This is a genomic window from Castellaniella defragrans (assembly GCF_014203015.1).
Classification (GTDB): domain Bacteria; phylum Pseudomonadota; class Gammaproteobacteria; order Burkholderiales; family Burkholderiaceae_B; genus Castellaniella; species Castellaniella defragrans.
This window is the reverse complement of the sequence record NZ_JACHIB010000022.1, coordinates 1-56,734: the sequence shown is the minus strand read 5'-3', so window position 1 is coordinate 56,734 and position 56,734 is coordinate 1. Positions and strand designations below refer to the sequence as shown.

Genomic DNA, 56,734 nt, shown 5'->3' with positions numbered 1-56,734 from the left:
CCGGGCGCCGCCACACCGACGGCGGCGGCGAATGCCGCCAGCTCCGCAGCGCTCACGAGCTCCGTGAACACCGGCAGCCGATAGCCGATCAAGTCGCGGTTCAACACGGGCCCGGTCTCCTGCGAAGCGTCACGGGCAGTCCGCGGCCGCCCGGGGCCGGTCGCCGGCCGACAGGCCGGCGGCTTCGGCCCGCCGCTCGCACTCGGCCCGGCCGACGCGCTGCAGGAACGCGAAAGGTCCGCCCGTCCATGCGGGCATGATCCCGGCGACCACCGCCGCGCTGTCGAGCAGCGCCTCGTCGGTCACGCGCCCCGCTTCGGCGGCCTCCTGCGCCCGCAGCGCCACCCCGTACTCCGGCGGCAGGCCCCGGGCCTGCGCCGCCTGCGCGGCCCGCGCCAGGGCGGCCAGGACCAGATCCCTGCCCGGCGTCACCAGGACCGCGTCGGGCCGCAGGCTGCGCGCGGCGATCAGGGCGGCGACGCGCGCCTGGGGATCGCCGTCCCAGAGGATCTCGACCGCCTGGCCGTACGGGCCGCGGGGCGCCGCCCACACGCCGGCGGCGCAGCCGGCGGCCAGCCCGGCCTCGTCCGGGCCGCACGTCCCGACCGGCACGCCGCCGGCCTCCGGCGGAACCTCCAGCGGAATGTCCAGCGACTTCAGGGACCGCTGGCGGTCCAGGAACAGCGCGCGCACCATGTTGCCCGCCACCGGATCCTGGATCAGGCGCACGAAAACATCCATCTCGTTGTCGAGCGCGAGGTCGATCGGCATGGCCCAGCCCTGGATGACGCAGTCCATGATCGCCCGATAGGCCGGATAGCGTTCCAGCAGGGCGTCATCGAGCGCCAGCGCCCGGGCGATGCGTTCATGCGCCCCCGCGTCGCCGGGCCGGATCTCCTCGTCGTCGGTATCGTAGAACGCGCCGGTGAGATGGCGGGGCTTGCCGCCGTCCATGCTCAGCGCCTTGGCCCGCGCCCGGTCGATCAGCTGGTCGGCGGGCACGATCTCGTCGGCCAGCCCGCAGGCGAGCGCCGCATCCGCGCGCACGGGCTCGCCGCGCAGCAGCATGTCCAGGCCGCGCCGGACGCCGATGAGCCGGGGCAGGCGCTGCGTGCCTCCCGCCCCCGGCAGCAGGCCGAGCTTGATCTCGGGCAGCCCCAGCGCGACGCGCTTGCGGTCGGACAGCACCCGCGCATGGCTGGCCAGGCACAGTTCCAGCCCGCCGCCCAGGGCCAGGCCGTCGACCGCCGCGACGAACGGCTTGGCCGAGCGTTCCAGCCGCCGGAAGAGCCGGCCGAGCCGGCCGCAGAGGTCCACGAGCTGGTCGTGCGTGTCGGTCCGCGCCCGCTCGGTGAACATCCGGATCATCGAAAGATCCGCGCCCACCAGGAAGGAATCCTTGCCCGAGGCGAGGACCACCGCGACGATCCGTTCATCGGACTCGACCCGGTCGAGGAGGCGCTCCAGGGAGTCCATCATCTCCAGGGAGAAGACGTTCATGCTGCGGCCCGGCATGTCGATGCGGGCCAGCAGGACGCCGTCCTCGCCCAGCGCCGTCTTGATGTTCTGATCGGTCACGGCAGGCCACGCCTCACGATGCGTATTTCTTGAAGTCGGGCTTGCGCTTCTCGTTGAACGCGCGCACGCCTTCCTTGGATTCCTCGGTCTGGTAGAACCCCTTGACCGCCGCGACGCCCATGAAGCTGATGCCGCGGATGTTCTCGCTGTCGGCATTGAACGAACGCTTGCTCAGCGCGAGCGCGGTCGGGCTGAGCGCATTGATCTCGGCCGCCCAGAGCTCGCACTCGGCATCGAGCTCGTCCTTGGGCACGACCTTGTTGACCAGCCCCATCTCGAGCGCCTGCTGCGCCGTATAGCGGCGGCACAGGAACCAGATCTCGCGCGCCTTCTTCTCGCCGACGATGCGGGCCAGGTAGGCGGTGCCGAAGCCGGGATCGGCGGAGCCGACCTTGGGGCCCATCTGGCCGAACTGCGCCGTATCGGCGGCCAGCGTCAGATCGCAGATCGTGGCGAACACGTGGCCGCCGCCGATCGCATAGCCCTGGACGCGGGCGATCACCACCTTGCGGCAGTCGCGGATGGCGGACTGCAGCTCCTCGATGGGCAGGCCCACCATGCCGCGCGGGCCGTACAGGCCGTCGTCGGACAGGTGGACCTTCTGGTCGCCGCCGGTGCAGAAGGCCTTGTCGCCCGCCCCGCCGAAAATCACGCAATTGACGGTCTTTTCCTCGTCGGCCATGCGGAAGGCCTGGATCAGTTCCTCGACCGTCTGGGTGCGGAACGCGTTGTACACCTCCGGGCGATTGATGGTGATGTGGACGGCGTTCTCGCTCACCGTATAGAGAATGTCCTTGAATGTCTGGCTCATGTGCTCTGCTCCTGAAATCGTGAATGTGAAAAGACCGGCGGGCCGCGCGCCGCTCAGCCGTGCATCGTCAGGCCGCCCGAGATGCTCAGCGTCTGGCCGGTGATGAAGGCCGCGTCGTCGCTCGCCAGGAAGGCCACCATGCCCGGATAGTCCTCGGGCACGCCGATGCGCCCCAGCGGCACGCCGCGGACCATCGCGTTGCGGATCTTCTCGCCCTGCTCGCCGGTGCCGACGAACGCCGTCATCGCCGGGGTATCGGTGGGCCCGGGGCAGACGCAGTTCAGCAGCACGTTGTTGCGCGCGACCTCGCGCGCCAGGGCCTTGGAGAACGCGATCGTGGCGCCCTTGCAGCCCGAGTAGACGACCTCGCCGGAGGAGCCGACCCGGCCCGCATCCGAGGCGATGAAGATCACGCGCCCGCCGCCGCCCCGGCGGACCATGCCGCCGACCACGGCATGCGTCATCTGCAGCGGTCCGAGATAGTTGATGTCCACGACCTTGCGCCAGAAATCGGGCCTGGTCTCCAGAAACGCCATCGGCGTATCCCAGCCGGCGTTGTTGACCAGCGCCCAGGTGGGGCCCAGCCGGGCCTCGATCGACTCGACGGCACGCGTGACCGAACCGAAGTCCGTGATGTCGCACGTCTCGGCCTCGGCCGTGCCGCCGGCGGCGCGGATCCCTTCCACCGCCGCGGCGGACGCCTCGGCGTTCAGGTCGAGCACGCCCACCGCCATGCCCTCCGCCGCCAGGCGCCGGGCGATCGCCAGCCCGATGCCGCTCGCCGCGCCCGTCACCAGCGCAACCTTGTCCTTGAGTCCTCGCACACCTGTCTCCTTCGTCTTCGATAAAAATCCGTTCGTCCGCGCCGGCGGCGGCATTCACACGCTGCGCTGCGCCTTGCTCTGCTCGCTCGCCGCCTTGGCCTTGGCCTTGGCCTGCTCCCATTGCGCATCGCTCATGGCATTGAGGCCGACGAAGGTCGAGGGCGCCGCGAGATGGTGGCCGCCATCGATGGCGATCGTCTCGCCGGTGATGTAGTCGCAGCCGTCCGACAGCAGCAGCAGCACCAGATTGCCCAGCTCGGAAATTTCGCCGTAGCGGCCGGCGGGCACCTGATCGGCCTGGGTGGCGCCCACCGAGCTTTCCTCGGTCGGATTCAGCATCTGCCAGGCGTAGTCGGTCGGGAAGGGACCGGGGGCCACCGCGTTCAGGCGGATGCCATGGCGCGCCCACTCGACGGCCAGGGACATGGTCATGGCATGCACCGCGGCCTTGGCCATGGCGGAAGGCACGACATAGGGCGAGCCCGTCCAGATCCAGGTCACCAGCGTGGACACCACCGAGCCCTTGAGCCCCTGGTCGATCCAGCGCCTGCCGGCCGCCTGGGTCGTGAAGAAGGCGCCGTCCATGACCGTCGAGGAAATCGCCTCGTACCCGCGCGGGCTCAGGTTCTTCGTTGGAGCGATGAAATTCGCGGCCGCGTTGTTCACCAGCCCGGTGAGCGGACCGTGGCCGGACCAGATCTCCGCCATGGCGTCGTCCACGGCCTGGGCATCGCGGATGTCCACGGCCTGCCAATGGACCCTGTCGCCCACTTCCGCGTTGATTTCGGCGGCGGCGTCCGCCAGCACCTGCGAACGCCGGCCCCAGATGTGGACCTGCGCGCCATGGGCCGCGAGGTGGCGGGCCAGGCCCTTGCCGATGCCCGTCCCGCCGCCGGTGATGAGGATGCGCTTTCCGGCCATACAGTCTTCAGCGAACAGCATGTTCTTGCCTCCTTGAGAAACGCGCGGCCGGCGGCTCAGCGGCCGGCGGTCCGGGGGGATTTGCGGGCATCGAAGAGCGCGCGGCCGATCAGGTGCTTCATGATTTCGATCGATCCGCCGGCGATCTTGACGATGCGCGCATCCGCGTAGGCGCGCGCGATCGGGTATTCCCACATGTAGCCCCAGCCGCCGAAGAGCTGCAGGCATTCGTCCACCACCTTGCAATGCAGGTTGGAAAGCCACATCTTGGCCATGGCCGCATCCAGCGCGTCGAGCTTCCCGTCCATGAAGAGCTGGATGCAGTGGTCGGTGAACACCCGGCCGATGACCGCCTCGGTATGCAGCTCGGCGAGCTTGAAGCGCGTGTTCTGGAAGTCGCCGATCGTCTTGCCGAACGCTTCGCGGCCGGCCGTGTATTCCACCGTGTAGTCGATCACCTCCTCGGCCACGACCGCGGAGCGGATCGCCTGGGCCAGGCGCTCCTGCGAGAGCTTGGTCATCATCAGCGCGAAGCCCTGCCCTTCCTCCCCGAGCATGGCGTCGGCCGGCACCCTGAGGTCCTCGAAGAACAGTTCGGACGTGTCCTGCGCCTTCAGTCCGAGCTTTTCGAGATTCCTGCCCCGCTTGAAGCCCGGCAGGCTGGTGTCGACGAGGAACAGCGTGATGCCCTTGGCGCCCTTGCTGGAATCGGTCTTGGCCGCCAGCACGAGGACGTCGCACATCTGCCCGTTCGAGATGAAGACCTTCTGGCCGTTGATCACGAAGTCGTCGCCGTCGCGCACCGCGCGCGTGCGGATGTTCTTCAGATCGGAACCCGCATGGGGCTCGGTCATCCCGAGCGCGCCGATCGCCTCGCCGCTGACCATCTTCGGCAGCCAGCGCTGCTTTTGCGCCTCGGTGCCGAACGATTTGATGTAGGTCGCAACCAGATCGCAATGGATCAGGAAGCCCGGCCCGGTGTACCCGCAGCGCGCGATTTCCTCGAACACGATCACGTCGAAGAGATAATCCAGGCCCAGGCCGCCGTACGCCTCCGGGACGGTGCAGCACAGCAGGCCGGCTTCGCCCGCCTTGAGCCAGACATCGCGCGACACGATGCCGTCCTTTTCCCATTGCTCGTGATAGGGGCGGATCTCCCGATCGATGAATTTCCGCACAGTGTCACGGAACATCTCGTGTTCTGGTCCGAAAAGCCTGCGCTCGATCATTCAGTTTTCCATCAGTAGGTTCGATTTAAGTACGATAGCATACTATATGCTATCAATCAATACATCCACCCTAGACGGCGCCCAGCTGCCGGCCCAGGCGCAGCGCGGCGCGCTCGCCGCTGAACACCGCCGCCTCGACCCCGGCCTGGGAGAAATAATCCCCCGCGAGGCACACGCCGCGCGGCATGGCGGCATGCACCGCGTCGAGCCGGCCATAGTGGCCGGGCCCGGCGATCGTCAGGCCGCGGTCGTAGCGGAAGAGATGGACGAAATCGGGCGCCGGCGCGGGGCCGAAGGCCCGCAGGGTCTCGGCCAGGGCTTCGCGCTCGATGTCCGCATCGCTCATCTGCGCCAGGGGAGGCGTGTTGAAATAGACCCCGACGACCTCGCCGCCCGCCGGCACCGAGCCCGGATGGCGCCGGCTGTGCAGCACCAGGGCGCCGACATTGCGGGTCTCGCCCGGGCCGACCGGCAGGACGATGTCCGAGCGGTGGCGCGGCCAGGGGTTGGTCCGGTAGCCGATGGCGACGTGCGCATATTCGGTATAGGGCGCCTCCATCAGGGTCCGATGGGCGGCCTCGGGGAGATGGGGCTGCAGGAGCCGCGCCGCGACGAAGGCCTCCGTCGCCATCACCAGGCCGTCCGCCTCGTAGGACTGCCCGTCCGCCCACACGCGCCAGCCCTTGTCCAGGCGCTCGACGCGCTCGACCGGCGTGGACAGGTGCAGTTCGGTGCGCCGGGCCGCCCCGATCAGCCATTCGCTGACCTGGCCGACGCCGCCGGGCGGCACCGACAGCCGCATGCGGTGCGCCTGGCGGATGATGGCGTGCGGAAACGGCGTCGACAGCCAGGAAGCGGGCACCGCATACAGGAAATCCATGATGGGGCGCACGATGTATTCGTAGGGCCGCTCGCCCAGGCTCCTGCGCGACCAGGACTCCAGATCCTCGCCGGAATCGAAACGGGCCAGGTCGCCGCCGTCGAAGGGATTGGCGGCCCCGCCGCCGAGCATGAGGCGGACCATGCTCGCCACCATCCTGAGGCGGTCGCCCAGGGTCAGCGTCGGCACCTTGAGATAGCTGGGCAGGGACACGAAGCTGACCGGGTAGCGCGCCCCGTCGCTGTCCAGCAACTCGGCGGCGCCGCCCCAGGGGACCAGCTGGGCATCGCAGCCCATTTCCCGGAGCAGGGCCGAGGTCCGCGGGTAGATCCCCCCCATCAGGAACAGCGCGCCCGTGGCCAGGTTGAAACCGTCCCGGTGGAGCTGCCTGGTCCTGCCGCCCACCCCGTCCGCGGCCTCGAACAGCTGCACCGCATGCTTCTGCTTGTCGAGCGTGTAGGCGGCCGCACAGCCGGCGGGCCCGCCTCCGATGACGATGACCTTCATCGTTGTCTCCCTGTCGTTTGTCGATGTCCGACTGTTTGTCGATGTCCGACTGTCTCCCGGCGGCGCCCAAAGATCACCCACCCTAAGTTAGGCACCGGCCCCCTCCGCCGCACCCAACTTTAGTTAGGCGCCATCCGCGCAGCCTTTGTGCACCATCGAAAAACGGCATCCCCAAAGGACATCCGCCCATTCGAGGCCCTTCGAGGCCATTCGGAGCCATGCGGAACGCGGGACGGCGGGGCAAAGAGCGCTTGCATAGTACGCAAGCATGCTGTAATGTACCATACTATATTCCTAGTTACTTATTCCGGAGACTGGCATGGCCGGTTTGTTCTTCGAGGAATTTCAGGTGGGGCAGGAAATCCGCCATGAAATCCGGCGCACCGTCACCGAGGCGGACAACGTCTGGTTCTGCGGGGCCACCTACAACCCCGCGCAGATCCATATCGACGCCGATTACTGCGCCCATACCGAATTCGGCCGGCCGCTGATCAACAGCATCTTCACGCTGGGCCTGATCATCGGCCTGTCGGTGCAGGACACGACCCTGGGCACCACCGTGGCGAACCTCGGCATGAGCGAAACCCGCTTCCCCGCGCCGGTGTTCGCGGGCGATACGCTGCGCGCGGCCACCACGGTGGTGGCGCTGCGCGACAGCCAATCCCGGCCGCGGCAGGGCATCGTCACGTTCCGCCACGAAGGATTCAACCAGGCGGACGAACTGGTCGTCACCTGTACACGGCAGGCCCTGATGCACCGGAGGCCCGCATGATGAGACTGCGCTCCCTGCTCTTCGTGCCCGGCGACAGCACCCGCAAGCTCCTGCGCGCGCGCGACAGCGCCGCCGACGCCCTGATCCTCGACCTCGAAGACGCCGTCGCGGACGCGCGCAAAGGCATCGCCCGCTCGACCGCGGCCGCCTTCCTGCAGTCGGCCCATCCGAAATCGCGCCCCGCCCTCTTCGTGCGCGTCAATCCGCTGGACACGCCGCACTGCCTGGCCGATCTCGCCGCCGTCGTCGGCCCGGGACTGGACGGCATCGTGCTGCCCAAGGCCAACGGCATCGAGGACGTGACCCGCCTGGGCCACCATCTCGACGCGCTGGAAGCGCGCGCCGGGATGGCGCCCGGGTCGGTCGGCATCCTGGTGGTAGCCACCGAAACCGCGGCCGCCCTGCTGAACGTCAGAGGATACCGGCGCGCGCATGCGCGGCTGCTCGGCCTGACCTGGGGCGCCGAGGATCTGTCGGCCGCGCTCGGCGCGAGCACCAACCGCCGCGAGGACGGCGCCCTCGCGGACGTGTACCGGCTGGCGCGGGCCGCATGCCTGCTGGGCGCGGCGGCCGCGGCGGTGGCGCCGATCGACACCCTGTACGCGGATTTCCGCGATGCCGAGGGCCTCGAACGGGACTGCATCGCATCCCGGCGGCAGGGATTCGCCGGCCGCATCGCCATCCATCCCGCGCAAGTGGACACCATCAACCGCTGCTATTCCCCCAGCGACGAGGACCTCGCCTTCGCCCGGCGGGTGGTCGACGCCTTCGCCGCCGCGCCCGAGGCCGGCACCATCGGCATCGACGGCCGGATGTACGACAGACCCCATCTCACCCAGGCTCGGCGCGTCCTGGCCGCCGCGCAGGCCTGACCCCGCGGCGGCGCGCGCCGGCTCATCGCCCTACTGAAAAACAGGAACGCAGTCATGAATTTCTCCATCGACCCAGATCACCAGGCCATCCGCGACGGCGTCGCGGCGGTGATCGGCCGCTTCGACGACGAATACTGGCTCGCCCGGGACGCCAGCGGCGAATTCCCCCGCGAGTTCCACCAGGCGATGGCCGCCGCCGGCTGGCTGGGCATCACCATGCCGGCGGAATACGGCGGCGCCGGCCTGGGCGTGACCGAGGCGGCGATCATGATGCACGAGGTCGCCTCCCACGGAGGCGGCATGGCCGCGACCTCGACCGTGCACATCAACCTGTTCGGCCCCCACCCCATCGTCGTCTTCGGCTCGGACGAGCAGAAGGCGCGCTGGATCCCCCGCCTGATCCAGGGCCAGGACCAATGCTGCTTCGGCTTCACCGAGCCGGACGCGGGGCTCAACACCACGGCGATCAAGACCTTCGCCGAGAAGGTCGATGGCGGCTACGTCGTGCGCGGGCAGAAGGTCTGGACGTCCACCGCCCAGGTCGCCAACAAGATCATGCTGCTCGCGCGCACCACGCGCCTGGAGGACTGCGCACGGCCCACCGACGGGATCACGATCTTCTACACCGACCTGGACCGCTCGAAGATCGAAGTGCGCCGCATTCCCAAGATGGGCCGGGCCGCGGTCGATTCCAACGCCATCTTCATCGACGAGCTGTTCGTGCCCGAAGGCGACCGCATCGGCGAGGAAGGCAAGGGCTTCGGCTACATCCTGCACAGCCTGAACCCCGAACGGATCCTGATCGCCGTCGAGGCCATCGGCATCGGCCAGGACGCGCTGCGGCGCGCGACGCAATACGCCAAGGAACGCGTGGTGTTTGGCCACCCCATCGGCCAGAACCAGGGCATCCAGCATCCGCTGGCGGAACGCTGGATGGCGCTGGAAGCCGCCTGGCTGATGGCGATGAAGGCCGCCTGGCTGTACGACGGCGGCAAACCCTGCGGCGCCGAGGCTAATACCGCGAAATTCCTCGGCGCGCGGGCCGGCTACGACGCAGCCCTGCAGGCGGTGATGACGATGGGGGGCTTCGGCTACGCCAAGGAATACCACGTCGAACGCCTGCTGCGCGAAGTCACCGTCACCCGGATCGCGCCGATCACCGAGCAGCTGATCCTGTGCTTCATCGGCGAAAAGGTGCTCGGCCTGCCGAAATCCTATTGAGCCTGCCGAAATCCTATCGACCATCCCAAACCGACGGACCCCATTCCATGACCCACACCCACCCGCCGTGACAGGCGCCCCTCATTCCCACAGAGGAAGCGGCCCCCAGGAGGGCAGCCGTACCCAACCACAGAGGAGACACACATGAAGAACCGAGTAAGCATTCTCGCGCTCTGCCTGGCCGGCGCCTTCGGCGCGGCCGGCCCGGGCGGCGCGCAAGCCACGGATTTCCAATTGGGCGACTGGCAGGGCAACTGGAGCTCGAGCATATCGCTGGAAACCAGCGTCCGCGCCCGCGGCCAGGACTCTGCGCTGTACGGACAGGGCAACGGGGCGGCGCGCGGCCGCGCCGACGGCACCGGCAACAACACCATCGACGAGGGCAACCTCAACTATGACAAGGGCGATGTGATCTCGTCCCGACTCAAGCTGATCTCCGAGGTCGAACTCAAGAAAGGCACCATGGGTGCCTTCCTGCGCGGCCGGGCCTGGTACGACTACGGACAAAAGAACCTCGACGTCCACCTGGGCAACCAGGCCAACGGCTACCGCCCGAACAGGCCTTTGTCAGACGACGGTTTCGAGCGCCTGAACCGCTTCAGCGGCGTGGACCTGCTGGACGCCTATGTCTACGACACCTTTACCCTCGCGGGGCAGCCCCTGCAGGTACGAGCGGGCAACCAGGTCATCAACTGGGGCGAAAGCCTGTTCATCCAGGGCATCAACCAGATCAACCCGATCGATCTGACCTCCGCGCGCATGCCCGGATCCCAGGTCAAGGAAATCCTCCTGCCCGTCCCACTCGTCTCGGTCAACCAGGGCCTGGGCAATCTCGGCAGCGTCGAGATGTTCTACCAGTTGCAATGGAAAAACACGGCGATCGACTCGGCCTGTGGCAATTACTGGGCTGTCGCGGGCGGCTCGGTCGGCCTGTATCCCAATAGCTGCGGCAACGCGGTGAGCGTCGCGGGCAGCAGTGCGGACGGCTACCGCTCGGGTGCCTATGTCGGCACCCTGGACGGGGACAAGCCCAGCAACACCGGCCAGTTCGGTGTCGCCTTCCGCACCTACGCCGAACCAATCGACTCCGAGATTGGTGTATACGCGATGAAGATCCATGCACGAACCCCGGCGGTATCGATGCACTACGGTGATTACAGCGCGTCTGGATCTCTCATCCCATTCGCCGTCCAGTGGGAATACCCCGAGGACATCAAGATCTACGGCCTGAGCCTGGCCACTAATGTCATGGGCGTGTCCGTAGGTGCCGAACTGAGCCACAGCCGAGGAGTTCCAGTTCAGATCGATGCGAACGACCTGTTTCTAGGGGCAATGGGTGCCACCGGCGTCATCGCACCAGGAATGGCAATCCCGTTCGGTCCGTATGGGAATGGAGCTATGGCGGCACGAAATAGCGACGGCTACCTGCAAGGCTATACCCGCGCCAACAAGACCCAGTTCCAGCTCAACGGCATCAAGGTGGGCAACGGCATTCTGGCCGCCGACCAGTACCTACTGATCGGCGAGGTTGGCTTTCAGTGGAACGACCTGGACACCGACGCATTGCGCTACGGCCGCCCATTCATCTTCGGGCCGGGACCGGACGCGAGCTACGGCGTGCCGTGCTCGGCGATCAACATTTCCAAGGAAGGCTGCAAGAACAAGGGCTACATGACCAACTTCGCCTGGGGCTACCGGCTCAAGGCCGAGCTGACCTACAACAACGTCCTCAACAGCGGCATCACCGTCCAGCCCAGCATATTCTGGTCGCACGACGTCCAGGGCTGGTCGATCGACAGTCAGTTCGCCGAAGGACGTCAGGCCCTGGGCCTGGGCGCGCGCTTCACCTACAACAAGAACTACTCCCTGAGCCTGAATGCAATCCGTTTCAACCGCAACGCCGACTACGACGCGCAGCGCGACCGCGACTTCTATTCCGCCACCCTGAGCATGAACTTCTAAGCCCCCTTGAGGAGACCAGAACATGACGAAGCACGCATTCCCGGCGCTCGCCTGCGCCCTGACGATCGGCATCCTGGCGCCCGGGGCCCATGCCGAGATGAGCCCGGACGAACTCGCCCGCCTGGGCAAGGATCTGACGCCAAACGGAGCCATCATGGCCGGCAACGCCGACGGCACCATTCCCGCCTGGACCGGCGGCCTGACCCAGCCGCCCTCCGGCTGGGACCCGAAGATGGGTTACATCGATCCCTTCAAGGACGAAAAACCGCTCTTCACCATCACCGCCGCCAATGTGGACAGCTACGGCGACAAGGTCTCCCCCGGCATGGCCGCGCTGTTGAAGAAATTCCCGAACCAGGCCATGCCGGTCTACAAGACGCACCGGACCTTCGCCAACCCGCCCGAAATCTACGCCGCCACCAAGGAAAAGGCGGCCAAGGCGAAAATCGTCGGCCTGGGCATCGAAAACTACGATGTGCCCGGCACGCCCTTCCCCGTGCCCAAGACCGGCGTCGAGGCCATCTACAACCAGACCACCAAGTATTTCGGCGGCTACAAGGCCTGCCGCGACTGGCTGCCGGTGCGCGCCTCGGGCGACTACTACCGCGTGGGCTTCTGCGAGCACATGGTCCAGGGGCAAAACGTCGTCCCCCACGAGGAGAATCTGGCTTTCATGATCTACGCCGGATACGACGCGCCCTCCACCCTGCTGGGCACCATCTACCTGGTCCGCGACTCGGTGGACTACACCAAACCCGGCGCGGGCCGCCAGGCCTGGATCTACAACGCCGGGCAGCGCCGCGTGCGCCGCGCCCCCGACCTGGCCTACGACAACGTCGACGACGGCACCGAAGGCATGCGCACCACCGACGACTACTGGGGATTCCAGGGCGCGATCGACCGCTACGACTGGAATCTGGTCGGCAAGAAGGAGATGTACATCCCCTACAACGCCTACCGCCAGATGGATCCCTCGCTCAAGTACGCGGACATGATCGACAAGGGCGGCCTCAAGCCCGAGCTGACGCGCTGGGAGCTGCATCGGGTGTGGGTGCTGGAAGCGACCCTCAAGCCCGGCATGTCCCACGTCCTGTCCAAGCGCGTGTTCTACCTGGACGAGGACAGCCACATCATCGCGCTCGCCGACGGCTACGACGGGCGCGGCAATCTGTGGCGGGTCTACACCTATCCGCTGGTCCAGGCCTATGACGCCGGCGTCATGTTCCAGACCAACTTCGTGACGGCCGACCTGAGCAACGGCAACTACATGGTGACCGCCGTGACCAACCAGCGGCCGCAGCCGGCCTATCAGTGGAACGTCAAGGGCGAGGCCAAGGACTTCACCACGGAAGCCATCCGCCGCCGCGGCGTGCGCTGACGCCCCGCTCCGCCCCATGGCGCACCCTCCGCGCACGCCGGCAAGCCGGCGCGCGGCGGGTGCCTGTCCAACCCTCTAGGTAATGACGCGCATGACCACAGTCCGAAGTTCCCTGCTCGCCATGCTCCTGATGTGCGGCGCGCAACTCTGCCTCGCGGCGGGCGCCGCGCACCGCCCGACGGAAGTCCTCTCCGCCGATCGCATCAAGGCGGACCGCACGGCGCTGTTCGACCTGGAGCTTTTCCATGGCGAACTGTTCGCCGTGGGCGAGCGCGGCGTCGTGATGAGCAGCGCCGACGGCGGCAAGACCTGGCTGGGCCGGCAGGCGCCGACCGGCCGGACGCTGGTGCGCCTGCTGCCCATCGACCAGAACACGGCCATCGCCGTGGGCCATGGCGGCACGATCGTGCGCACCGCGGACGGCGGCCACAGCTGGCGGAAGATCGTCGTCGGCGCCGTGGGCGACGATTCGCTGCTGGGGGCGCTGCAGCTCTCCAGCGGGCGCCTCATCGCCTACGGGGCCTACGGCCTCTACATCCAGAGCGACGACCAGGGCAGGACCTGGCGGCGCCGGAAAATCCTCGGAGAGGATTTCCAGTGGCACATCAGCGACGTCATCGAGGTCGGGCGCACGCTCTACCTGAGCGGCGAAGCCGGCACCCTGGCGGTGTCCGCCGACCAGGGCGAAACCTGGACGCCGCTCCCCTCGCCTTACGAGGGCTCGTTCTTCGGCCTGCTGGCGTTGCGCGACGGCGCCCTGCTGGCCTACGGCATGCGGGGGCACGTCTTCCGCTCCGAGGACCGGGGCGCCAGCTGGCGCGCCGTTCCGCTGGGCTCCCAGAGCGCCCTCAACGGCGGCACGGTGAGCGCCGACGGCCGCGTCGTGCTGACGGGCAACAACGGCCTGCTGGCGATCAGCAGCGACGGCGGGCGTTCCTTCAAGCTGCGCACCATGCCCGAGGGTACGCCGCTGGCCAAGGCGCTCTACGCCCCCGACGGGGCACTGGTCTATGTCGGTTATCTGGCCACGGGCCGGATTCCCGCGGAATCCACTGCGGCGCATCATGAATAAGGCGCTTGGAGGCACTATGCATCTCATCGATGAAGCGGGCGCCCGCAAGGTCGAGGAACGGCTCGGCCGCCGGATCGCCACCGCGATCTTCCGCCACCGCCTGATCCTGCTGATCGTGGGGATCCTGCTGACGCTGGGCCTGGGGCTGTCGGCGCTGAACCTGCGGGTGAGCGCGGGCTTCTCCAAGATGATCCCGATCCACCACGAATACATGCGGACCTTCGAGGACTACAAGGCCGATTTCGGCGGCGCCGACAAGGTCCTCGTGGCCATCAAGGTCAAGCAGGGCGACATCTACACCAAGGAAGCGATCGACACCATCCGCGGCGTGACGGAAAGCCTGTTCTACATCCACGGGGTCGAACGCAGCTCGCTGACCTCCCTGGTCACGCCCAACGTGCGCTACAACGAAGTCGTCGAGGAAGGCTTCAAGGGCGGCAACCTGGTGCCGGGAGACTTCGCCGGCACGCCGGAGCAGTTGAAGCAGGTCCGGCTCAACGTCCTGAAATCGGACTGGGTGGGCCGCATCGTCTCGGCCGACATGACCGCGACCATGGCCGTGGCGACCCTGCTGCCCACCGACCCCGACACGGGCCAGCCGCTCGACCTGAACGCCGTCGGCCGGCAGCTGGAGGACATCCGCGCCAAATACACCAACGACCAGGTCTCGGTGCACATCATCGGCTTCGCCAAGTCCACCGCCGAGATCGCCGAGGGCGCCTCCAGCGTGCTGGTGTTCTTCGCCGCCGCCTTCCTCGTCACCGCCCTGCTGCTGTACTGGTATTCGGGCTCCTTCAGGCTCGCCGCCTGCGCGCTGATCGCGGCCCTCGTCCCCGTGGTCTGGCTGTTCGGCACCCTGCCGCTCATCGGCATGGGCCTGGACCCGATGTCGATCCTCATCCCCTTCCTGATCTTCGCCATCGGCGTGTCGCACGCGGTCCAGATGACCAACGCCTGGAAGATGGAAGTCCTGGACGGCCACGACGGCATCGGCGCCTCGCGCAACGCCTTCCTGAAGCTGTTCGTGCCCGGCGCCACCGCGCTGCTGGCCAACGCCCTGGGCTTCATGGTGATCGCGGTGGTGGACATCCAGATCGTCCGCGAGCTGGCGTACATCTCGACCATCGGGGTCACGGTCATGATCCTGACCAACAAGATCCTGCTGCCGACCATGCTGTCCTACATCCACCTCTCGGAGCGGAAGATCGCCAGCCTGCAGAGCCACAGGACCGCGGGCTACGCGCTGTGGGAACGGTTCGGCGTGCTGGCCACGCGCCGGGGCGCGGTGCTGCCCATCCTCGCCGCGCTGGCGCTCACCGGCATCGGCATCTGGAAGGTCGGCGACCTGAAGGTCGGCGATCTGGGCAAGGGCGTCCCCGAGCTCAGGGACAGCTCGCTGTACAACCGCGACGTCGACGTCATCACCAGCAATTTCGCCATCGGGGTGGACCTGCTGCAGGTGATCGCCGAGGCCAAGGGCGAGGACTCGCCCTGCGTCCAGCGCGACGTCGAGGACAAGATCGCCGAGTTCGACTTTCTCATGCGCCAGACCGACGGCGTCGCCGCGGTGCGCAGCCTGCCCTCGTTCATCGCCGCCGTGACCCAGGACTTCGCCGAAGGCTGGTACGCCTGGCGCATGCTGCCCGAATCCACGCCGCAGATCGCCCAGGGCATCGGCGTCGCCACCCGGCTGGGCAACGAATACCGCAATTCCCAATGCACGGCGATCCCGATCTCGATCTACACGACCGACCACCAGGCCACCACGATCAATCACATCATCGACCGCATCAAGGCGTTCAAGGCCGAAAACGACACCGACACGCTGCAGTTCCGCCTGGCCTCGGGCAACGTCGGCATCATCGCGGCCACCAACGAAGTGGTTGCGCGCGCCGACAAGTGGGTGAACTTCACGCTCTTCACCTCGGTGGGGCTGCTGTGCCTGGTGATCTTCCGCTCGCTGCGCATCACCCTGTGCATCGTGGCGCCGCTCGCCCTCGTCACCCTGCTGTGCAACGCGACGATGGCCGCCCTGGGGATCGGCGTCAAGGTCAACACGCTGCCCGTGGTGGCGATCGCCGTCGGGGTCGGGGTCGATTACGGCATCTACCTGTTTGAATCCATGAAGCACGAGATGCGGGAGCACGGCCTCAAGCTCAGGGACGCCTTCGTCGAATCCCTCAAGGAGCGCGGCACCGCATCCGTGTTCACGGCCGTCACGATGACGCTGTCCGTCATGACCTGGGCCTTTTCCGCGCTCAAGTTCCAGGCCGACATGGGCATCCTGCTGGCCTTCATGTTCATGGTCAATCTGTTCGGCGCCATCCTGCTCATGCCCGCCTTCGCCGTCCTGCTGTTCGGCAAGACCCGCAACCTGTGAGCAGGGAGGCCATCCACCCAATGCACCCGGAGATCGAAAATGCCCCTGCGCGCTGATCCGAATGCGCTCCCGCGAGGCGCGGCGACCGCGCCCGACGCCGCGACGGTCGCGGCCAGCCACATGGCGCGGTTCGCCGCCGCCATGGAAGCCCGCCACGCGAGACGCTTCGACGACTACGACGCCCTGCACCGCTGGTCGGTCGAGCACCCGGACGAATTCTGGTGCGGCCTGTGGGACTACTGCGGCGTGGTGGCCGGCGCCCGGGGCATGATCGTTCTGGAACAGGGCGGATCGATGGAGGACGTGCGCTGGTTTCCCCAGGCCAGGCTGAATTTCGCCGAAAACCTGCTGCGCCACCGCGGCGACGCCGACGCGCTGGTGTTCTGGGGCGAAGACCGGATCAAGCGGCGCCTGTCGCGCGACCAGCTGTACGCCGCGGTGGCGAGGCTGGCGGCCGCGATGCGCGCCCGGGGCGTCGGCGCCGGCGACCGGGTGGCCGCCCTCATGCCGAACAGCCCCGACACGATCATCGCCATGCTCGCGGCCAGCAGCATCGGCGCGATCTTCAGTTCGGCCTCGCCGGATTTCGGCCCGCAGGGCGTGCTGGACCGTTTCAGCCAGATCGAGCCGGTCATGCTGTTCGCTACCGACGGCTACTACTACAACGGCAAGTCGCACGCCTGCCTGGAAAAGCTCGGCGAGATCGTCCAGGCGCTGCCCAGCGTCCGCACGGTGGTGCTCTGCCCCTACCTGGGGCTGGACCCCGCCGACCAGGGCATCCGGGACCTCGTCACGCTCGACGCCTTCACCGCCCCGCACGCGGCGGCGCGGGACATCCGGTTCGAGCAGCTGCCGTTCGACCATCCGCTGTACATCGTGTTTTCCTCGGGCACGACGGGCGTGCCCAAGTGCATCGTCCACCGCGCCGGCGGCGCGCTGCTGCTGCACCTCAGGGAACACCAGCTGCACGGCAACGTCCGCGAGGGCTCGCGCCTGTTCTACTTCGCCACCTGCAGCTGGGTCATGTGGAACTGGCTGGCCTCCGGCCTGGCGACGGGCGCGGCGCTGATGCTCTACGACGGCAGCCCCTTCGCCGCGGACAAGCAGATCCTGTTCGACTACATGCAGGCCGAACGCTTCACCCATTTCGGCACCTCGGCGAAATTCCTCGAAGCCTGCGCCAAGTACGATCTCGCCCCCCTGCGCACGCACGACACCGCCTCCATCGAGGTCCTGTTCTCGACCGGCAGCCCCCTGATGGCCGAAGGCTACGACTACGTCTATCGCGCCATCAAGCCGGGAGTGCACATCGCCTCGATCTCCGGCGGCACCGATCTGCTGGGCGCGTTCGTCGGCGGCAACCCCGCATTGCCCGTATGGCGCGGCGAGATCCAGTGCAAGCAGCTGGGGATGGCGGTGGACGTGTACGACGAAGCGGGCCGCCCCGTTCGTGGACAGAAAGGGGAGCTGGTCTGCACCGTCCCCTTCCCCACGCAGCCCCTCTATTTCTGGAACGATCCGGACCGGCGCAAATACCACGAAGCCTATTTTTCGCGCTTCGAGGGCATCTGGTGCCACGGCGACTTCTGCGAAGTCACCGGGCACGGCGGCTTCATCATCTACGGCCGGTCGGACGCCACGCTCAACCCCGGCGGGATCCGGATCGGCACCGCCGAGATCTACCGCCAGGTGGACCAGATCGAGGAAGTCCTGGAGTCGGCCGTGATCGGGCAAAGCTGGCCCCCCGACAAGCCCACCGACGTGCGCGTCGTGCTGTTCGTCCGCCTGCGCGACGGGCTGACGCTGGACGATGCCCTGGTCGCACGCATCCAGCGGCAGATCCGCGACAACACCACCTCGCGCCACGTGCCGAAGCGGGTGGTGCAGGTGCAGGACATTCCGCGCACCAAGAGCGGCAAGATCGTGGAGCTGGCGATCCGCCAGGCGGTGCACGGCCAGGAGGTCAGGAACACCGGCGCCCTGGCCAACCCGGAGGCGCTGGAACAATTCCGCCACCTGGCCCCCTCGCTCGCGGAAGACCAGCCATGAACTACGAGACGATCACCCTGGCGATCGACGCCGGCATCGCGCGCCTGACCCTGAACCAGCCCGACCTCGGCAACCCGTTCAACGCGGCGTTCTGCCGCGACTGGCTGGCCGCATCGGGCGAGCTCGCCGCGCGCACCGACCTGCGCGCCATCCTGCTCGCCGCCAAGGGCAAGGCCTTCAGCGTCGGCGGAGACATCCGCCTGTTCGCCGGCCAGCTCGACGCGCTGCCCGAACGCATCCGCGAATGGACCGCCGCGCTGCACACGGGCATGGCGCGCTTCGCCCGCCTGGACGCGCCGATGGTGGCCGCCGTGCACGGGATGTCGATGGGCGGCGCGACGGCCCTGGTCGGCAGCTGCGAGGTGGTCTACGCCAGCCGCACGGCGGTGCTCGGCGCGGCCTATCCCGGCATCGGATTCTCCTGCGACGCGGGCGCGTCGAGGTCGCTGACCTCGCGCATGGGCCACGCCCGCGCGCGGCGCTTCCTGATCTGCGGGGAAACCCTGGACGCGGAGCAGGCGTGCGCCGCAGGGCTGGTCGATTTCGTGGTCGAAGACGACGCGCTGTCCGCCGCCGCCGAGGCGATGGCCGCGCGGCTGGCCGCGGGCCCCACGCGTGCCTTCGGCGAGATCCGCCGCCTCTTCGCCACGGTGCTCAGCCAATCGCTCGAAACCCAGCTCGAGGACGAGGCCCAGGGGCTGGCCGCCGTCGCCCGCAGCGCCGATGCCCGGGAAGGCATCCGCGCCTTCGTGGAAAAGCGCCGGCCCCGCTTCGTCGGCGGCTGAGCCCTGGAAAGGCATTCATTCATAAAACGACATGGAAACGACATAGGGGACAGGACATATGTGGCTGCACACCGAGATCACCTCTCTGGCGGACATCCCCCGCCACTACGCGCGTACGGCCGGCGACCGGGTCGCCCTGATGAGCGCGACCCGGAAAATGAGCTGGCGGGAGCTCGACCTGGCATCGAACCGGCTCGCCAACCTGCTGATCGCGCGCGGCGTGCCGCCCGGCGGCATCGTCGCCTTCTTCGGCAAGAATTCCATCGAATACTTCATCGCGATCTTCGGCGCGAACAAGGCCGGCTGCGCCCTGCTGCCGCTGAACTGGCGGCTGGCCGCGCCGGAACAGGCCGCCGTGCTGCAGGACGCGCGGCCCCAGACGATCCTGGTCGATGCCGAATACGCCGAGGCGCTGCGGCAGGCCATCGAAGCCGGCGCCCCGCCGGCGGCCTCCATCGCATTCGACTCGGCCGGCGCGCAGGACACGGAACTGGCGGACGGCCTGGCGCAGTGCAGCGACGCCGATCCCCGCCTTGCGATCCGGCCGGAGGACACCGCGCTGCTGCTGTATACCTCCGGCACCACGGGCCAGCCCAAGGGGGTGCAGCTGACCCACGGCGGCCTGAACTACATGCGCCTGTGCGAGCATCTGGAGCCCTCGCTCGCCTGGCGGCCGGACGACATCATGATGCTCGTCATGCCGAACTTCCACATGGTCGGCACCGGCCTGTCGCTGCAGGGGCTCTACAACGGCGTGCCGCTCACCATCCTGCCCGCCTTCGAGGCCGGCAGCGTCCTGGCCGCGATCGAACGCGACAAGGCGACCGTCTGCTGCCTGGTGCCGACCACGATCCAGATGCTGATCGACCACCCCGACGCGGCGAAGGCGGACCTGTCCTCGCTGCGCCTGATCATGTATGCCGGCTCGCCCATCACGGCCGGCCTGCTGGGCCGCGCCATCCAGACGATCCACTGCGATTTCATGCAGTTCTACGGCGCGACGGAATCCGGCGGCGCCATCACCCTGCTGCGCCCGGAGCAGCACGACCTCGCCGCCGAGAAGAAGCTCAAGTCCTGCGGCTCGCCGGTCCCGCTGATCGAAGTCAAGGTCGTTTCCCCTTCCGGCGACACCCTGCCCGACGGGGAGGTGGGCGAATTCCTCGTGCGCTCGCCCACGCTGTTCAAGGGCTATCTGAACAAGCCCGAACTGACCCGCGCGGCATTCTCGGACGGCTGGTACATGACCGGCGACGCGGGCTACCGCGACCAGGACGGCCTGCTGTACCTGGTCGACCGCACCAAGGACATGATCATCACCGGCGGCGAGAACGTGTATTCGACCGAGGTGGAATCGGCCATCAGCAAGCATCCCGGCGTCTCGCAGGTCGCCGTGATCGGCCTGCCCGACAGCCAGTGGGGGGAACGGGTGGTCGCCATCGTCGTGCCGGCCGCGGACGCGTGCCCGACCGCGGAAGACATCATCGCCCACTGCCGCCGGCTGATCGCCGCCTACAAGGCCCCCAAGCAGGTCGTCTTCGCAAACCATCTGCCCATGACGCCCAGCGGCAAGATCCTCAAGGCCACCCTGCGCAAGCAGTTCAGGGAAATGGCGGAAACGTGAGGCCACGGATCCGGACGCATCCATGGACGACCCTGTGGACGCCCCTGCGGACGCCCCGACCAATGCCCCGGATCCGGACGCCCCGGATCCATACGCCACAGCAACCAGGAGACACTCAACGATGAACGACACCCAGGATTTCATTTCCGCGCAGGCCGCCGTGCTGCGCCAGGTCGGCGGGCCGCTCGCGGTCGAGCCCGTGCGCATCAGCATGCCCAAAGGCGACGAGGTCTTGATCCGCATCGCCGGCGTGGGCGTCTGCCACACCGACCTGGTGTGCCGCGACGGATTTCCCGTGCCGCTGCCGATCGTGCTCGGCCACGAAGGCTCCGGCACCGTCGAGGCGGTGGGCGAGCAGGTGCGCACGCTCAAGCCCGGCGACCGGGTCGTGCTGTCCTTCAATTCCTGCGGGCATTGCGGCAATTGCCACGACGGCCATCCGTCGAACTGCCTGCAGATGCTGCCCCTGAACTTCGGCGGCGCGCAGCGCGTGGACGGCGGCCAGGTGCTGGACGGCGCCGGCCATCCCGTGCAGAGCATGTTCTTCGGCCAGTCCTCGTTCGGCACGCATGCCGTGGCGCGCGAAATCAATGCGGTCAAGGTCGGCGACGACCTGCCGCTGGAACTGCTGGGCCCGCTGGGCTGCGGCATCCAGACCGGCGCGGGCGCGGCGATCAATTCGCTGGGGATCGGCCCGGGCCAGTCCCTGGCCATCTTCGGCGGTGGCGGCGTCGGCCTGAGCGCGCTGCTGGGCGCGCGCGCCGTCGGGGCGGACCGGGTCGTGGTGATCGAGCCCAATGCCGCGCGCCGGGCCCTGGCCCTGGAACTGGGCGCCAGCCATGCCCTCGACCCGCACGCCGAAGGCGACCTGGTGGCCGCGATCAAGGCGGCCACCGGCGGCGGCGCGACCCACTCGCTGGACACGACGGGCCTGCCCCCGGTCATCGGCAGCGCGATCGCCTGCACCCTGCCGGGCGGCACCGTGGGCATGGTCGGACTGCCGGCGCCCGATGCCCCGGTGCCGGCGACCCTGCTCGATCTGCTGAGCAAAAGCGTCACCCTGCGCCCGATCACCGAGGGCGACGCGGACCCGCAGCGCTTCATCCCGCGCCTGCTGGATTTCCATCGCGCGGGCAAATTCCCGTTCGACCGGCTGATCACCCGCTACCGTTTCGACCAGATCAACGAGGCCCTGCACGCCACCGAGAAGGGCGAGGCGATCAAGCCGGTGCTGGTGTTCTGAGCAGGGCGCGACTCCCCACAGCGCACGCGATTCCCGGCACCACGAATCCATGGCAACGGCACCACGGCAACGGCCCCAAGACCACCCACGACACCCCAACGACAACCCACAACAACCTCACAACAACCTACGTCAACTCCAGGAGACAACCATGCACCATGTGAACGACGATCCGCTCTTTCGGAAGACCATGCGGTTCAGCGGCTGGTCCGGCATCATCGCCGTCATCCTCTTCATCATCGGCGGCGTCTGGCTGGGCGGCATGATCCCGTCCATGCTGCAAGCCAATTCCGCGCCCCAGGAAGTCGCCAGGGTATTCACCGAAAACCTGTTCGACATCCGGATTTCCTCGGTCATCATGATGACCTCGTTCGCCCTGTTCGGCTCCTACGGCGCCGGCATCGCCGCGCAGACCCGGCGCTTCGAGGTCAATCCCGCCTTTTCCTACCTCCAGCTGGTGTTCACCGCGGGCGGGATGGTGATCGCCCTGCTGGTGGCCTTCGCCTGGGGCCTGATGGTGTTCCGTCCCGAGACCTACGCGCCGGCCGCCATGCTGATGCTGATGGACTTCGCCTACTTCTGCGCGCTCTTTTCGGTGCCGCTGTTCGGCGGCTGGTGCGTCATGATCGCCCTGTCGATCCTTCTGTCGGAAGAAGGCCAGGAACCGTTCCCGCGCTGGGTCGGCTATTTCAACCTGTGGGCCGCCCTGCTGTACGTCCCCGGCCAGCTCATCCTGTTCTTCAAGGACGGCCCCTTCGCCTGGCACGGCATCGTCGCCCTGTGGATTCCCTACATCGCCTATTTCGGCTGGATCTGGGTCATGTCCTTCGCCCTGCTGCGCGTGGCCCGCGGCGCCGGCAACGAACCCGCCGCCCGGCGGACCGCGTCATGAGCCAGGCGAGGTCCCAGGCCAGACGGGGGATCGCGGCGGGGGGCGACCGCGCCGCCCCGCCGGCGGGCAGGCACATCCCGGGAGAACTCGGCATCTGGCTGTTCGTGGCCGGAGACCTCCTGGTCTTCGCCGCCTTCTTCATCGTCATCGCACTCGGGGACAAGCAGCAGGCCGACGTGTTCGCCCAGTCGCGCGCGTCCCTCGACATGTGGGTCGCCGTCGTCAACACCTTCCTGCTCCTGACGGGCTCCTGGTTCGTCGCCAAGGGAGTCGGGAAATGCCGGACGGCGCACGACGGCACCGTCAGCCGCTACTTTTCCCTGGGCATCCTGTGCGGGCTGCTGTTCGTGGTCAACAAGAACTTTGAATGGGGGAACAAGCTGTCGGCGGGGATCGGGCCGGGCACGAACGATTTCTTCATGTACTACTTCGTCTTCACCGGCATCCACCTGGTGCACGTGCTGGTCGGCCTGGCCGTGCTGCTGGTCGTCCGCGGCAAGAGCCGGCGCGCCGAGCTGCGGCCCCGGGACATCCGCACCATCGAGAGCGGCGCCACGTTCTGGCACCTGGTCGATCTTCTATGGATCGCCCTGTTCTCGCTGTTCTACCTGATCTGAAGCCACCCGACCCGAAGGAGAAGCATGATGGATTGCGGAAAACCCGGCGCGTTGCGCGATGGCACCAACCTGGCCTGGCTCGTTCTCGTGGGCTCCACGCTCGTCGGCTGGTGGCTCGGCCATGCGATCCAGACGGCGCAGGCGCCCATGCGCCTGGCGACCGCGGGCGTCCTGCTCATCGCATTCGCGAAGACCTGGCTGGTCGGGTACCAGTTCATGGAACTGAAGCATGCGCCCTGGTGGCTGCGCCACGGCTTCGACGCCTGGATCATCGCCGTGTGCGCCGCGCTCATGGCGCTCTATCTCGGATGAGCGGCGACGCATGGACGACGGCACATGGACAGCGGCACATGGACAGCGGCACACGGGCAACGACACACGGACGACGGCGGATGAGCGGCGGCACATGAACAGCGGCACGACGGCGCAGCGGCACGGGACCGCCCCGATGGACACCACGGACCCCGTCGCGTTCGGCCGATTCCTCGGTCGGCGCGCGATACACAGACACTGGCTGTCGGAACGCGTCCGCTGGTCGGACACCGACCACCTCGGCCACGTCAACAACCTGTCGATCACCAATTATTGCGAGATCGGCCGCACCGCGATGCTGCAGCCCTTCCTCGAACCGGGCGCGCCCCTGCGCGCGCTCTTCCTGGTGGCGCGCATGGCCACCAATTTCCACGGCGAGGTCCACTGGCCGGCGACCGTGGACGTGGGCACCAGCATCCTGGAATTCGGCACCAGTTCCTGCCGGATCGTCCACGGCGTCTTCGTCGGCGAGCGCTGCGTGGCCACCGCCGATTCGGTGATCGTGCACATCGACGAGGCGGCGCGGACGCCGCAACCGGTCCCGGAGACAGTACGGGCCCGGCTCTCGGCCTATCTGCTCGACCGATGAACCCGGCCGAGAAACCCGGCCGAGAAACCTGGCCGATGAAGCCGGCCGATGAAGCCGGCTGAGAGGTCCGGCCGAGGAAACCGGTCGGGGAATCCGGCTGGGAGATCCGGCCGAGGAAACCGGTCAAGGACGCGGCGGCCCGCAGGCCGCCGCGTCCCCCTTATTTCCCTGCGAGCTTGGCCGCCGGAGGCGGCATCCGAAGCAGGGCGCCAAAGCCGGCATGCACCTTGGCGAGGAACAGCAGCTCGTCGAACAGCAGGCTGCCGGGATGCTCGTACCGCAGCGAGGCCGAGACGATGCTCGGCTTGGCCGGCGGCTCCAGGTGATTCAGCAATTGGTCGAAGAGCTGCTGGTCGCCCATCTCGCGGGCCAGCAGCAGGGTGAACGCCGAAGCCAGGCCCACCCCGCCATCCGCGTCGTCCGTGCCGGCCGTCTCGCGCACCCGGGCCTTGCGGCCCTCGTCGTAGACCTCGACGAAGGTCTGCTTGAACCGGGGGTAGTAGCGCTCGGAAAAGGCGGGGTCCATGCCGTGCACCATGGCGAGCGTCCAGGCTGTCGTATACGCCGAGATCCACGGCTTCACCGCGCCGGACTCGGGGTGATAGGACAGGTAGAAGGCGCCCCGCTCGGGATCGATCAGGTCCTTCTGGATGAAATCCAGCCAGGCCCTGGTGGCCGCCCGGTAGTCGGTGCCATGCAGCCGGTCATAGACCCACAGGCTCAGGTAGGCGACCGAATTGCACTGGACAAAATAATTGTCCGGCTCGCAGACGATGCCGGCAAAGGGGTTGGCCGCGATCTCGTCATGGATGATGCGGGTGAGGTGGGCATGCTCGGCTTCGTACCGGCGGCTGCCGGTCACCAGCTGATAGAGGCCGTACATCAGGTTCAGGTGGCCCTTGTACATGATGTTCTCTTTCTCGATCGGGTCGGTGCCGAACCCGTCTTCCTCCCAGTCGCCCCAGACCCGCTTGCACTTCATCTTGGAGACCGCGATGTCCAGGTCATGGCCGGCGAGCGCACGCAGCTTCGGGTCGATGAGCGCCACGCTGGCCAGGCCATACGCATAGAAGGCGATCGAATACTTGATGACCCGCTGCGGCGTGTGCTTGAGCTCCCAGGCCTCGAAGGAGCAGCCCCGGCTGTAGAAGGGCGAGATGAAATCGATGTAGTTCATGTAGGCCAGCTGGGCCATCACGTCGGGGGTGACGGCCTGCTTCGCCTGCTGCGCGAAATAGTCCTCGGTGGTGGCGAGCCGCCCCGGCGGCAGTTCCGCCGCGCGGGGCGGCGGCCCGAAACCGGCCAGCAGGGCGGCGGCCGACACAATCGCCGTCGTCTTCAATGTGAACCGCATGTTCAGTCGCATGTCGTCTCCTCTGGGGAATGGCCCGGGGCCGGGTTCAGGACGTGATCTTCGATGAAGGCTCGGTCCAGTGCTTGCCCCGCTGCCGGTTGAGGCTCTGGACGGACTGGTTCTCCTGGGAGACGCCATGGCCCACCCGTCCGTCGGGCAGCGTCCAGCGCATCAGGGCGATGTAGACCATAGTGCTGACGTAGCAGACCCAGGGCGCGCCGACCTCGGCACTGCCATACATCCGCCATGTCTTGCCGCGCACGTCGGTCGCCTCGAACTCGTGCGCGCACGTGACCACGCCGGTGCGCACGGTGCGCAGTTTGAGATCGGTGAGGCCGTAGACCTCGCCCTGGTCGAGCACGTAGCCGTGGGCCAGGGTCTGCTGCCGGCCCACCGGCTTCTCGTAGTCGCACAGGACGATCCAGTGCAAGGCCAGGTCCTCGCCGAAGTGGGCATGCTGCCAGCCGATGCCCGGCATGTGCGTCTCGGGACGCGGCCCCCAGCTGTGGTCCATGGTCTCGATGCAGTCGACCGGATATTCCTTGCCGCGCACCTTCAGCGTTCCCGTGATGCGGCCGGTCAAATCGAAGTGGCCGCCGTAGCCCGTGCCGAAGCCGGAGCCTTCGATGCGTTTGACCGCGTCCGTGGTGGCCTTGGGACTGTGGGCGGGGTCATGGATGTCGAACGGCTCCATCAGCCCCTTGAAATCGACGTGGATCCCGGTGTCGTCGAAGCCGGCATAGTCGATCCGGTAGTCGCGCGGACTGAAAGCCTGGATCCGCAGGCCGGTGGGCGTCCGCACGTCGGAAAGGCGCTCCGGGGCCGGCAGATGCTGGTGATTGTCCACATACAGGCACTCGGCGCGCGTATCGACCAGCGCGCCATGGATGGCCACGTCGGCCGACATCACGCCCAGGCCCTTGCGATGGACGACGTAGACCGAAGCCAGCAGCCGTTCTTCGGGAATCGAGATGCTGAAGTAATTGGTTTCGGCCCACAGGTAGTCGGCGCCGGCGGGGGTGTGGAACTCGATGTCTTCCTGCTTGATCATGCTGATCTCCTATGCGGATGGGGAATGAACGGCGCAGTGATCCAAGGGGGCGCGCGCCTGATGCGCCAGAACGGTCGAGACATGCGGCACGTCCGCGGCGCCGGGAATGAATCCCGTGCGCCGCAGCCAGGCGGTTTCGCGCGCCAGCTGCCGCTCGATGCAGCGGTCCAGCAGGATGCGAAGTTCGCTGCCGGGAGACGGAGGCCACCCTTCCATCAGCGTGCGCAGGCATGATTTCCAATGCGCGATCAGCTCGCGCAGTTCGCGCGGCCCGGCCTCGCCGGCCGCGCAGCCGCTCTCATGCAGGGCGGTCCAGAAAGTCGCATCGCCGCTGTCCGGCCGCAGCCGCCGCCAGGCATCGAACAGCTGGCGCAAATCGGCCAACTCCTGCCTGGCATAGGCGAACTGGTGTTCCTGGACCTCGGCCAGCAGCTCCAGCGTGGCCAGCACGAGACCCGCCTGTTCGCGGGCGAAGGGCTTGCCCTCCAGCTCCGGCAAGATGATTCCGGACATGGCCTTGCACATGCTGCGCAGGTACTGATCGACATCGGGCGTCATGGACGGGCCTCCGTGGCATCGAGGATCCGGTAGAGGCCGGCAAGCGCGCCATACCCCAGTCCGGTGCTGAAATTCATCATCACGTCGAGATGGGTCTGGCCGTCCGCCGCGGCGCGCGCGTTGGTGGCCGAGCCCAGGACGGCGAGCTTGTAGAGGTTGAGGACCGTGTAGTAATGCAGGCGCCGCGGATCGACCGCGATGCCGGATTTCCGCTGATAGCGATCCAGGAAGGCTTCGCGCGTGCCCAGCCCGCAGATCAGCGGATTCCCCTGCTCGTCCTGCGCGGCGAAGCCCGGGAACAGCACCCAGGCGAGGTCTTCGTGGATATCACCCAGGCGGGCCAGTTCCCAGTCGAGGATCGCCGTGATCCTGCCGCTTGCTTCATCGAGCAGGAAATTGCCGTTGCGGTAATCGTTGTGCACGAGCCGGATTTCGTCGGCGACCGGAAGATGCTCCCGCAGCCACTGAGCGGCCAGGGTGATGACGGGATGCTCCTCGAAGGCATCCTCGGCCCAGACCCGGCTCCAATGGTCCAGGGCAAGGTGCGCCGCTTCCGTCGTGCCGGCGGAAGGGACATCGAACGAGGCCAGGCGGGCGGCGCGCCAGTCGAACCGGTGAATGGCCGCGAGGTGATCGACGAAGTCCTCGAACAGGCGCTCGCGCAGCCCCGCGGGGAACCCCGCGCCGATGCCGCTGATGCGGCCCCCCTCGCCCTGCACGGGCGTCGGCGCGGCGACGCCGGCCACGAATCCGCAGACCATGCCCGGGCTGCCCAGCGCGGAGCCGTCCGCATCGACCCAATGGACCGGCGGCACGGGAACCACGCCGTCCATCGCCGAAAGCACGTCGAATTCGCGCTGGCGATGGGTTTCGACGATGGACTCGCCCGGCGCCATGCGCAGGATCAGGTCTTCCTCGACCTGCGTCCCCCCGCCTTCGACGCGCCGGAGGCGGAAACGGAACATCTCTTTCGAGCCCCCGCCCGGCAAGCGCTGCAGGCCATCGATCCGGAACCGGCCCGGGATCCGGCTGGAAAGAAAGCGCCTGAGGCGCATCCCCAGCTCGCCGACCTGCGGCGGCCGGTAATCCGGGCCACGCCGCCGCAGCAGCTTCCAGGTCAGGGCCTAGTCTATCGTGCGCTCGACGCGATAGGCGCAGCGAATGCGCTCGATATCGGAATCAGCCAGATAGCGCTTGTCGGTGGCCGGCATGGCTTCACGTCTCCTTCATTGCCGCCCTTTCCGGAAATCCGCGAAAGGAGATCCATGAAAGGAGGCTAGATTATTGTATGTGTGCATATCATAAGAAAAAAATAGACATCGTGTCTATAAAAATAAACATGGTGTCTACTTCGCGGTGACGTACCTGCCTGGCGTGGAGAACGGCGTCGAGAACGGCGTCGGGTACGGCACATGCGCGGCGACCTGATGGATCACCGGCAATGCCCAATGAAAAGTCCGGATGGAAAACTCGAACGGAGTCTCCGGATGGAGGGCCCGGCCAAGCCGGACGGAAGGCGGCTCAGCGCGCGCGGGACTGGTCTGGGGAAAAGATCGCGCTATTGCAGATATGCGCGAAAGTATCGATCAGCGCATCGAGCCGCACCGGATCGCACTGGCCCGCGAAACGGGCGCAGTATTGCTCGACGCACCAGGTCAGCACGTCGGCCACGCTGTCCCAGGACACGTCGCCGGGGGGGGTGTCCGCCTTGACCGCCGCGAGCGCGCGCCGGCTGCGTTCGCACAGCTGCCGCATCATGTCTTCGTGGAGGCGCGCGACCGTCTCGTCCTGGCCGGCCATCGCGGCCACCGCGGACACGATGGCGTGGTGCTTGTGGAAGGTGGTGACGATGCCCCGTAGCGCCTGCTTCACCGTCTGCGGACCGGACTGCCCTCTGGCCGCGAACCAGTCGCCCGCACTGCCGACCACGTCCTCGGTGAGCCGGCGCATCAGATGCGCGACCAGTTCGCCCCGATCGCGGAAATGGAGGTAGAACGTGGCCCGGGATATGCCGGCCTCCCGTGCGAGTTCCTCGACCGTGATGGCGGAGAAGCCCTGACCATTTTCGAGCAGGCGTTCCATTGCCGCCAGAAGGCGATCATCGAGAGCCGCCTTGGGCAGCCTGCTGCGGGATCGTCTCGGTTTGCTGGTCACGATGACTTCATTCTGAACGCCGTTGGCGCACGGCTCCCCCCGTGCTGTGTGCCGATAGTGTAATGGCCCGCGCCATGGGGTTCAAACGAGAACCGCATGACGCGGGCGAATGGCCGGACGAGATCGTCAAGCGGAATAGACGGCGACCAGCACCGCGGTCACCAGCAGCAGCCAGCCTTCGAAGATGCCGCGCCATACGCGCGGCGCATGGCGCAATTCCATGAAGTCCAGCACCACCAGCCGGCCCTTGAGATAGGCGATGGCCAGCGTCGCCAGACCGACCAGGACATCGGCGGTCGCCTCGACGCGCAGCACATAGCCGGAGACGGTCAGCCCGATCAGCAGCAGCCAGCCGAGATCGAGACGGTACATCGAGTGTGTTTTCATAGGGTTCACCGCAGCAGGTAGAGGAGGGGGAACATGACCAGCCAGATCAGATCGACCAGATGCCAGTAGGAAGCGCCGGTTTCGAGGCCGGTCATGTCATGGCGATAGCGGCCGGCGCGCGTCTTGCGCCACAACAAGGCCAGGATGGCGCAGCCGCCCAGCACGTGCGCGGCATGCACCATGGTGAAGACGAAATAGAACATGTAGAACTCGTTGGTCATCATGGTGATGCCGACGGCGAACTTGGCGGAATACTCCAGATACTTGACCACCAGGAACCCCAGACCGAGCAGCATGCCAACCAGCAAGAGGCGGGCCGCCTTGTTGTCATGGCCCGCGCGCACGGCGGCAACCGCCCGTGCGACGCACCACGAACTGGTCACCAGCAGCACCGTGTTGAACGCGCCCATGAACTGGTCGAGCTCGAGCTGAGAGCGGTTGAACAATTCGATGGCCTGCGAGCGGTCGGAGATGTAGACGATGAAAAATGCGCCGAACATGAACAGTTCGCCACAGATGAACATCCATACACCCTGGTCCCCCGGCAGGGTCGGTCGCTGCGGGGCAGCGTGAGCGGGCATTGCAATATGACTCATAGCGAGGTCTCCGTCCAGGAATGTGCGCGGACGCGACGATCCACCGCATCATCGGCCAGCGGCATGCGGCGCATCACATCGCGGACCATGTAGCCGGAGACGACCAGGCACCAGATCAGCCACGCGGCCCAGGGAAGGTAGTAGCTAAGTACGCCATCCCACGCAAAGGGGCCGGTTTTCAGGAACATAGTCAGGCTGGCCGGAGCGAAGCTCAGGCTGCACCAGATCGACAGAAAGCATACCCAGCGGGGGAACAGCGGCGTCTTGCGCTTGTCGGACAGGCCGACGAGCGCCATCGCGACCATCTGCATGGTGGTCAGTATCCATTGCAGCTCGATCCCCAGCCAGCCCATGTCGATGAGCATGCGCAGTACCACGGGATCGATTTCCGGCCGGAAGGTCGCCGTGGCCCAGCACACCATGCCGAAGCACATCACGAACACAGTCAGCGCGCCGCCTATCAATTGCAGATTGGTCATGGTGTGGGAGTGGCGCTCCAGACGCGCCAACTGAGTGCCGATCTGGGCGGTCCACGGCATGTACAAGCTCATGACCAGCAGCGCCACCACCCAACCCACGCGCATGTTGCCGAGATTGTCGTTGATGCGTGCCGCGATCGCCTCCGCGCCCAGCGCCGGCGAGGGAGGCGACGGCAGGTTGAAGCCGAAAATCCCGAAAAAAATGACTAGGCCGATGGCGAAAGCCGGGCCACACCAGGCACTGATCAGTTCAAGGTTGAGACTGGATCGTTCGTTTTCGCTCATCGGCGAGGATGCGCACGGCGGTACGGCGAGGCCATCGGCCCCCCCGAGGCTGGTTCTCTCATTCATGGCATGTCTCCATTGATCGTGTGAGGTACTGCGAGAAAAAAACGGGTGAATCAGGCTGCGGCCTCAATCGAGATCGCCCCTTTGTCGAAGGACAGGACAAGTCTGCGGATCAGCTTGCCGAGCACGGCGAATTCCTCAGGTTCGAGGTCGGAAAACGCGCGCCGGATGGGTTCCGCGATCAACGGCACCGTGGCACGCACCTTGGAGCGTCCCGAAGAGGTGACCGAGATCTCGTGGCGGCGCCCATCGTGCGACGTGACCGCACGCTCGATCCAGCCATCGCGCCGAAGTTCTTCGAGAATGCGGGTCATGTTCGAACGACTGGTGCCCACCATTTCGCTCAATTCGCTGGGCGAGGCGGTGCCATGCTCGCTGGCAGTCAGCAGGCACAGCACGTGGAAGGAATGTTCGGATAGCCCCGCCGAGCGAAACACCGGTTCGAAGAAATCGTTCAGGCCAGCGCCGCAGATGCGCAGCAGACGGACCATCACGGTGCCGTCCATAGGCAAATCCGGCAACGCCCTGGCCATGCGGGGGGTACTGGAATCAACCTTGAAAAGCCGAAGCTGTCCGTTCATAGAACACCTATAATTTATCGATAAACTATCGCGCTCAAAAAAAGTTCACGAGGAACAGCGCAGTTTGAAAAGAGCGTGAAAAAAGGGACGGCGGCGGGCCGCACGGCTCGTCGCCAGTCCATCGGAACCGCTAGAGTCTGTCCATCCTAGCCAAGCAGGTACACCGACTTGTAGCGCTGATAGGCGCCAATCGATTCCGGCCCGAGTTCACGCCCCATGCCGCTGGATTTCACGCCTCCGAATGGCGCATTCAGGTCGGGCATATAGCCGTTGATCCCGACAGTGCCAGTTTCCATGCGCCGGGCGATGGTCACAGCATGATCACGATCGGTGGACCAGACGGTCCCGCCCAGGCCGTATTCGGAATCGTTGGCGATCCGGACGGCTTCGTCTTCGCCTTCGTAGCGGATGATCGAGAGCACCGGACCGAAGATCTCCTCGCGGGCGATGCGGGAACCATTGTCCACGTCGGCAAAGACCGTGGGCTGGACGAACCAGCCACGATCCCGCGAAGAACGGCCGCCGCCAGCGACGAGCCTGGCTTCTCCGGTGCCCAGTTCAATATAGCGCTGCACGCTGTCGCGATGCGCCGCCGAGGCCATCGGGCCGACGACCGTCGCACGGTCGAGCGCATCGCCGACGGAGTAGGCGCTCACCGCGCCGGCAATGGCATCGACCACTTCGTCATATCGCCCGGCCGGGGCGAGAATCCGGGTGCAGGAAAAGCAGGCCTGGCCGTTGTTGAGCACCGAGCTCATGGGCAGGCTCCGGATCAGTGCGTCGAGGTTCGCATCCTCGAGCACGATCGCGGCGGACTTGCCCCCGAGTTCGAGCGTGACGGGACGCAGCAGACGCGCGCACTGCTCGGCGATGATGCGGCCGGCCGACGTCGAGCCGGTGAAAGCCACCTTGTCCACTCCGGGATGGCTGACCAGATGCGAGCCGATACCGCGATCGCCGGGCACCCAGTTGAGCACGCCGGGCGGCAATTCCGCCTCGGCCGCCGCTTCGGCCAGGACATAGCTGTCGAGCACGGTGCCGGATGAGGGCTTGACGACCACCGCGCAGCCGGCCGCCAACGCGGGCGCGATCTTGAAGATGGACAGCGCGACCGGGAAGTTCCAGGGGATGATCGCGCCCACCACCCCCACCGGGTCGCGGCGCACCAGCGTGGTCGACCCGGTCGGCGACGGCCGCGATTCTTCTTCCACCAGGTTCTCCGCCAATCTGGCGTAATAGCGCAGGAGGCCCACCACGAAGGCCGATTCGAGCTGGTCGGCCACGTTGATGGGCATGCCGTTCTGCAAGCTGACGGAACGGGCAAGCTGTTCGCCACGCCTCTCGACCGCGTCGGCGAACCGCCGCAGATGCTTCGCCCTGCCCTTCCCGTCGAGACCGGCCCAGGCGGGGTTTCTCATGGCTTCGCGCGCGGCGGCCACCGCGCGATCCATGTCCTCGTTGTTGCATTTCGGCACGCTGCCGATGACTTCTTCAGTCGAAGCGTTGAGGATGTTCGAACGCTGCGTCGAACTTGGGGCGATCCATTGTCCGCCGACGAAAATGTGCTGGTGATCGATGGTCATCAAGAGTGTCTCCTGGGTGATTTGGTCAGTGTTGGGGCAGTGCTACAAGCCGCGCGCAATGAGTTCGCGCATGATTTCGGAGGTGCCGCCATAGATGCGCTGCACGCGCGCATCGGCATACAGGCGGCAGATTTCGTATTCCCGCATGAAGCCGTAACCGCCGTGCAGCTGCACGCATTGATCGACCACGCGGCCCTGCATCTCGGAGCACCAGAGTTTCGCGGTCGAGGCGTCCTGCGAGCTCAGCTGCCCGGCGACGTGGCGCGCCAGGCACTGGTCGACGAAGGCCCAGCCGACCGACAGGTCCGCCTTGAGATCGGCCAGCTTGTAGCGGGTGTTCTGGAATTCGGCGACGGACTTGCCGAACGCCTTGCGCTCACGCACGTACGCGCAGGTGAGGTCGAAGGCCTTCTGTGCGGCGGCGATCGACTGGAGGGCGATGGTCAGCCGTTCCTGGGGCAGTTCGCTCATGAGGTGGGCCATGGCCCGGCCTTCCTCGCCGAGCAGGTTCTCCACCGGCACGCGGACCTGGTCGAAGAACATCTCCGAGGTGTCGGCCGAGAGATGGCCGAGCTTGTCGAGATTGCGCCCGCGGCGGAAGCCGGGCCGGTCGGTTTCGATCAGCAGCAGGCTCATGCCGGCCGAGCCTTCGCCTCCCGTGCGCACCACGGCAATCACCAGATCGCAGTGCTGGCCGTTGGAAATGAAGGTCTTCTGGCCATCGACCACGTAATGGTCGCCATCCCGCACGGCGCGGGTGCGCACGCCCTGGAGGTCGCTGCCGGTGCCGGGCTCGGTCATGGCGATGGCACACACCGCCTGCCCGGAGACCATGCGCGGCAGCCAGGCGCGCTTCTGCGCCTCCGTGCCGAACGACAGGAGATAGCCGCAGCAGACGTCGCTGTGCACCGAAAAATCCGCGCCCGGTCCCGCGTATCCTGCATACCAGAGCTCTTCGATGACGACCGCATTGAAACGGAAATCGCCGTCCGCGCCACCGTAGGCTTCGGGCACCTGGGGGCAGAGCAATCCCGCGGCGCCGCCTTTGGTCCAATAAGCCCGGTCGACCAGGCCGGCCGATTCCCAGCGGGCGAAATGCGGCGCGATTTCCGCCTGCGCGAAACGGCGCACCGTATCGCGAAAACCCTGATGTTCCGGGTCATAGACCGCTCGATGAGGGAGCATGCAATCTTCCATGAAAGAACTTAGCGGCGCAACAGACCCGCCTGCCTGGCCTTGAAAATCGCGCCCGACCGGTTGCGTACCTGCAGCTTCCCATACAGGTTGTGCAAGTGCCACTTCACCGTGCCGACGGTCAGGTCCAGCCGATCCGCGATCCCCTGGTTCGACAGGCCCAGGGCGACGTAGCCGAGCAATTCGATCTCGCGCACGGTCGGCGCCTCGGACCCGATGTCCTGCTCAGCCCGCCCCGCCGGTTCCGCGCCGGCGCCGGCGTCATCCGCCAGGCCGAGCCGCTGCCGCAATTCGCCGAGAAAGCCGCGTTCCTGCTCGACCACCAGCGCCCGCTGCTGCTTTTCGTCGGCCGCGACCAGCGTGCGGATGACGTCACCGTATTCGATGAAGGGCTGATACAGGTTGCGCGGCGCGGCCAGCCCGACCGCCCGCAGGAACGCCTTGCCCGCCTGGGCGGGCTGGCCGGTGGCCTGGAGGATCTGCGCCTGGACCAGCAGCAAGTGGATCGTCCACGGCGCGCAGACCGACTTGAGCGCGGTGCGCAGCCCCGCTTCGACGAGGGCATGGGCGGCATCGAAATCCCGCCGCGCCATGCGCCAGGCGATGCGCGCGGCCAGCAAGGCGCGCTGGACGCTGGCCAGCCGGCCCGCCGGAAAATCCGGCCGGCTCGCATCGAGCAGCGGTTCGAGGTTCTGCCGCCGCACCCAATCGGCCGCGGCCTGGTCGAGGCCGAGACGCACGAGCCGGACCAGGACCGCACAATCATGCATCACCTGCAGGCGGGCGGGAAAGCTGGTCACGATCTCTTCGAGGCGGGCAGGCGCGAAGACCGAATCCTGGCTGCCGTCCCAGAGGCGAACCGCCACGTCCAGGGCGATCCGGACGGTTTCGATGAAGCCATGCTGCCTGGCCTGGCCCAGCCCGCGCAGCACGCAGGCACGCGCCAGATCGGGATCCCCGCGATCCAGGGCGATCCGCGCCATCATGACGTCCATGGTCGAAAGAATGGGCGAATTCGGGCCCAGCACCCGGCCCGCCCGTTCCATCGCATCCGCCAGGGCCGAAGGGTCCAGCGGCGCATCGCCTTCTTCGAGGTCGAGCAGGGTTTCCAGGCAGCTGATCCAGGCCATGCCGTATGCGCTGTCCGTGCGGCTCATGGCGATGCGGGCCCGCAGGATGCCGTGCCGGGCGGTCTGGAAATCCAGGTCCGCGATGCCCGCGGTGCCGACCACGCAGCAGACCCCCGCGGTCTCGAAGGGATCGAGGCCATCATCGGCACTCAGCCAGCATTCACTGCGCAGACGCGCTTCGGATACCCGGTCAAGGGAAAAGAGGATGACGGACAGCAGCGCTTCCTTGCGCAGGCGCATCCGGTCATCCGGAGCGTCCACGGCGCCGCCAGCGCCCTGCCCCGGCTCACCTGACGGGATCGACACCAGGGCCCGATAGGCCTTTTCGTATTGCCGTGCGAAAACCATCGCCCATACGTACCAGTACGCGGCCTCGCTCGCCGGACTGGCGTCCAGCGCCTGCAGGCGTTCGTAGGCGGCGATGTAGGAATGCGGCTGGCCCTGGTCGCGCACCAGCAGTTGCGCGCACTCGGCAAGCAATCCGCCTGCCTGTCTGCCCTCGCGGATCGCCAGCGCCAGTTCCAGCGCATCGTGATGATAGCCGTGCCGGTGGTGCCAGCGCAGCGCTCTCGACAGCAGCGTCTTGCGTTCCGCCTCGGAACGCGTGGAGCGGCGCTCGCGGCGCAGATAGTCCCGGAACAGATGATGCAGGCGGTACCATCCGGGCCGTCCGGCGGCGGGGACGACCATCGTATTGTTGCGCACCAGCGCGGCCAGCGTTTCCCCCACGCGGGTATCGCCCAGCATGTAGGCGCAGAGCTCCGCATTGAAGCATTCCAGCTCTGCGATCTCGAGCAGGAAATGAACGGCCGCCGGCTCCAGGGCGTCCAGGACCTGGCGGGACAAGGTGTCCGTCAGGCTCAATTCGTAGCCTTCCCTGCGGCGTATCGCATCGGATGCGCCGCAGGCGGACATGGCGACATGCACGAGACGGACCGCCGCGGGCCAGCCTTCGGTCAGGGTCGCCACGGCGGCGAGCTGTTCGCTGCCGAGCACGACCGGATTCGTGGGCGCGTTCGAGAACAGCGCGCGGATTTCTTCATGGCCGAGGCTCAGTTCGATCGGCCCGATTTCATGGATCCCCCCCAGCAGGCGCACCTTGTGCACCAGATCCACGGGCAGTTCCGTACAGGCGAAGACCATGCGCACCCGCGCCAGATCGCCCGCGGCCACGCGCTCGATCAGGGGATCGAGCGTCCGGTCGCGCGCGGGCTCGAAACCATCGAAGAACAGCACGACCTCGTCCTCGATGGCTTCCAGCGCCCACAGGATGGCATCGATCCGCGCGGGCCAGCCGGCCATCGACGCATCCCGAGCCGTCACCGCGCCCGCGCCGGCCTCGCAGCCGAGCGCCCGCTCGACCCGCCGGAGCATGGGTTCGGACGCGGGCGCGCCCGCATCCGACGGAAAGACCGGCGTCCTGCACCCCTGGCTGCCCAGGGAGCGCGCCACGGAGGAGATGAACAGCGTCTTGCCGTAGCCGGAGGGCGCCAGCACCAGCAGAACGGGCGGCAAGGAGGCGAAATGGGAGAAGTGCCGGATGGCATGGGTCTCGATGGCCCGGGGGAAAGGCGCCGCCGGGCGCCGCCGGTCGTGCGCGGCGCTCTCCACGGCGGCGAAGGTTCCAGGTGCTGCGGTTCCGGCGTAGTCCATGTCCATTCCTTACCGGCCGCCCGGAGGCGGCGTCACCACACGTAGGTCACCACACGTAAAGGAGCGCGAAGACCGCGATCCAGAGCAGGACCACCAGTTGCCAATACACGGCCCCGCTTTCGATGAAGCGGAGATATTTCCCGTCCCGCAGGCCTTCGTCGGTCGTCCTGCGCACGATCATGATCAGGGCGGCCATGCCCGCGAGCAGATGGACGAGCAGCGCGCCCGTCAGGGAAAAGAAGTACATGTGGAAGCCGCCGGTCGTCAGGCCGGCCCCCGCGCCGATCAGGCCCGCGTATTGAAAGGACATGCACACCAGGAAGCCGGCGCCCCACAGCAGGGCCAGGACCAGGCGGCTGTAGACGACGCCCGCGACGCCCGCGCCCTCCTCCCTGGCGGCATGGACCGCGCGCACGGCATGCCATGCGCTGGCCAGCAGCAGCACCGTGCCGATCGCCCCCGGAACCGGATGCAGGGCCGCCCTGGCGCGCCGGAACTGTTCGGCATCGCCGAGCCGGTCGTATGCGTAGGACGCGAAGAGCAGGATGAAAAGCAGCGCATCGATTGCGATGAAGAACCAGAACCCTGCGCTGCCCGGCAGCCTTTTCCGGATGGATTGCGCGGTCGAAGCCATCGGCACGATCTCCTTTTTCATACCGCCAGGGCGGTCACTTCCACCCGCGGATCGACGAGCTGCTCGCGCGAGAGCACCGACTTGCGCAGAATCATCTGCTTGCCCGCCGCGAATTCCAGCGGCGCATCGACCGTCTCGACGGCGAGCACCCGGCCGTCTTTCATGTGAAAGGCCGAGAAAGCCCCGGCCGCGGGGTCGCCGCGCAGCACGAGGTCGTCGGCATCGAAAGGCACGCCGGCGATCTGCACCTTGAGGTCGAACTGATGCGACCAGAACCAGGGCACCTCGGGCTTGGGGCGAGGCTTGCCCATCATGGCGGCCGCGGCCTGCTTCGCCTGTTCGAGCGCATTGGGCACGCTGCGCAGGCAGAACATGCGGTCGTCGTACAGCGGCATGGGACGGCAGGTCACGTCGCCGATGGCGAAGATCGCCGGATCGGCGGTGCGGGCATCGTGATCCACCACGATCCCGTTCGCGCCGTCCAGCCCGGCGGCGACCGCCAGCCCGGTATTGGGGACGACCCCGACGCACACGACCGCGACGTCGCAGGGCACGAGACGGTCGTCGCCCAGGCGGATACCCGTCACGCGCCCCTTGCTGCCTTCGATGCGGGCGACCTGCACGCCCGTCAGGAACTCCACGCCGCGGTCCTCGTGGGCGCGGCGCAGGTAATCGGACAGCGGAACGCTGGCCACGCCGGCCAGGACCCGGTCCTGCTGCTCGATGACGACGGCGCTGCCGCCCAGGCCCACCACGCTGGCGGCGACCTCCAGGCCGATGTATCCCCCGCCGACGAGCGCGACGCGCTTGCCGGGGCCGATCGCGGCCTTGAGGCCGTCGGCGTCCTCGATCGTGTGCAGGCGATGCACGCCGGCCAGGTGGATGCCCGGCAGGGCGATCTCCCGCGGCCGGGATCCCGTGGCGATCACCAGGCAATCGTAGGAAACCTCGGTCTTGTCCGCCAGCCGGACGTATTTCCCGGCACGGTCCAGGGCCGCCACCGTCGCGCTCTGCACGAGCATGATGCCCTTGCTCTCGTAGATCTCGTCCGGCCACAGCTTCAGGGACTCGGCATCCTCTTCCCCCGCGAGATAGGCCTTGGACAGCGGGGGACGCTGATAGGGCGAGAACCGCTCGTCGCCCAGCAGGATGATGTCCCCGGCAAAATCCATTTTCCGCAGCTGCATGGCCACGGTCGCCCCCGCATGGCCGGCCCCCACGATGATGACACGCTCATTCGCATTCATCTTGCTTCACCCAATGTTGAACTGACGCCCCATTCGACATGGCCCGCCTTCGTTTCCGCGATGGAAACGAAGGGTTCATTCTTCCGGCTCCAGCGTGTGGATGACCAGGCCGTCCAGCGCTTCGCTGAGCGTGATCTGGCAGGACAGGCGCGAATTCGGCCGCCGCGTCTCCTGCAGGGACAGCAGCCCGTTCTCGACCTTGGAAGCCGTGCCCGTCTTGTCCACCCAGTCCGGATCGACATACACATGACAGGCCGCGCAGGTGCACACGCCGCCGCAATCGGACTCGATCTCGGGGATGTCGTTGGACCGGGCCGCCGCCATGACCGAAACGCCCGGCGCCACCTCGATCGTCCGGGACACGTTCGCCGAATCCACGTAGGTCACTTTCACCATCATTCGACACTCCCTTGAGGCTGCTTCACCCGGATCAATCCCAGCATCCTCGGGAAGCGCCGCAGGCCGAGCAGCACGATGAACTTGAGGATGTACCAGCCCATCTTCAGCGTGGCGCCGAAGCCGACCGACCGGGCGATGAAGTCGCCCGCATCGCGGCTGGTCGCGGTATTCAGGATGGCGAGCCAGTCGTCCAGATGCACCGTCACCTCGTATTCCCAGGGCGCCGGCGCATCGACGATGCCCGTCAGGAGGATGCCTTTCTCGTTGAGATCCAGCTTGGAGCGGTCGAGCCCCATGACCAGCTCCCGATCACCCAGACCTTCGGACCAGAAATTCATTTCGCCTCCTTTCTGCGGAATTTCCCGATGGTTTTTTCCGTCAGGACGTTGAAGACCAGTCGGGGCAGCACGGCGATCAGCTTGACGACGAAGGGAATCAGGATGCCTTCGCGCTCCGCGAGAAAGCCGATCGTCTTCGGATGCGTCAGAAGTTTCAGGAACGCCAGCAGGTCCTGCGGGCTGAGCTTGATCGAGTAATTCCAGAACACGGGCTCGATGATGCCTTCCATGGCCAGATGATCCGGTTCCCTGCGCAGCGCGGAATCCTTGAGTTCGATCGGGAGCCGCTGCTTCCCGAGGCCTCTGGACCAGACGATCATAGGAGGAGCCCCTTTTCCCGGGCGGCGATGACCTCGTCGGGCTCGGTCCACCAGATGTTCAGCCCCATGTCCTGGGCCACCGTCTTGGCCGCGTTGTATCCGCCGCCGAAGGTGATCATTCCGCCCGGGAAGGTGCTGGCGCCGCAGACGTACAGGCCCTTGATGGGCGTCTTGTTGGACGAGCATTGCACGTTCGGCCGGGAATAGCCCATCTGGGTCATGACGTACGCGCCGTGCTTGAACGAGCCGCGCTTCATCTGCGGGATCTTCATTTCGATGTAGACGGGCGTGTACTGGTAGCGCCGGATGATGTCGGCCGGGTCGAAATCGACCATGTATTCCGCCAGCTTGGCGATCAGGCGGTCGCCGTACGGGCCGGCGACGTCGGCCCAGTCCCCCTGCGCCGGCGCATAGGGCACGACCGCCTCGATCCGGGCCACCGCGCTGCCCGGCTCGGTTTCCTGGGGCGCCTGGTTGGGATCCAGGTCGGTGGTGAACGTCACGTGCCCGATGTCGTGCAGCAGGTGGCCTTCCATGACTTCGTTGAAGTGCTTCACGACGTCTTCGGGGGACTCCACGCCGAACACCCGGATGAAGGCAGTCTGCACGGCGGGGTCCTGGTCCTCGGCCTTGAAGCGGGGCTTCTTGCGCAGGCCCAGGTGGCACAGGAACAGGGAACTGTGCTCCCATTCCCAGTTGCGGGCGGTATTGAGACAGAGCTTGGACCGCTGCTGCATTTCTTCTTCGGAGATGAACGTGCCGAAGGTGGTGGTGGGATCCGTGGAGGTCACGATGGATTTGGCGTCGATCCTGATCAGCGGCCCGTCCGTGCCGGTGGGGGCGACTTCCACGCCGACGGCGGCGCCGTCTTCCATGATGATCCGCTTGACCTCGTGGTTTTCCATCACTTCCATGCCGGCGAGGATCCCGGCCTTCTGGAGGGTGGAGGACAGGCGGTGCGAGCCGCCGCGCACCAGCGTGGCGTTCAGCATGCGGTTGAAGTAGAGCGGCACCAGGTAGCTGGAGTTGGTCTCGGTGGGATCGATGCCCCACATGCAGATCAGGTAGAGCAGCAGGGCGCCCAGTTCGGGGGTCTCGAATCCCCAGCTCTGGCAGATCTGATAGGGCGTGAGTTCGGAGACCTCGAGGATTTTCTTGCCGAGTTCGGTTTCCATGTAGGTGCCGGCGAGCTGCGCGGAACCCACGGGCTTGCCATAGGTGGCCGGTATCAGATATTCATCGGACATCTGCTTGTATTCGAGATAGATCTCGCGGAAGCGCTCCGCATCGCGGGGGGATATCCTGCGGATCGACTCGACGCTCTTTTCCAGGTCGCCGTGCAGCGTGACCGCCGTGCCGTCCTTTTTCAGGATAGAGGCCGCCACGTCCGGCCGGATGTAGACGCAGCCGTCGGCCTCCAGTCCCAGATCCTTATACGGCGGCGCCACGTCCAGCATCATCATGTAGGTGGCATGCAGATTGAAGCGGAAGCCCGAGAATTCCTCGGTCACCAGGGCGCCGCCGGTTTCGTGGCGCCGCTCGACGACCAGGACCTTCGCGCCGGCCCGGGCCAGGTAGGCGCCCGTCGTGAGGCCGTTGTGCCCCGCCCCGATCACCACCACATCGCATTGTTTGACTTCAGACATTTGGATTCATCTCCCAGAAGCTGTCAGGTTTCGTTTGCGTTCAATCGACACTGGTCCGTCGTTCGACGCCCTCGCGCCGCCAGAGCTCCTTGGCGCCATCCATCGCCTTGGCCCGCCACCAGTCGGGCCGCTCGATCCCCAGGTCGCCCATGAGTTCGCTGGCGGCGACGTAGGCCGCGCCCAGGTGGGTGAAATTGGACATGCCCATCGACTGGCAGATGTACAGGCTGTCGATCGGCGTTCTCGGCGCATCGCAGCCGGCGAACGGCTTCCAGCTCCACATCTGCGCCTCGGTGGTGGCGCCGCTCGGGTGCATGTTGCCGAACGAGTGGGCATTGCGGCGCACATAATCGTGCGGCGTGTTCACGTAGCGCGCGACCTTGGCGGTCTTCAGGTTGGGCAGATACTGGACCAGGACTTCCTCGGCCTTGTCCGCATAGGATTCCCGGATGTCGTCCCATGCCCCCGGTCCGCCCAGGGAATTGAGCTTGTACGGCACGAAGCACCAGGACATGACCGTATACATTCCCGGGGGCGCCTGGGTGGGGTCGGCGATGCAGTAATTGGCGCAACCGCCCCAGGCCACCGGAGGATCCGGCAGCACGCCCCGCACGTCGCAGCGGTCGAACAGATCGGCGGCCTGGTCCACGGTTTCGGCGCCGAAATTGAAGGAATAGGTATTGTTGGCTTCCGGGAATTTCTGCGCGCAGGCGAAATCGGGACGCTCGTTCATCACGTAGTAATTGGTGAACAGGGTGCCGCCGCGATAATCGTAGCGCTTCAGGGATGCGCGCGCGGAGACCGAAAGATGCTCTTCGCCGACCAGGCCGAGGAAGGTGGTCTGCGCGCTCAGGTCGCTGATCACGGCCTTGCCGGCCTTGAATTCGGCATCGGGGTAGCAGGAAATACTGGACAGCACGATGCCTTTCGCTTTCTTGTCCTCGATGATGATTTTCTCGACCGGGCAGTTGTAGAAAATCTTGCCGCCGTGCAGGACGAAGCACCGGACCAGCGCATGGACCACGTCGTGGCTGCCGCCGCGCGCCGTATAGAAATTCGAGGTGAAGCCGCACAGCGCCGCCAGGATCGACAGCGGGCCGGCCAGGCGGCTCTTGAGATCGTCCGCCGCCATCGCGGCGGAGCTGAGCAGGCCCACGCGGATCTGCTCGTGCTCGAACAGGTTTTCGACGAATTCAAATCCGCTCATGAAGAGCCAGTCTTTCGGGAAGACCGGGACGTCGCTGAATTCATCCAGAAACTGCAGGAAACTTTCGTCGGTATGCTTGGAACAGAGCGCCTGCTGCAGGATCACGTCCTGGCGCGGCCCCAGGAAATTCGCCACTTTGCGGTAGGTTTCGGCGTCCTTGGGGGAAATCCGCTGCCACATTTCATAGGTCTTGCGCGCATCGTAATGGGCGAACATCGCCGCATTGCCGTCCAGGAACGGATAAAAATAGCCATATTCGGCCCCGGCCGGCTTGCACAGTTCGAGGCCGAATTTTTCCAGTTCCAGGTCCACCATGGCGGGGCCAAAGTGGGTCACCAGCAGGGAGGCGTGAAGATTCAGCTTGACCCCGGGAAACAGGACCTCCTCGGTGGCGCAAAACGTGCCGGATTCATCCCTGCGCTCGAAAATGCCTACGCTGAGCCCCGCCTTCTGCAGATATGCCCCGGTGGCGAGGCCATTCAGGCCGCCGCCCACGATGATCACGTCATATTCGCTTTTCGGATTTGCCATTTCTGTTTATGTCCCTTAAATATCCACCCGGACACGATGGATAAACCGAACGGGTGTTTCCGTTTATCCACGTGCTTGGATCCATCAAATGGATTCATTAAAATTCGCAGATTTTTTCCTTGAATTCCACGGCCTCTATATGACCATGGATGCGGCTTCATTGCGATATTCAGGATGCCAACATTAGTTATATATTCTGCCAAGGCCGGAATACGGAACCACGCCGGGCATCCAGCCGCATGTTCGTCCTCCTTCGCGCCCGGCGGGCCGCCTTGCCGCGATCGCCGGGAGCATCAATCCGCCCGGAGGCGGTTCATACCCTTTCAAATATCGCCGCGATGCCCTGGCCGCCGCCGATGCACATCGTGACCAGGGCATAGCGCCCCTGGATCCGGTGCAATTCGTGGATCGCCTTGATCGTGATCATCGCGCCCGTCGCTCCCACGGGATGGCCGAGGGAAATGCCCGAACCGTTCGGATTGACGCGCAGGGGATCGAGATCCAGTTCGCGGGAAACGGCGCAGGCCTGCGCGGCGAAGGCCTCGTTCGATTCGACGACGTCCATGTCCTGCGCGGAAAGCCCCGCCCGTGCCAGCACCGCGCGCGATGCGGGCACGGGGCCGATGCCCATGTACCTGCGGTCCACCCCGGCATGCGCATACCCGACCAGCCGCGCCAGAGGCGCGAGCCCCAGCCTGGCCACGGCCGGCGTGCCGGCCAGGATCACGGCGGCGGCGCCGTCGTTGATCCCCGACGAGTTGCCCGCGGTCACGGTGCCGTCCTTCTGGAACACGGGCTTCATCGCCGCGAGCTGTTCGAGCGTCAGCCCCGACCGGACGTGCTCGTCGCGGTCGAAGACCACCGGCCCTTTCCGGGTCGGGACCGTGACCGGCACGATCTGGCCCTGGAAGCGGCCTTCCTCGATCGCGCGCTGCGCGCGGTGCTGGCTTTCGAGCGCCAGTTCGTCCTGCATCCGGCGCGTGATGCCATGGCGGCGCGCGACGTTTTCCGCCGTGATCCCCATATGGACGCCGTCCCAGGGATCGTGCAGGATGCCGTTCATGTAATCGACGACCGCCGAATCCCCCATGCGCGCGCCCCAGCGCTGGGCCGGCAGCAGGTAGGGGCCCCGGCTCATGGATTCGGCGCCGCCGCCCGCGGCGACGTCGGCGTCGCCGGCATGGATCACCTGGGCCGCGGAGATGATGGCCTGCAGGCCGGAGCCGCACAGCCGGTTGACGTTGAAGGCCGGGGTCGTGTCGGGCAGGCCCGCCTCGAGCGCGGCGAACCGGCTCAGGTACGCATCCGCCGGCTCGGTGGGAATCACGTTGCCGAAGACGACGTGCCCGACCTCGCCGGCGGGCACCCCGCTGCGATCCAGCGATTCCTTCAGGACGCGCGCGGCCAGATCGCGCAGCGGCACGTCCTTCAGCGCCCCGCCGAAACTGCCGATGGCGGTACGCGCCGCACCGACTACGAAGACATCACATGACGGCATGCGGACCCCCGATCCAAATTTATTAAACTAACCATAAAGTATCGTATCATACAATATGATTGTGTTCAATCGAATCGCGGCGCGGGGGTCGCGCCATCCGCGCAGGCGGGGAAAGGCGGGGGAAAAGCGGAGAGCGCTACTCGACGGCGCTGGTTTCCTGGGCCATCGTCTCGGAGAGCTCGTCGAGCGGCAGGTCGGACAAGGCGTTCTTGATCAGGGTGAGCATGCGGATCAGGGACTTGCGGTCCTCGGCGCTCAGGCCGGACAGGATCTGTTCGTTGAAGCGGGCTTCGACCTCGGACAGTTCTTCCAGCAGCTGCCTGGAGCTGCGCGACAGGAATACGCGCTTCACCCGGCGATCCACGGCATCGGGACGCCTTTCGATGAAACCCGTGGCTTCGAGGCGGTCCAGCAGCGAGCCCAGGCTCGCCTTGCCCACGTCCAGGATGGCGGCCAGCTGGGTCTGCGCCATGCCGTCCTGGCGCGAGAGGTGCGCCAGGACCCACCACTGCGCCCGGGTGACCCCCAGCGGCTTCATCAGATGATCGAAAGCGGTCCGCCGCATGCGCGAGACGTCGTGGATCAGATAGCCGAGGCGGATCCCGGTGCGCAAGGCATCCTGGTCGGCCTGGGCGCCGCGCGGGGCGGCCGGCGCCCTGGACGTGCTTTCCTTGGTCTTCCGACCGTTCGGCGTGTTGGACATTCCTTTCCTTTCCTGGTTGCTCATGGCGTGCGATCCCCTCTTTCCTGAGCCGGGGGGCCTGGAGGTTGCAAATGGAAATCGCCGGCGTCATTCCGGTCAACGATCAAACGAAAATTGTACGCTTAAATACCGTACCCTACGAGATTCTCGCCCTGAAAAGGAAGGCGGCACTGCGAAGGCGGCGGCGAGACAGGCGCGCGCATCCGGACGGCGCCCTGGGATCATGAAAAAAAGGCGCCCATCGTGCGATCGCGCGATGGGCGCCATAAGCCGCATCGAGGCCGGCTGCGCAAGCCGGATCACCCCCCTCCCCGAGGCGGCGCAGGAGAAAAGTGCGGGCCGGAACCGGATTCAGCCTCCGGTGGCGGTCATGATCCAGAGGCCGGCGATGACCGCCGTGGTGGCGATCCCCCAGATCTCGAAGGTGGCGCTCCAGGCCAGGGGCGCCCGGGCCAGCTCCATGAAGTGCCGCATGATCATGCGGCCCTTGACGAACGCCACCAGCATGACGAACACGGGGGTCCATGGGCCGCCGAAAGCCTGGTGGCCGGCAAGCCAGACGCTGCCCAGCGTGGCGCCCACGAGGAACAGGAACACCAGCACGGCCGGACGAAGGGAAGAATGGGTATTCATTGCGACGCCCCCAGGAGATAGAGCATGGGAAAGATGAAGATCCAGAGCAGATCGACCATGTGCCAGTAGAGCGCGCCTGCTTCGACCGTCTTGTACAGCCGGGCGTCGGCCGGGTCGCGCCCCGCCTTGAACCACAGGGCCGCCAGGATGATCATGCCCGCGACGAAGTGAAAGAAGTGCGCGCCGGTCAGCGTGAAATAGAACATGTAGAAGTCATTGGTATGCATGGTGATGCCATGCCCGAAGATCTTCTCGTTGTATTCGGTCATCTTGGTGATGCCGAAGCCGGCGCCGACGACGAACGACAGCAGCAGCCAGCGCCGGGTCGCGGCCCGGCGGCCCGCATGCGCGGCATGCACCGCGAGGACCACCAGGAATCCGCTGGCGATGAGGATCAGGGTGTTGAGCACGCCGAGGCGCACGTCGAGCGTTGCCGCGGACCGATTGAACAGTTCGAGCTGGCCCATTCGCTCGATCATGAAGCCGGCGAATATCATGGTGAAGACGATCATGTCCGCGAGCATGAAGACGAGGACGCCGGACACCCGATGATCCCGGGGCGAGGCGGCCGGCCCCGGTGTCCGCCGGCTCATGGCGTCCCTGATGGACGAGACGGACGAGACGGACGAAAGCGTGGTTTCGGTCATGAGGATGATCTCCGATCGATGAGATGGGCGCTCAGGCGCCGGCGAGGAGGGCCGTGCGCTCTTCTTCCAGGCGCGGAATGGCCCTGAGCACGTAGTAGGTGACCAGGACGATGTAGGCGAACCACACCACGAACTCGACCCAGAAGTTCAGCCAGCCCTGGCGTGCGAACAGGCCGGACTTGAAGAAGGGCATGAGCAGCTCGAACAGGAAACTGATCCCCGCCCAGATGGAATACCAGCACACCCAACGGGGAAACAGCGGCCGGTCGCGCTGGTCGGTCAAGCCGGCCACGCCGATGGCGACCATGGGGATCGTGGTGATGGCGTAGAACATGTCGATCAGCAGCCACCCCTGGTCGTAGAGCATCTGCAGAGTGACCGCGTCGAGTACGTCGGGCCGGTAGGCGCCCGTCATCCAGAAGACCGACGAAGTCACCAGGGGAACCACGGTCAGGCCGCCGCCCCACATCTGCAAGGTGGTCATGATGTTGTTTTCATGCGGATTGATCCATGCCATCACCCGGGAAATGGACAGGGTCCACGGCAGGTAGAGCACGCCGAACAGCATCGCGCCGGCCATGCCCGCGCGCACCTCGTTGTAGTGGCTGCGGAAGAATTCCGCCATCTGGTCGGCCGTGCGATCGGCCGGAATGGGGGGAATGTTGTGTCCCAGCGCCCCCCAGAAGATCAGGAAGGCCGCCAGGAAGACCGGCCCCATGGCGGCGCACAGCCGCCAATAGCGGAAATAGGCCTCGTTGCCGAGCACGGGGGGACGAGGGGCGAGAGGAACGGCGGCATCGTCCGGCAGATGGCTGCCGAGCGCCGGGCTGGATGGAGTATTCATGGCATGTCTCCTGATCGTGCCTTGTCGGTCTGTTGGAAAACGGATGAGGCAATTTATGTATGCCTGCTGATTATTAAATTTTTGAACAATCTTGTCAAGAGTGTCCGGGTGGGGAATCCCGCGGCACGGCGTCTCCTGCAAGAAGGCCTCCTGCAAGGAATCCTGGCGGAGGGCATCCTGGGGAGGCAGGGGTTCCCGCTCCCTCGCAAGAGGTCCGCCCTCCCCTTCCTCCCTAGCGATCCGGGAGCGTCGGCGGACCGAAGGCGCGGCCCAGGAAGCGGACGCCGTCGCGCAGTTCCCGGTCGGACAGATGCGGCAGCAGTTCCCTGAAGAAATCGATCGCGGCGCCGACCATGGTCTCGAAGTAGCTGCGGCCGGCATCGGTCAGTGCCACCAGCTTTTCCCGCCCCGAATCCGGATTGGTCTTCTGCACGACCAGCGCCAGAGGCGGCCGGGACAGGTCGTGCAGCAGCTGGGTGACGTGCGAGTTGCGCGACTCGAACCAGTCGCCCAGCGCCTGCTCGATGTGCTTGCGCCGTACCCAGCCGTACGGGCCGGCCTCGGATTCGATCAGCCAGATGATCGCGACCTGCTGGCGCGACAGCCTGCCCTGCGTCATGCAGCGTTCGAGCGCCATGCCGATCCGGTAGTGGATCGGATAGAAGAAGCCGAGCAGTTCGAGGAAGCTCGCATCGGTCGGCGCGCGGCGGGGGGGATCGGTCTTCGGGGACGGCATCGGTCCGGAACGGGCAAGGACGTGGGACAGGGTCAGGGCGCCATCAGGGCGGAACGTGCAGCCATCATGGCGGAAAGCATAATTATGCACCGGAGCATGCCCGAAACAAGTATTGACGCATACTATATTATAGGTGACAATATCGGCGTAACCCACCCAGACGCCGATCGCCGCGGCATGCCGCCCAGCCGCATGCCGCGGCACCCTCCGGAGAAGGAAGCGCAATGAACGACCGCACCCCGCCGGGCCAGACCTGGCCTCCCGTCGATCCGTCGCACGATCGGCGCCATCTGCTGCCCGCCGAGCCCCTGGCGCGCGAATCCCTGGTGTTCATGCTCCAGCTGCCCGAGCACGACGTCGCCTGCTTCGTCTACACCTGGGTCAGCGGACTGGGCAAGGCGGGCTCCGCCTTCGTCGTCTACGGCCCGGCCATCGGCGCGCCGCTGGTGGAAATCCACGACGGCATCGACGTCCCGGCGTCCGCCGGATTCGACGACTGGCGCGTCGGCGAAGTCCACGTGCGCCACGGCCGTCCCTTTGAAACGGCCGAGGTGCGGGCGGCCGCGGCGGGCCGCGCGGCGCTCGACTACCGCTTCGAGGCCGTGCATCCGGCCTACGCCTACGGCAGCCACCCGGACGGCTGCCCGGGATGGGTCGCCGACAACCGCATCGAACAGAGCGGCAAGGTCAGCGGCACGCTGACGCTCGACGGCAAATCGATCCCCTTCGAGACCATGGGCCATCGGGACCACTCCTGGGGCACGCGCAACTGGCTGTTCTCGCAGCACTGGAAATGGCTGGAAGCGCAGGCGGGGCCGGACCGCGCCGTCCACTTCTGGCAACTGCACGCCCTGGGCCGCACCATGCTGCGCGGCTACGTCCTGCGCGACGGCGAGACCTGCGAGGTCGATGCGGTGGACTTCCGCTTCGAGCACGACGCGCAACTGGTGCCCACCCGCATCCACGTCGTCGTACAGGACAAGCTCGGGCGCGAGACCGTGGTGACCGGAGACACCTTCGCCACCTACCCCTTCGCGGTCAGCCCGGGCGTCATGATGCACGAGAACTCCATGCGCATCGCCATCGACGGCGTGCCGGGCGTGGGCCACGTCGAGACGTTCTGGCCCGCCGCCTACCTGGACCACGTCACGCAATCCGACCTGTCGGCCGGCTCGCCCATCACGCGCGGCCTGCCCGATGCCGAGGGACTTCACGAACGGACGCACGATGAGCGAACGCAGCCATAAGGCCCCCCAGGAAACCAGGCGCGGGATCCTGTCGATCGGCGCCTACGTCCCGCGCCTGCGGCTCGACCGCCGGGCCGTGGCCGATGCGCACCGCTGGATGGCGCCGGGGCTCAAGGCGCTGGCGCAGGGCGCGCGCGCCATCGCCCACTGGGACGAGGACGCCGTCACGATGGCCGTCGAGGCGGGCCGCGCCGCGCTGGGCAAAGACCGGCCGGCGAAAGTCGATACGCTGGTCCTCGCCTCGACCAGCCTGCCCTTCGCCGATCGGCTCAACGCCGCCATCGTCGGCGCGGCGCTGGGCCTCGATGCCGCCGTGGGCGCGCACGACACCGGCGGCAGCCTGCGCGCGGGCAGCACGGCGCTCATGGCCGCCCTGCAGGCCGGCGCCGGCAACGCGCTGATCGTCGCATCTGACCGCCGCATTCCGCCCCCGGCCAGCACCGCCGAACTCCGCTTCGGCGACGGCGCCGCCGCCCTGCTGGTCGGCGAAGGCCGGCCGATCGCCGTGCTGCTGGGCGCGGCCAGCACGACCGCCGACTTCGTCGACCATTTCCGCGAAAGCGACCGCCACGGCGACTACCGCTGGGAGGAACGCTGGATCCGCGACGAGGGCCTGTCCAAGCTCGTGCCTCCCGTGGTCAGGCGGGCGCTCGGCACGGCAGGCATCGAAGCCGGGGAAATCGATCATTTCGTCATGCCCGACACGCTGCCGCGCAGCGCCGCCCTGCTGGCGAAGAAACTGGGCATCCGTCCCGAAGCCGTCCACGGCGCCCTGCACGAGGAATGCGGCGACACGGGAACCGCCCACCCGCTGCTGATGCTGGCGCGCGTGCTGGCCCAGGCCGGCCCCGGCGAGCGGATCGTGGTGGCGCAGTTCAGCAGCGGCTGCGACGTGCTGGTGCTGGAGACCCGCCCCGAGATCGCGTCCCGCCCGCCCGAGCCGGACTGGCTCGGGGGCGGACGCGCCGAAAGCCAGTACCTCAAATACCTCTCCTTCACCGGCCAGCTCCAGCCGGATTGGGGGATGCGCGCCGAAATGGACAACAAGACCGCCCTGTCGGCCGCCTGGCGCGCCGCGGCGATGACGAACCGGTTCGAGGGGGGGCGCTGCGGACAGTGCGGCACCACCCAGTTCCCCGCCGGACGGATCTGCGTCAATCCGGCCTGCGGCGCGACCGACACGCAGACCCCGCACCGCTTCGCGGACGAGCCGGTGCGGATCCGCAGCTATACCTGCGACTGGCTGTCCTACCGCCCCTGCCCGCCCTTCATGTTCGGCCACGTCGAATTCGAGAGCCGGGCCCGGGTGCTCATGGAATTCGTCGATTGCGACCCCGGCGAGCTCGCCGTCGGCCTGCCGCTGGAGACGGTATTCCGCATCAAGGACTTCGACGCCGCGCGCGGCTACAGGCGCTATTTCTGGAAAGTGCGCCCCCAACACAAGGCTGGAGAATGAGCATGGCCACTGGAATCCGCGACCGCGTCGCCATTCTCGGCATGGGGTGCTCGCGCTTCGGCGAGCGCTGGTCGGACAACGCCGAAGACCTGATGCTCGAAGCCTATTCCGAGGCCCTGGCGGACGCCCGCATCGAGAAGAACCAGATCGAGGCGGCCTGGCTGGGCGTGTGCCTGGAGGAAAACAACGTCGGCAAGACCGCCGGCCCCCTGGCCCAGGGCCTGCGCCTGCCCTTCATCGCCGCGACCCGCGTGGAGAACGCCTGCGCGACGGGCACCGAGGCGCTGCGCGGCGCGGTCTACGCCGTCGCCTCGGGCGCGTACGACGTCGCCCTCGCGCTCGGGGTCGAGAAGCTCAAGGACACCGGATACGGCGGCCTGCCGGTGCGCACGCGCGGCATCGTGCCCGACCTCTGGCAGCCGAACGCCTCGGCGCCGGGCGCCTTCGCCCAACTCGCCACCGCGTACCAGGCCCGCTACGGCATCTCGCTCGAAGACCTGAAGCGCGCGATGGCGCACGTGTCCGTCAAGAGCCACGACAACGCGGCGCTCAACCCCAAGGCCCACCTGCGCAACCGCATCACCATCGAGGACGTGCTGAAGGCGCCCACGGTGGCCGCCCCGCTGGGGCTCTACGACTGCTGCGGGGTGAGCGACGGCGCGGCCTGCGCCATCGTCACCACGGTGGAAACCGCGAAAAGGCTCGGCCGGCGCGACATGGTCACCGTCAAGGCGCTGCAGGTGGCGGTCTCCAACGGAGAAGAGGCCCAGTTCAACACCTGGGACGGCGCCTCGATCCGCACGGCCGAAGTCGCCGCGGCGCGCGCCTACCGCGAGGCGGGCATCGACGATCCGCGCGCCGCGCTCGACCTGATCGAGGTGCACGACTGCTTCTCGATCACCGAGCTGGTGCTGATGGAAAGCCTCGGCCTGAGCGACCCGGGCCGCGCGCCCTACGACATCCTGGACGGCCGCTACGATCGCGGCGGCGCGATCCCCTGCCAGGTGGACGGCGGCCTGAAGTGCTTCGGCCACCCCATCGGCGCCTCGGGGCTGCGCATGGTCTATGAACTCTACCAGCAGATCCTGGGCCGCGCGGGCGAACGCCAGCTGCCCAAGGCGGACCTCGGGCTGACGCAGAACCTGGGCGGACATCCGCACCAGAACGTCTGCGCCATCTCCATCATCGGCCGCCTCGGCGCCTGAAGGACCGGCCATGATCGGCTCGCCGCCCCGACGCTCGGCCGAGGCCATCGTCGATACGCTCGAACCCGGCATGACCGTGTTCCTCGCCGGCATGACCGGCGAATCGCTGGTCCTCCGCGACGCCCTGCGCGCCCGTCCGGAAAAGGCCGCCGACGTGCGCTTCGTCGGCGTGTTCTTTCCCGGCATCAACGACGGCGCCTATGTCGGCCTGCATCCGCGGGCCCGCCAGCGGGCCTATTTCATGTCGCCCGCCTTCCGGCCCGGCTTCCAGGACGAGCGCGTCGAGCTCCTGCCCACGGACTATCTGGGCGCATGGCGGGACCTGAGCTCGCTGGAGATCGACCTGGCCGTCGTGCAGGCCAGCGAACCGGACCCGGCCGGCCGGTCGAGCCTGGGCATATGCCACGATTTCGCGCCGGCGGCCTGGTCCAGGGCGAAGCGCAGGGTCGCGCACATCAACCCGGCCATGCCCCGCACGCACGGAGCCGCCCACGTCCGGCTGGACGAATGCGACGCCGTGATCGAGGCCCCGGCCGACCTGCTCACCTACCCCGCCGAACCGGCATCCGCGTCCTATGCGTCCCTGGCCGGGCACATCGCCGGCCTGGTGCGCGACGGGGACACGATCCAGCTCGGCATCGGCAGGATGGTCACCGGGGTGCTCGATGCGCTGCGCGGGCACCGCGGGCTCAGGCTGCACGCCGGCATGGCCACGCAGGCCGTGGTGCCGCTCATCGACGGGCGCGTGATCGAGGGACGGGCCGCCGTGACGCTGGGCGTGGCGCTGGGCGACCGCGACTACTACCGGCGCGCCGCCCTGGACGACACCTTCCTGTTCGCCCCGGTCGACGAAACCCACGACCCCCGCAGGATCGCGGCGATCGACAACTTCGTCGCCATCAACGCGGCCCTGGAGGTCGATCTGTTCGGGCAGGTCAATTGCGACACGCTGGGCCGGCAGTTGGTGGCCGGCGTGGGCGGAATGCCGGCGTTCGCGGCCGGCGCCCGGCTCTCGCGGGGCGGCCGCGCGGTCTTCGCGCTGCTGTCCACGGCGGCCGCGGGCGCGCGATCCCGCATCGTGTCCAGGCTCTCCGGCGGCGCGCTCGTCGGCGCGCCGCGGCACGTCGCGGACCTCATCGTCACGGAGCACGGCGTGGCCGACCTGCGGGGGGCATCCATTCCGCAGCGCGCGCAGCGGCTCATGGCGATCGCCGCGCCGCAACACCGCGCCCTGCTGGAAGCCCAATGGAAAACGCTATGCGCATCGCTCTGATGCCGCGCCACGGCCGGCCCGCGGCCGCCTGAAACCACCGCCGAATTCCACATCCATGCAAAGAAGGGAGCAACATGAAGATTCTGGTGCCCGTCAAGCGCGTGCTTGACTACAACGTGAAGGTCCGCGTCCGCAAGGACGAAACGGACGTGGATCTGGACAACGCCAAGATGTCCATGAACCCGTTCGACGAAATCGCCGTCGAGGAGGCGGTCAGGCTGAAGGAGGCCGGAATCGCCAGCGAGGTCGTGGCGGTGAGCTGCGGCGCGGCCGCCTGCCAGGAAACCCTGCGCACCGCCCTGGCCATCGGCGCGGACCGCGGCATCCTGGTCCAGACCGAGGCCCGCCTGGAGCCCCTGGCCGTGGCCAAGCTGCTCGCGGCGGTCTGCGCGCGAGAAACGCCGCGGCTGGTGATCTGCGGCAAGCAGGCGATCGACGACGATGCGAACCAGACGGGGCAGATGCTGGCCGCCCTCATGGGATGGCCGCAGGCGACCTTCGCCTCCAAGGTGGAGGTCTCGCAGGACCGCATCGCCGTGACCCGCGAGATCGACGGCGGCCTGGAAACCCTGGAGGCGCGGCTGCCCGCGATCGTCACCACGGACCTGCGCCTGAACGAGCCGCGCTACGCCACCCTGCCCAACATCATGAAGGCCAAGAAAAAGCCGCTGGATGTCCTCCCGGCCGACGGGCTGGGCGTGGACACGAGGCCCCGGCTGGAAATCGTCAAGACCCGGGAACCCGTGCGGCGCGCCGCCGGGGCGCGCGTCGCCGACGTGGCCGAACTCATGGACAAACTCAAGAACGAAGCGAAGGTGATCTGAAAATGACGATCCTGATCATTGCCGAACACGACAACCGATCGATCCACGGCATGACGCGCAGCGCCGTGACCGCCGCCGTGCGGATGGGCGGCGACGTCCACGTGCTGCTGGCCGGCGCGGACTGCGCCGCCGCCGCGGCCCAGGCGGCCGGGATTGCCGGCGTCTCGAAGGTGCGAGTGGCCGACGCCGCGCATTACGGGACGCAGACCGCCGAGAACATCGCCGCCCTCGTCGTCCAGCACGCGGCGCAGTACAGCCACATCGTCGCGCCGGGCTCCAGCCACGGCAAGAACCTGATGCCGCGGATCGCGGCGCTGCTCGACGTGGCGCAGATCTCGGACATCGTCGCCGTCGAATCCGCCGACACCTTCGTGCGTCCGGTCTACGCCGGCAACGCGCTGCTCACGGTCCGCAGCGGCGATCCGGTCAAGGCGATCACCGTGCGGTGCGCGGCCTTCGAGCCGGCGGGACCGGGCGGCGCCGCCGCCATCGAGGCGCTCGCCGCCGGGCCGGACCTGGGCCTGGCCACCGTCACGCGCCGCGAACTGACGCGCAGCGCCCGCCCCGAGCTGGTGTCCGCCGACATCATCGTGTCCGGCGGACGGGGCCTGGGCAGCGGGGAAAAGTACCGCGAGGTGCTCGAACCGCTCGCCGACGCGCTGGGCGCCGCCCTGGGCGCTTCGCGCGCGGCGGTGGACGCGGGATTCGCCCCCAACGACTGCCAGATCGGGCAGACCGGCAAGATCGTCGCGCCGCAGCTCTACATCGCCATCGGGATCTCGGGCGCCATCCAGCACCTGGCGGGCATGAAGGACTCGAAGGTGATCGTCGCGATCAACAAGGACGAGGAGGCCCCGATCTTCCAGGTCGCCGACTACGGCCTGGCGGCGGACCTGTTCGCCGCCGTCCCGGAATTGACCGCGGCGCTGGCCTGAGCCATCCCCCCGGATCGGCACGGCCGCGGCAAGGAGACGCACCATGGATTTTCGCCTCACCGAGGAGCAACAGGCCTTCGCCCAGGCCGCCCGCGAGTTCGCCCAGGGGGAACTGGCCCCCTACGCGGCGCAGTGGGACGAGGAACACATCTTCCCCCGCGAGGCCTTCGCCAAGGCCGGCGCGCTCGGGTTCTGCGCCATGTACGCGCCCGAATCCATCGGCGGGCTGGGCCTGCCGCGGCTGGACGCCACGCTGGTGTTCGAGGAGATGGCCGCCGTCGATCCCTCCACCACCGCCTTCATCACCATCCACAACATGGCCACCTGGATGATCGGCTCCTGGGCCCAGCCCGGCGTGCGCGAGCACTGGGGGCCGCTGCTGGCCAGTGGCGAAAAGCTCGCCTCCTACTGCCTGACCGAACCCGGCGCGGGCTCGGACGCCGCCTCGCTCACCACCAGCGCGCGCCGCGAGGGCGAGCACTACGTCCTGAACGGCGCCAAGGCCTTCATCTCGGGCGCGGGCGACACCGACGTGCTGGTGGTCATGGCGCGCACGGGCGGCGAGGGCGCGCGCGGCATCTCCGCCCTGGTGGTGCCCGCCGACAGCGCCGGCATCGCCTACGGCCGCAAGGAAAACAAGATGGGCTGGAACAGCCAGTCCACGCGCCCGATCACCTTCGAGAACGTGCGGGTGCCGGTGGCAAACCGCCTGGGCGAGGAAGGCGAGGGCTTTCGCTTCGCCATGAAGGGCCTGGACGGCGGGCGCATCAACATCGCCACCTGCTCGGTGGGCGCGGCCCAGGGCGCCTACGAGGCCGCGCGCCGCTA

The 56,734-nt window shown here is 67.1% G+C and carries 54 protein-coding genes (1 of these 54 cut by a window edge); 22 read left to right on the top strand and 32 right to left on the bottom strand.

Going from position 1 to position 56,734, the window contains the following annotated elements:
- From HNR28_RS16610 to HNR28_RS16580, 7 genes are all read right to left on the bottom strand, one after another.
- Positions 1–107, bottom strand: the beginning of a protein-coding gene (locus HNR28_RS16610; RefSeq protein WP_084330693.1) for an FAS1-like dehydratase domain-containing protein. 316 nt of this gene lie to the left of the window's left edge; only the first 107 of its 423 coding nucleotides appear in the window; its start codon is at positions 105–107; the stop codon falls past the left edge of the window.
- A 22-nt stretch (positions 108–129) separates the two neighbouring features.
- Positions 130–1,578 (bottom strand): enoyl-CoA hydratase-related protein, encoded by a 1,449-nt coding sequence (locus tag HNR28_RS16605; RefSeq protein WP_221291712.1) that lies wholly within the window; start codon positions 1,576–1,578, stop codon positions 130–132.
- A gap of 13 nt (positions 1,579–1,591) precedes the next feature.
- The gene (locus tag HNR28_RS16600; RefSeq protein ID WP_043683897.1) at positions 1,592–2,389 is read right to left on the bottom strand and encodes an enoyl-CoA hydratase-related protein; all 798 of its coding nucleotides are present in this window, start codon (positions 2,387–2,389) and stop codon (positions 1,592–1,594) included.
- A gap of 53 nt (positions 2,390–2,442) precedes the next feature.
- Positions 2,443–3,213: an SDR family oxidoreductase gene (locus HNR28_RS16595; RefSeq protein WP_043683899.1), complete on the bottom strand. Its 771-nt coding sequence runs from the start codon at positions 3,211–3,213 to the stop codon at positions 2,443–2,445.
- Positions 3,214–3,267: 54 nt separating this feature from the next.
- Entirely contained in the window at positions 3,268–4,155 is an 888-nt protein-coding gene (locus HNR28_RS16590; RefSeq protein ID WP_043683901.1) for an SDR family oxidoreductase, read from the bottom strand.
- 35 nt (positions 4,156–4,190) lie between these two features.
- Positions 4,191–5,363 carry an acyl-CoA dehydrogenase family protein gene (locus tag HNR28_RS16585; protein ID WP_043683903.1) on the bottom strand — a complete coding sequence of 391 codons (1,173 nt, stop codon included), beginning with the start codon at positions 5,361–5,363 and terminating at the stop codon, positions 4,191–4,193.
- Between the two features lie 70 nt (positions 5,364–5,433).
- The gene (locus tag HNR28_RS16580; RefSeq protein WP_043683906.1) at positions 5,434–6,750 is read right to left on the bottom strand and encodes a protoporphyrinogen/coproporphyrinogen oxidase; all 1,317 of its coding nucleotides are present in this window, start codon (positions 6,748–6,750) and stop codon (positions 5,434–5,436) included.
- Between the two features lie 319 nt (positions 6,751–7,069).
- On the opposite strand from HNR28_RS16580, the gene HNR28_RS16575 reads away from it, so the two are divergent.
- The 15 genes from HNR28_RS16575 to HNR28_RS16505 all read left to right on the top strand — a co-directional run bounded on the left by HNR28_RS16575 (position 7,070) and on the right by HNR28_RS16505 (position 24,515).
- The gene (locus tag HNR28_RS16575) at positions 7,070–7,522 is read left to right on the top strand and encodes a MaoC family dehydratase (protein WP_043683908.1); all 453 of its coding nucleotides are present in this window, start codon (positions 7,070–7,072) and stop codon (positions 7,520–7,522) included.
- Positions 7,519–8,394, top strand: a complete 876-nt coding sequence (locus tag HNR28_RS16570; RefSeq protein ID WP_242404199.1) for an HpcH/HpaI aldolase/citrate lyase family protein — start codon at positions 7,519–7,521, stop codon at positions 8,392–8,394. Before HNR28_RS16575 ends, HNR28_RS16570 begins: the two co-directional genes overlap by 4 nt.
- 54 nt (positions 8,395–8,448) lie before the next feature.
- Positions 8,449–9,615 carry an acyl-CoA dehydrogenase family protein gene (locus HNR28_RS16565; protein ID WP_151023910.1) on the top strand — a complete coding sequence of 389 codons (1,167 nt, stop codon included), beginning with the start codon at positions 8,449–8,451 and terminating at the stop codon, positions 9,613–9,615.
- Positions 9,616–9,759: 144 nt separating this feature from the next.
- Complete coding sequence (locus HNR28_RS16560) at positions 9,760–11,577, top strand: DUF1302 domain-containing protein (protein ID WP_151023911.1); 1,818 nt, start codon at positions 9,760–9,762, stop codon at positions 11,575–11,577.
- A gap of 22 nt (positions 11,578–11,599) precedes the next feature.
- Positions 11,600–12,955 carry a DUF1329 domain-containing protein gene (locus HNR28_RS16555; protein ID WP_151023912.1) on the top strand — a complete coding sequence of 452 codons (1,356 nt, stop codon included), beginning with the start codon at positions 11,600–11,602 and terminating at the stop codon, positions 12,953–12,955.
- A 91-nt stretch (positions 12,956–13,046) separates the two neighbouring features.
- Entirely contained in the window at positions 13,047–14,027 is a 981-nt protein-coding gene (locus HNR28_RS16550; protein ID WP_158386301.1) for a WD40/YVTN/BNR-like repeat-containing protein, read from the top strand.
- A 16-nt stretch (positions 14,028–14,043) separates the two neighbouring features.
- Complete coding sequence (locus tag HNR28_RS16545; RefSeq protein ID WP_084330694.1) at positions 14,044–16,407, top strand: efflux RND transporter permease subunit; 2,364 nt, start codon at positions 14,044–14,046, stop codon at positions 16,405–16,407.
- Between the two features lie 39 nt (positions 16,408–16,446).
- Positions 16,447–18,456: an acetoacetate--CoA ligase gene (locus HNR28_RS16540; RefSeq protein ID WP_084330695.1), complete on the top strand. Its 2,010-nt coding sequence runs from the start codon at positions 16,447–16,449 to the stop codon at positions 18,454–18,456.
- Entirely contained in the window at positions 18,453–19,241 is a 789-nt protein-coding gene (locus HNR28_RS16535) for an enoyl-CoA hydratase/isomerase family protein (RefSeq protein WP_043683913.1), read from the top strand. Before HNR28_RS16540 ends, HNR28_RS16535 begins: the two co-directional genes overlap by 4 nt.
- A 58-nt stretch (positions 19,242–19,299) precedes the next feature.
- Positions 19,300–20,862, top strand: a complete 1,563-nt coding sequence (locus HNR28_RS16530; RefSeq protein WP_043683914.1) for an acyl-CoA synthetase — start codon at positions 19,300–19,302, stop codon at positions 20,860–20,862.
- Between the two features lie 121 nt (positions 20,863–20,983).
- Positions 20,984–22,105, top strand: coding sequence for an NAD(P)-dependent alcohol dehydrogenase (locus tag HNR28_RS16525; RefSeq protein WP_151023913.1), 1,122 nt, complete (start codon positions 20,984–20,986; stop codon positions 22,103–22,105).
- A gap of 151 nt (positions 22,106–22,256) precedes the next feature.
- Entirely contained in the window at positions 22,257–22,997 is a 741-nt protein-coding gene (locus HNR28_RS16520) for a hypothetical protein (protein WP_052355872.1), read from the top strand.
- Positions 22,994–23,614 (top strand): cytochrome c oxidase subunit 3, encoded by a 621-nt coding sequence (locus tag HNR28_RS16515; protein WP_052355873.1) that lies wholly within the window; start codon positions 22,994–22,996, stop codon positions 23,612–23,614. Before HNR28_RS16520 ends, HNR28_RS16515 begins: the two co-directional genes overlap by 4 nt.
- A 24-nt stretch (positions 23,615–23,638) precedes the next feature.
- Positions 23,639–23,926 (top strand): cytochrome C oxidase subunit IV family protein, encoded by a 288-nt coding sequence (locus HNR28_RS16510; protein WP_084330696.1) that lies wholly within the window; start codon positions 23,639–23,641, stop codon positions 23,924–23,926.
- A 94-nt stretch (positions 23,927–24,020) separates the two neighbouring features.
- A complete protein-coding gene (locus tag HNR28_RS16505) occupies positions 24,021–24,515 on the top strand; it encodes an acyl-CoA thioesterase (protein ID WP_052355874.1) in 495 nt (164 codons plus the stop codon).
- Positions 24,516–24,675: 160 nt separating this feature from the next.
- Here the strand turns inward: HNR28_RS16505 and HNR28_RS16500 are convergent, their stop codons facing one another.
- The 25 genes from HNR28_RS16500 to HNR28_RS16380 form a co-directional block, all read right to left on the bottom strand.
- A complete protein-coding gene (locus HNR28_RS16500) occupies positions 24,676–25,881 on the bottom strand; it encodes a linalool dehydratase/isomerase domain-containing protein (protein ID WP_043683919.1) in 1,206 nt (401 codons plus the stop codon).
- A 34-nt stretch (positions 25,882–25,915) separates the two neighbouring features.
- On the bottom strand, positions 25,916–26,920 hold the full coding sequence (locus HNR28_RS16495; protein WP_043683921.1) for a DUF7064 domain-containing protein: 1,005 nt from the start codon (positions 26,918–26,920) through the stop codon (positions 25,916–25,918).
- A 9-nt stretch (positions 26,921–26,929) separates the two neighbouring features.
- Complete coding sequence (locus HNR28_RS16490) at positions 26,930–27,478, bottom strand: hypothetical protein (protein ID WP_043683923.1); 549 nt, start codon at positions 27,476–27,478, stop codon at positions 26,930–26,932.
- Positions 27,475–28,443, bottom strand: coding sequence for a phosphotransferase family protein (locus HNR28_RS16485; RefSeq protein WP_184143060.1), 969 nt, complete (start codon positions 28,441–28,443; stop codon positions 27,475–27,477). The genes HNR28_RS16490 and HNR28_RS16485 overlap by 4 nt, the downstream gene beginning before the upstream one ends.
- Before the next feature lie 556 nt (positions 28,444–28,999).
- Positions 29,000–29,632, bottom strand: coding sequence for a TetR/AcrR family transcriptional regulator (locus tag HNR28_RS16480; protein ID WP_151023915.1), 633 nt, complete (start codon positions 29,630–29,632; stop codon positions 29,000–29,002).
- 126 nt (positions 29,633–29,758) lie between these two features.
- A complete protein-coding gene (locus HNR28_RS16475) occupies positions 29,759–30,019 on the bottom strand; it encodes a cytochrome C oxidase subunit IV family protein (RefSeq protein WP_151023916.1) in 261 nt (86 codons plus the stop codon).
- Positions 30,020–30,024: 5 nt separating this feature from the next.
- Positions 30,025–30,543, bottom strand: a complete 519-nt coding sequence (locus HNR28_RS16470) for a cytochrome c oxidase subunit 3 (protein WP_280528047.1) — start codon at positions 30,541–30,543, stop codon at positions 30,025–30,027.
- Positions 30,544–30,611: 68 nt separating this feature from the next.
- Positions 30,612–31,445 (bottom strand): hypothetical protein, encoded by an 834-nt coding sequence (locus HNR28_RS16465; RefSeq protein WP_151023917.1) that lies wholly within the window; start codon positions 31,443–31,445, stop codon positions 30,612–30,614.
- A 50-nt stretch (positions 31,446–31,495) separates the two neighbouring features.
- The gene (locus tag HNR28_RS16460) at positions 31,496–31,948 is read right to left on the bottom strand and encodes a MarR family winged helix-turn-helix transcriptional regulator (RefSeq protein ID WP_043683931.1); all 453 of its coding nucleotides are present in this window, start codon (positions 31,946–31,948) and stop codon (positions 31,496–31,498) included.
- A 221-nt stretch (positions 31,949–32,169) separates the two neighbouring features.
- Positions 32,170–33,606: an aldehyde dehydrogenase gene (locus HNR28_RS16455; protein WP_151023918.1), complete on the bottom strand. Its 1,437-nt coding sequence runs from the start codon at positions 33,604–33,606 to the stop codon at positions 32,170–32,172.
- A 42-nt stretch (positions 33,607–33,648) separates the two neighbouring features.
- Positions 33,649–34,791, bottom strand: a complete 1,143-nt coding sequence (locus tag HNR28_RS16450) for an acyl-CoA dehydrogenase family protein (RefSeq protein WP_151023919.1) — start codon at positions 34,789–34,791, stop codon at positions 33,649–33,651.
- A 20-nt stretch (positions 34,792–34,811) separates the two neighbouring features.
- On the bottom strand, positions 34,812–37,583 hold the full coding sequence (locus tag HNR28_RS16445) for a helix-turn-helix transcriptional regulator (protein WP_170288415.1): 2,772 nt from the start codon (positions 37,581–37,583) through the stop codon (positions 34,812–34,814).
- Positions 37,584–37,629: 46 nt separating this feature from the next.
- Positions 37,630–38,217 carry a cytochrome c oxidase subunit 3 gene (locus HNR28_RS16440; RefSeq protein WP_043687373.1) on the bottom strand — a complete coding sequence of 196 codons (588 nt, stop codon included), beginning with the start codon at positions 38,215–38,217 and terminating at the stop codon, positions 37,630–37,632.
- 17 nt (positions 38,218–38,234) lie between these two features.
- On the bottom strand, positions 38,235–39,464 hold the full coding sequence (locus HNR28_RS16435) for an NAD(P)/FAD-dependent oxidoreductase (protein WP_151023921.1): 1,230 nt from the start codon (positions 39,462–39,464) through the stop codon (positions 38,235–38,237).
- A 75-nt stretch (positions 39,465–39,539) separates the two neighbouring features.
- Entirely contained in the window at positions 39,540–39,863 is a 324-nt protein-coding gene (locus tag HNR28_RS16430; RefSeq protein ID WP_242404200.1) for a 2Fe-2S iron-sulfur cluster-binding protein, read from the bottom strand.
- Positions 39,860–40,201 (bottom strand): hypothetical protein, encoded by a 342-nt coding sequence (locus HNR28_RS16425; RefSeq protein WP_043683938.1) that lies wholly within the window; start codon positions 40,199–40,201, stop codon positions 39,860–39,862. The genes HNR28_RS16430 and HNR28_RS16425 overlap by 4 nt, the downstream gene beginning before the upstream one ends.
- Positions 40,198–40,521, bottom strand: coding sequence for a hypothetical protein (locus HNR28_RS16420; RefSeq protein ID WP_043683940.1), 324 nt, complete (start codon positions 40,519–40,521; stop codon positions 40,198–40,200). Before HNR28_RS16420 ends, HNR28_RS16425 begins: the two co-directional genes overlap by 4 nt.
- Positions 40,518–42,167: a phytoene desaturase family protein gene (locus HNR28_RS16415; RefSeq protein WP_043683942.1), complete on the bottom strand. Its 1,650-nt coding sequence runs from the start codon at positions 42,165–42,167 to the stop codon at positions 40,518–40,520. Before HNR28_RS16415 ends, HNR28_RS16420 begins: the two co-directional genes overlap by 4 nt.
- Before the next feature lie 40 nt (positions 42,168–42,207).
- Positions 42,208–43,905 (bottom strand): phytoene desaturase family protein, encoded by a 1,698-nt coding sequence (locus HNR28_RS16410; RefSeq protein WP_043683945.1) that lies wholly within the window; start codon positions 43,903–43,905, stop codon positions 42,208–42,210.
- Positions 43,906–44,218: 313 nt separating this feature from the next.
- Positions 44,219–45,403 (bottom strand): acetyl-CoA C-acyltransferase family protein, encoded by a 1,185-nt coding sequence (locus HNR28_RS16405; RefSeq protein WP_043683947.1) that lies wholly within the window; start codon positions 45,401–45,403, stop codon positions 44,219–44,221.
- 136 nt (positions 45,404–45,539) lie between these two features.
- Positions 45,540–46,106, bottom strand: coding sequence for a MarR family winged helix-turn-helix transcriptional regulator (locus HNR28_RS16400; protein ID WP_052355878.1), 567 nt, complete (start codon positions 46,104–46,106; stop codon positions 45,540–45,542).
- Positions 46,107–46,457: 351 nt separating this feature from the next.
- Positions 46,458–46,739, bottom strand: a complete 282-nt coding sequence (locus HNR28_RS16395) for a cytochrome C oxidase subunit IV family protein (RefSeq protein ID WP_151023922.1) — start codon at positions 46,737–46,739, stop codon at positions 46,458–46,460.
- Positions 46,736–47,386: a cytochrome c oxidase subunit 3 gene (locus tag HNR28_RS16390; RefSeq protein WP_151023923.1), complete on the bottom strand. Its 651-nt coding sequence runs from the start codon at positions 47,384–47,386 to the stop codon at positions 46,736–46,738. The genes HNR28_RS16395 and HNR28_RS16390 overlap by 4 nt, the downstream gene beginning before the upstream one ends.
- 31 nt (positions 47,387–47,417) lie before the next feature.
- On the bottom strand, positions 47,418–48,230 hold the full coding sequence (locus HNR28_RS16385; RefSeq protein WP_151023924.1) for a hypothetical protein: 813 nt from the start codon (positions 48,228–48,230) through the stop codon (positions 47,418–47,420).
- 232 nt (positions 48,231–48,462) lie between these two features.
- Entirely contained in the window at positions 48,463–48,966 is a 504-nt protein-coding gene (locus HNR28_RS16380) for a MarR family winged helix-turn-helix transcriptional regulator (protein ID WP_043683956.1), read from the bottom strand.
- A 224-nt stretch (positions 48,967–49,190) separates the two neighbouring features.
- Here HNR28_RS16380 and HNR28_RS16375 point away from each other — a divergent pair, with 224 nt between their 5' ends.
- From HNR28_RS16375 to HNR28_RS16345, 7 genes are all read left to right on the top strand, one after another.
- Positions 49,191–50,213, top strand: a complete 1,023-nt coding sequence (locus HNR28_RS16375; RefSeq protein ID WP_043683959.1) for a DUF7064 domain-containing protein — start codon at positions 49,191–49,193, stop codon at positions 50,211–50,213.
- The gene (locus tag HNR28_RS16370) at positions 50,194–51,669 is read left to right on the top strand and encodes a 3-oxoacyl-[acyl-carrier-protein] synthase III C-terminal domain-containing protein (RefSeq protein WP_052355880.1); all 1,476 of its coding nucleotides are present in this window, start codon (positions 50,194–50,196) and stop codon (positions 51,667–51,669) included. Before HNR28_RS16375 ends, HNR28_RS16370 begins: the two co-directional genes overlap by 20 nt.
- A gap of 2 nt (positions 51,670–51,671) precedes the next feature.
- Positions 51,672–52,874: an acetyl-CoA acetyltransferase gene (locus HNR28_RS16365; RefSeq protein ID WP_043683962.1), complete on the top strand. Its 1,203-nt coding sequence runs from the start codon at positions 51,672–51,674 to the stop codon at positions 52,872–52,874.
- Positions 52,875–52,884: 10 nt separating this feature from the next.
- Positions 52,885–54,147: an acetyl-CoA hydrolase/transferase family protein gene (locus HNR28_RS16360; protein ID WP_043683964.1), complete on the top strand. Its 1,263-nt coding sequence runs from the start codon at positions 52,885–52,887 to the stop codon at positions 54,145–54,147.
- A gap of 74 nt (positions 54,148–54,221) precedes the next feature.
- Entirely contained in the window at positions 54,222–54,971 is a 750-nt protein-coding gene (locus tag HNR28_RS16355) for an electron transfer flavoprotein subunit beta/FixA family protein (protein WP_043683966.1), read from the top strand.
- A 2-nt stretch (positions 54,972–54,973) separates the two neighbouring features.
- The gene (locus tag HNR28_RS16350) at positions 54,974–55,906 is read left to right on the top strand and encodes an electron transfer flavoprotein subunit alpha/FixB family protein (protein ID WP_043683968.1); all 933 of its coding nucleotides are present in this window, start codon (positions 54,974–54,976) and stop codon (positions 55,904–55,906) included.
- 43 nt (positions 55,907–55,949) lie between these two features.
- Positions 55,950–56,734: acyl-CoA dehydrogenase family protein (locus HNR28_RS16345; protein WP_184143057.1), on the top strand; the 785-nt coding region annotated here is incomplete at its 3' end.

Bases quoted from the DNA above. Each gene is read 5' to 3' on its own strand.
- HNR28_RS16600 (WP_043683897.1), bottom strand. From the start codon at position 2,389: ATGAGCCAGACATTCAAGGACATTCTCTATACGGTGAGCGAGAACGCC.
- HNR28_RS16590 (WP_043683901.1), bottom strand. From the start codon at position 4,155: ATGCTGTTCGCTGAAGACTGTATGGCCGGAAAGCGCATCCTCATCACC.
- HNR28_RS16585 (WP_043683903.1), bottom strand. From the start codon at position 5,363: ATGATCGAGCGCAGGCTTTTCGGACCAGAACACGAGATGTTCCGTGAC.
- HNR28_RS16580 (WP_043683906.1), bottom strand. From the start codon at position 6,750: ATGAAGGTCATCGTCATCGGAGGCGGGCCCGCCGGCTGTGCGGCCGCC.
- HNR28_RS16575 (WP_043683908.1), top strand. From the start codon at position 7,070: ATGGCCGGTTTGTTCTTCGAGGAATTTCAGGTGGGGCAGGAAATCCGC.
- HNR28_RS16570 (WP_242404199.1), top strand. From the start codon at position 7,519: ATGATGAGACTGCGCTCCCTGCTCTTCGTGCCCGGCGACAGCACCCGC.
- HNR28_RS16565 (WP_151023910.1), top strand. From the start codon at position 8,449: ATGAATTTCTCCATCGACCCAGATCACCAGGCCATCCGCGACGGCGTC.
- HNR28_RS16560 (WP_151023911.1), top strand. From the start codon at position 9,760: ATGAAGAACCGAGTAAGCATTCTCGCGCTCTGCCTGGCCGGCGCCTTC.
- HNR28_RS16555 (WP_151023912.1), top strand. From the start codon at position 11,600: ATGACGAAGCACGCATTCCCGGCGCTCGCCTGCGCCCTGACGATCGGC.
- HNR28_RS16550 (WP_158386301.1), top strand. From the start codon at position 13,047: ATGACCACAGTCCGAAGTTCCCTGCTCGCCATGCTCCTGATGTGCGGC.
- HNR28_RS16545 (WP_084330694.1), top strand. From the start codon at position 14,044: ATGCATCTCATCGATGAAGCGGGCGCCCGCAAGGTCGAGGAACGGCTC.
- HNR28_RS16540 (WP_084330695.1), top strand. From the start codon at position 16,447: ATGCCCCTGCGCGCTGATCCGAATGCGCTCCCGCGAGGCGCGGCGACC.
- HNR28_RS16535 (WP_043683913.1), top strand. From the start codon at position 18,453: ATGAACTACGAGACGATCACCCTGGCGATCGACGCCGGCATCGCGCGC.
- HNR28_RS16530 (WP_043683914.1), top strand. From the start codon at position 19,300: ATGTGGCTGCACACCGAGATCACCTCTCTGGCGGACATCCCCCGCCAC.
- HNR28_RS16525 (WP_151023913.1), top strand. From the start codon at position 20,984: ATGAACGACACCCAGGATTTCATTTCCGCGCAGGCCGCCGTGCTGCGC.
- HNR28_RS16520 (WP_052355872.1), top strand. From the start codon at position 22,257: ATGCACCATGTGAACGACGATCCGCTCTTTCGGAAGACCATGCGGTTC.
- HNR28_RS16515 (WP_052355873.1), top strand. From the start codon at position 22,994: ATGAGCCAGGCGAGGTCCCAGGCCAGACGGGGGATCGCGGCGGGGGGC.
- HNR28_RS16510 (WP_084330696.1), top strand. From the start codon at position 23,639: ATGATGGATTGCGGAAAACCCGGCGCGTTGCGCGATGGCACCAACCTG.
- HNR28_RS16505 (WP_052355874.1), top strand. From the start codon at position 24,021: ATGAACAGCGGCACGACGGCGCAGCGGCACGGGACCGCCCCGATGGAC.
- HNR28_RS16500 (WP_043683919.1), bottom strand. From the start codon at position 25,881: ATGCGACTGAACATGCGGTTCACATTGAAGACGACGGCGATTGTGTCG.
- HNR28_RS16495 (WP_043683921.1), bottom strand. From the start codon at position 26,920: ATGATCAAGCAGGAAGACATCGAGTTCCACACCCCCGCCGGCGCCGAC.
- HNR28_RS16490 (WP_043683923.1), bottom strand. From the start codon at position 27,478: ATGACGCCCGATGTCGATCAGTACCTGCGCAGCATGTGCAAGGCCATG.
- HNR28_RS16485 (WP_184143060.1), bottom strand. From the start codon at position 28,443: ATGTTCCGTTTCCGCCTCCGGCGCGTCGAAGGCGGGGGGACGCAGGTC.
- HNR28_RS16475 (WP_151023916.1), bottom strand. From the start codon at position 30,019: ATGAAAACACACTCGATGTACCGTCTCGATCTCGGCTGGCTGCTGCTG.
- HNR28_RS16470 (WP_280528047.1), bottom strand. From the start codon at position 30,543: ATGTTCATCTGTGGCGAACTGTTCATGTTCGGCGCATTTTTCATCGTC.
- HNR28_RS16465 (WP_151023917.1), bottom strand. From the start codon at position 31,445: ATGAATGAGAGAACCAGCCTCGGGGGGGCCGATGGCCTCGCCGTACCG.
- HNR28_RS16460 (WP_043683931.1), bottom strand. From the start codon at position 31,948: ATGGACGGCACCGTGATGGTCCGTCTGCTGCGCATCTGCGGCGCTGGC.
- HNR28_RS16455 (WP_151023918.1), bottom strand. From the start codon at position 33,606: ATGACCATCGATCACCAGCACATTTTCGTCGGCGGACAATGGATCGCC.
- HNR28_RS16450 (WP_151023919.1), bottom strand. From the start codon at position 34,791: ATGCTCCCTCATCGAGCGGTCTATGACCCGGAACATCAGGGTTTTCGC.
- HNR28_RS16445 (WP_170288415.1), bottom strand. From the start codon at position 37,583: ATGGACTACGCCGGAACCGCAGCACCTGGAACCTTCGCCGCCGTGGAG.
- HNR28_RS16440 (WP_043687373.1), bottom strand. From the start codon at position 38,217: ATGGCTTCGACCGCGCAATCCATCCGGAAAAGGCTGCCGGGCAGCGCA.
- HNR28_RS16435 (WP_151023921.1), bottom strand. From the start codon at position 39,464: ATGAATGCGAATGAGCGTGTCATCATCGTGGGGGCCGGCCATGCGGGG.
- HNR28_RS16430 (WP_242404200.1), bottom strand. From the start codon at position 39,863: ATGATGGTGAAAGTGACCTACGTGGATTCGGCGAACGTGTCCCGGACG.
- HNR28_RS16425 (WP_043683938.1), bottom strand. From the start codon at position 40,201: ATGAATTTCTGGTCCGAAGGTCTGGGTGATCGGGAGCTGGTCATGGGG.
- HNR28_RS16420 (WP_043683940.1), bottom strand. From the start codon at position 40,521: ATGATCGTCTGGTCCAGAGGCCTCGGGAAGCAGCGGCTCCCGATCGAA.
- HNR28_RS16415 (WP_043683942.1), bottom strand. From the start codon at position 42,167: ATGTCTGAAGTCAAACAATGCGATGTGGTGGTGATCGGGGCGGGGCAC.
- HNR28_RS16410 (WP_043683945.1), bottom strand. From the start codon at position 43,905: ATGGCAAATCCGAAAAGCGAATATGACGTGATCATCGTGGGCGGCGGC.
- HNR28_RS16405 (WP_043683947.1), bottom strand. From the start codon at position 45,403: ATGCCGTCATGTGATGTCTTCGTAGTCGGTGCGGCGCGTACCGCCATC.
- HNR28_RS16400 (WP_052355878.1), bottom strand. From the start codon at position 46,106: ATGTCCAACACGCCGAACGGTCGGAAGACCAAGGAAAGCACGTCCAGG.
- HNR28_RS16395 (WP_151023922.1), bottom strand. From the start codon at position 46,739: ATGAATACCCATTCTTCCCTTCGTCCGGCCGTGCTGGTGTTCCTGTTC.
- HNR28_RS16390 (WP_151023923.1), bottom strand. From the start codon at position 47,386: ATGACCGAAACCACGCTTTCGTCCGTCTCGTCCGTCTCGTCCATCAGG.
- HNR28_RS16385 (WP_151023924.1), bottom strand. From the start codon at position 48,230: ATGAATACTCCATCCAGCCCGGCGCTCGGCAGCCATCTGCCGGACGAT.
- HNR28_RS16380 (WP_043683956.1), bottom strand. From the start codon at position 48,966: ATGCCGTCCCCGAAGACCGATCCCCCCCGCCGCGCGCCGACCGATGCG.
- HNR28_RS16375 (WP_043683959.1), top strand. From the start codon at position 49,191: ATGAACGACCGCACCCCGCCGGGCCAGACCTGGCCTCCCGTCGATCCG.
- HNR28_RS16370 (WP_052355880.1), top strand. From the start codon at position 50,194: ATGAGCGAACGCAGCCATAAGGCCCCCCAGGAAACCAGGCGCGGGATC.
- HNR28_RS16365 (WP_043683962.1), top strand. From the start codon at position 51,672: ATGGCCACTGGAATCCGCGACCGCGTCGCCATTCTCGGCATGGGGTGC.
- HNR28_RS16360 (WP_043683964.1), top strand. From the start codon at position 52,885: ATGATCGGCTCGCCGCCCCGACGCTCGGCCGAGGCCATCGTCGATACG.
- HNR28_RS16355 (WP_043683966.1), top strand. From the start codon at position 54,222: ATGAAGATTCTGGTGCCCGTCAAGCGCGTGCTTGACTACAACGTGAAG.
- HNR28_RS16350 (WP_043683968.1), top strand. From the start codon at position 54,974: ATGACGATCCTGATCATTGCCGAACACGACAACCGATCGATCCACGGC.